The 40,589-nt window shown below is 67.6% G+C and carries 40 protein-coding genes and 3 pseudogenes (1 of these 43 running past the window's edge); 19 read left to right on the top strand and 24 right to left on the bottom strand.

Going from position 1 to position 40,589, the window contains the following annotated elements:
* Positions 1-120: 120 nt before the first annotated feature.
* From ACAG26_RS19030 to ACAG26_RS19010, 5 genes and pseudogenes are all read right to left on the bottom strand, one after another.
* Positions 121-882, bottom strand: coding sequence for a DsbA family protein (locus ACAG26_RS19030; protein ID WP_370484630.1), 762 nt, complete (start codon positions 880-882; stop codon positions 121-123).
* Positions 883-1,128: 246 nt separating this feature from the next.
* Positions 1,129-1,578 (bottom strand): annotated as a pseudogene (locus ACAG26_RS19025) (serine/threonine-protein kinase); the annotation flags it as partial.
* A gap of 127 nt (positions 1,579-1,705) precedes the next feature.
* A complete protein-coding gene (gene secD, locus ACAG26_RS19020; RefSeq protein WP_370484616.1) occupies positions 1,706-4,717 on the bottom strand; it encodes a protein translocase subunit SecD in 3,012 nt (1,003 codons plus the stop codon).
* Between the two features lie 8 nt (positions 4,718-4,725).
* The gene (locus ACAG26_RS19015; RefSeq protein ID WP_370484615.1) at positions 4,726-5,589 is read right to left on the bottom strand and encodes a peptidylprolyl isomerase; all 864 of its coding nucleotides are present in this window, start codon (positions 5,587-5,589) and stop codon (positions 4,726-4,728) included.
* 4 nt (positions 5,590-5,593) lie between these two features.
* Positions 5,594-6,481, bottom strand: coding sequence for a peptidylprolyl isomerase (locus tag ACAG26_RS19010; RefSeq protein WP_370484614.1), 888 nt, complete (start codon positions 6,479-6,481; stop codon positions 5,594-5,596).
* Between the two features lie 122 nt (positions 6,482-6,603).
* Here ACAG26_RS19010 and ACAG26_RS19005 point away from each other — a divergent pair, with 122 nt between their 5' ends.
* The 5 genes and pseudogenes from ACAG26_RS19005 (at position 6,604) to ACAG26_RS18985 (ending at position 10,585) form a co-directional block, all read left to right on the top strand.
* Complete coding sequence (locus ACAG26_RS19005; RefSeq protein WP_370484613.1) at positions 6,604-7,269, top strand: MBL fold metallo-hydrolase; 666 nt, start codon at positions 6,604-6,606, stop codon at positions 7,267-7,269.
* Positions 7,266-8,528: a histidine--tRNA ligase gene (hisS, locus tag ACAG26_RS19000; RefSeq protein ID WP_370484612.1), complete on the top strand. Its 1,263-nt coding sequence runs from the start codon at positions 7,266-7,268 to the stop codon at positions 8,526-8,528. Before ACAG26_RS19005 ends, hisS begins: the two co-directional genes overlap by 4 nt.
* Positions 8,529-8,733: 205 nt before the next feature.
* Positions 8,734-8,889 (top strand): annotated as a pseudogene (locus ACAG26_RS18995) (type II toxin-antitoxin system Phd/YefM family antitoxin); the annotation flags it as partial.
* Between the two features lie 92 nt (positions 8,890-8,981).
* Positions 8,982-9,380 carry a type II toxin-antitoxin system VapC family toxin gene (locus tag ACAG26_RS18990; RefSeq protein ID WP_370484611.1) on the top strand — a complete coding sequence of 133 codons (399 nt, stop codon included), beginning with the start codon at positions 8,982-8,984 and terminating at the stop codon, positions 9,378-9,380.
* Between the two features lie 197 nt (positions 9,381-9,577).
* On the top strand, positions 9,578-10,585 hold the full coding sequence (locus ACAG26_RS18985) for an Rv2578c family radical SAM protein (protein ID WP_370484610.1): 1,008 nt from the start codon (positions 9,578-9,580) through the stop codon (positions 10,583-10,585).
* Here the strand turns inward: ACAG26_RS18985 and ACAG26_RS18980 are convergent.
* On the bottom strand, positions 10,582-12,141 hold the full coding sequence (locus ACAG26_RS18980) for a purple acid phosphatase family protein (protein ID WP_370484609.1): 1,560 nt from the start codon (positions 12,139-12,141) through the stop codon (positions 10,582-10,584). The two genes, ACAG26_RS18985 and ACAG26_RS18980, sit on opposite strands and share 4 nt — an antisense overlap.
* Positions 12,142-12,206: 65 nt before the next feature.
* Here ACAG26_RS18980 and ACAG26_RS18975 point away from each other — a divergent pair, with 65 nt between their 5' ends.
* Positions 12,207-12,623, top strand: coding sequence for a hypothetical protein (locus ACAG26_RS18975; protein ID WP_370484608.1), 417 nt, complete (start codon positions 12,207-12,209; stop codon positions 12,621-12,623).
* Position 12,624: 1 nt separating this feature from the next.
* On the opposite strand, the gene ACAG26_RS18970 is transcribed toward ACAG26_RS18975, so the two are convergent.
* Entirely contained in the window at positions 12,625-12,963 is a 339-nt protein-coding gene (locus ACAG26_RS18970; RefSeq protein ID WP_370484607.1) for a gamma-glutamylcyclotransferase family protein, read from the bottom strand.
* Positions 12,960-13,481: a helix-turn-helix domain-containing protein gene (locus ACAG26_RS18965; protein WP_370484606.1), complete on the bottom strand. Its 522-nt coding sequence runs from the start codon at positions 13,479-13,481 to the stop codon at positions 12,960-12,962. The genes ACAG26_RS18970 and ACAG26_RS18965 overlap by 4 nt, the downstream gene beginning before the upstream one ends.
* 68 nt (positions 13,482-13,549) lie before the next feature.
* On the opposite strand from ACAG26_RS18965, the gene ACAG26_RS18960 reads away from it, so the two are divergent.
* Both ACAG26_RS18960 and ACAG26_RS18955 read left to right on the top strand, forming a co-directional pair.
* Positions 13,550-14,344 carry an aldolase gene (locus tag ACAG26_RS18960; RefSeq protein ID WP_370484605.1) on the top strand — a complete coding sequence of 265 codons (795 nt, stop codon included), beginning with the start codon at positions 13,550-13,552 and terminating at the stop codon, positions 14,342-14,344.
* A gap of 3 nt (positions 14,345-14,347) precedes the next feature.
* Positions 14,348-15,229 carry a dihydrodipicolinate synthase family protein gene (locus tag ACAG26_RS18955; RefSeq protein ID WP_370484604.1) on the top strand — a complete coding sequence of 294 codons (882 nt, stop codon included), beginning with the start codon at positions 14,348-14,350 and terminating at the stop codon, positions 15,227-15,229.
* A gap of 5 nt (positions 15,230-15,234) precedes the next feature.
* On the opposite strand, the gene ACAG26_RS18950 is transcribed toward ACAG26_RS18955, so the two are convergent.
* Positions 15,235-16,116, bottom strand: a complete 882-nt coding sequence (locus ACAG26_RS18950) for a neutral zinc metallopeptidase (RefSeq protein WP_370484603.1) — start codon at positions 16,114-16,116, stop codon at positions 15,235-15,237.
* A 463-nt stretch (positions 16,117-16,579) separates the two neighbouring features.
* On the opposite strand from ACAG26_RS18950, the gene ACAG26_RS18945 reads away from it, so the two are divergent.
* The 4 genes from ACAG26_RS18945 to ACAG26_RS18930 are packed head-to-tail and all read left to right on the top strand — an operon-like array spanning position 16,580 to position 18,733.
* Entirely contained in the window at positions 16,580-16,879 is a 300-nt protein-coding gene (locus ACAG26_RS18945) for a PE family protein (protein WP_370484602.1), read from the top strand.
* A gap of 11 nt (positions 16,880-16,890) precedes the next feature.
* Complete coding sequence (locus ACAG26_RS18940; protein WP_370484601.1) at positions 16,891-18,099, top strand: PPE family protein; 1,209 nt, start codon at positions 16,891-16,893, stop codon at positions 18,097-18,099.
* A 41-nt stretch (positions 18,100-18,140) separates the two neighbouring features.
* Complete coding sequence (locus ACAG26_RS18935) at positions 18,141-18,437, top strand: WXG100 family type VII secretion target (RefSeq protein ID WP_071023654.1); 297 nt, start codon at positions 18,141-18,143, stop codon at positions 18,435-18,437.
* 11 nt (positions 18,438-18,448) lie between these two features.
* On the top strand, positions 18,449-18,733 hold the full coding sequence (locus ACAG26_RS18930) for a WXG100 family type VII secretion target (protein WP_071025891.1): 285 nt from the start codon (positions 18,449-18,451) through the stop codon (positions 18,731-18,733).
* Between the two features lie 98 nt (positions 18,734-18,831).
* Here ACAG26_RS18930 and ACAG26_RS18925 read toward each other — a convergent pair whose 3' ends face one another.
* Both ACAG26_RS18925 and ACAG26_RS18920 read right to left on the bottom strand, forming a co-directional pair.
* Positions 18,832-19,905, bottom strand: a complete 1,074-nt coding sequence (locus ACAG26_RS18925; protein WP_370484600.1) for a hypothetical protein — start codon at positions 19,903-19,905, stop codon at positions 18,832-18,834.
* Positions 19,906-20,021: 116 nt separating this feature from the next.
* Positions 20,022-20,534, bottom strand: a complete 513-nt coding sequence (locus ACAG26_RS18920) for an SRPBCC family protein (RefSeq protein WP_370484599.1) — start codon at positions 20,532-20,534, stop codon at positions 20,022-20,024.
* Between the two features lie 82 nt (positions 20,535-20,616).
* Between ACAG26_RS18920 and ACAG26_RS18915 the strand changes: the two genes are divergently transcribed.
* Entirely contained in the window at positions 20,617-20,928 is a 312-nt protein-coding gene (locus ACAG26_RS18915; RefSeq protein ID WP_370484598.1) for a hypothetical protein, read from the top strand.
* A 101-nt stretch (positions 20,929-21,029) separates the two neighbouring features.
* Here the strand turns inward: ACAG26_RS18915 and ACAG26_RS18910 are convergent, their stop codons facing one another.
* Positions 21,030-21,920, bottom strand: a complete 891-nt coding sequence (locus ACAG26_RS18910) for an oxidoreductase (RefSeq protein ID WP_370484597.1) — start codon at positions 21,918-21,920, stop codon at positions 21,030-21,032.
* 72 nt (positions 21,921-21,992) lie between these two features.
* On the opposite strand from ACAG26_RS18910, the gene aspS reads away from it, so the two are divergent.
* Entirely contained in the window at positions 21,993-23,759 is a 1,767-nt protein-coding gene (gene aspS, locus ACAG26_RS18905; protein WP_370484596.1) for an aspartate--tRNA ligase, read from the top strand.
* A gap of 117 nt (positions 23,760-23,876) precedes the next feature.
* Here the strand turns inward: aspS and ACAG26_RS18900 are convergent, their stop codons facing one another.
* Together ACAG26_RS18900 and ACAG26_RS18895 are read right to left on the bottom strand one after the other, a co-directional pair.
* Positions 23,877-24,284, bottom strand: coding sequence for a type II toxin-antitoxin system VapC family toxin (locus ACAG26_RS18900; protein WP_370484595.1), 408 nt, complete (start codon positions 24,282-24,284; stop codon positions 23,877-23,879).
* Positions 24,281-24,541, bottom strand: a complete 261-nt coding sequence (locus ACAG26_RS18895) for a type II toxin-antitoxin system Phd/YefM family antitoxin (protein ID WP_370484594.1) — start codon at positions 24,539-24,541, stop codon at positions 24,281-24,283. Before ACAG26_RS18895 ends, ACAG26_RS18900 begins: the two co-directional genes overlap by 4 nt.
* Positions 24,542-24,592: 51 nt before the next feature.
* Between ACAG26_RS18895 and ACAG26_RS18890 the strand changes: the two genes are divergently transcribed.
* Positions 24,593-24,994, top strand: a complete 402-nt coding sequence (locus ACAG26_RS18890) for a PaaI family thioesterase (RefSeq protein WP_370484593.1) — start codon at positions 24,593-24,595, stop codon at positions 24,992-24,994.
* 51 nt (positions 24,995-25,045) lie between these two features.
* Entirely contained in the window at positions 25,046-25,483 is a 438-nt protein-coding gene (locus tag ACAG26_RS18885; RefSeq protein WP_370484592.1) for a nitroreductase family deazaflavin-dependent oxidoreductase, read from the top strand.
* A 27-nt stretch (positions 25,484-25,510) separates the two neighbouring features.
* On the opposite strand, the gene ACAG26_RS18880 is transcribed toward ACAG26_RS18885, so the two are convergent.
* The 4 genes from ACAG26_RS18880 to ACAG26_RS18865 all read right to left on the bottom strand — a co-directional run bounded on the left by ACAG26_RS18880 (position 25,511) and on the right by ACAG26_RS18865 (position 31,434).
* Positions 25,511-25,939, bottom strand: coding sequence for a transglycosylase family protein (locus ACAG26_RS18880; protein ID WP_370484591.1), 429 nt, complete (start codon positions 25,937-25,939; stop codon positions 25,511-25,513).
* 375 nt (positions 25,940-26,314) lie between these two features.
* Complete coding sequence (locus ACAG26_RS18875) at positions 26,315-27,352, bottom strand: hypothetical protein (RefSeq protein ID WP_370484590.1); 1,038 nt, start codon at positions 27,350-27,352, stop codon at positions 26,315-26,317.
* A gap of 1,520 nt (positions 27,353-28,872) precedes the next feature.
* Entirely contained in the window at positions 28,873-30,009 is a 1,137-nt protein-coding gene (gene gjpA, locus ACAG26_RS18870; RefSeq protein ID WP_370484589.1) for an outer membrane porin GjpA, read from the bottom strand.
* 1,044 nt (positions 30,010-31,053) lie between these two features.
* Positions 31,054-31,434, bottom strand: a complete 381-nt coding sequence (locus ACAG26_RS18865) for an MmcQ/YjbR family DNA-binding protein (protein WP_370484588.1) — start codon at positions 31,432-31,434, stop codon at positions 31,054-31,056.
* Positions 31,435-31,475: 41 nt separating this feature from the next.
* On the opposite strand from ACAG26_RS18865, the gene ACAG26_RS18860 reads away from it, so the two are divergent.
* Positions 31,476-32,390, top strand: a complete 915-nt coding sequence (locus tag ACAG26_RS18860; protein ID WP_370484629.1) for a DUF389 domain-containing protein — start codon at positions 31,476-31,478, stop codon at positions 32,388-32,390.
* Positions 32,391-32,409: 19 nt separating this feature from the next.
* Here the strand turns inward: ACAG26_RS18860 and ACAG26_RS18855 are convergent.
* Positions 32,410-33,284 (bottom strand): annotated as a pseudogene (locus tag ACAG26_RS18855) (hypothetical protein).
* A gap of 121 nt (positions 33,285-33,405) precedes the next feature.
* Here ACAG26_RS18855 and ACAG26_RS18850 point away from each other — a divergent pair.
* On the top strand, positions 33,406-34,242 hold the full coding sequence (locus ACAG26_RS18850) for a DUF3097 domain-containing protein (protein WP_370484587.1): 837 nt from the start codon (positions 33,406-33,408) through the stop codon (positions 34,240-34,242).
* 236 nt (positions 34,243-34,478) lie between these two features.
* Here ACAG26_RS18850 and ACAG26_RS18845 read toward each other — a convergent pair whose 3' ends face one another.
* The 3 genes from ACAG26_RS18845 to ACAG26_RS18835 form a co-directional block, all read right to left on the bottom strand.
* Positions 34,479-35,507, bottom strand: a complete 1,029-nt coding sequence (locus ACAG26_RS18845) for a hypothetical protein (RefSeq protein WP_370484586.1) — start codon at positions 35,505-35,507, stop codon at positions 34,479-34,481.
* A gap of 265 nt (positions 35,508-35,772) precedes the next feature.
* Positions 35,773-36,297 (bottom strand): MarR family winged helix-turn-helix transcriptional regulator, encoded by a 525-nt coding sequence (locus ACAG26_RS18840; RefSeq protein ID WP_370484585.1) that lies wholly within the window; start codon positions 36,295-36,297, stop codon positions 35,773-35,775.
* A gap of 162 nt (positions 36,298-36,459) precedes the next feature.
* Entirely contained in the window at positions 36,460-37,572 is a 1,113-nt protein-coding gene (locus ACAG26_RS18835) for a hypothetical protein (RefSeq protein ID WP_370484584.1), read from the bottom strand.
* A gap of 646 nt (positions 37,573-38,218) precedes the next feature.
* Between ACAG26_RS18835 and ACAG26_RS18830 the strand changes: the two genes are divergently transcribed.
* A complete protein-coding gene (locus ACAG26_RS18830) occupies positions 38,219-39,079 on the top strand; it encodes a helix-turn-helix transcriptional regulator (protein WP_370484583.1) in 861 nt (286 codons plus the stop codon).
* A gap of 102 nt (positions 39,080-39,181) precedes the next feature.
* Here the strand turns inward: ACAG26_RS18830 and ACAG26_RS18825 are convergent, their stop codons facing one another.
* The gene (locus ACAG26_RS18825; protein ID WP_370484582.1) at positions 39,182-40,162 is read right to left on the bottom strand and encodes a hypothetical protein; all 981 of its coding nucleotides are present in this window, start codon (positions 40,160-40,162) and stop codon (positions 39,182-39,184) included.
* Positions 40,163-40,230: 68 nt separating this feature from the next.
* Positions 40,231-40,589, bottom strand: partial view of a TetR/AcrR family transcriptional regulator gene (locus tag ACAG26_RS18820; protein ID WP_370484581.1) — the 3' portion only. The gene runs 280 nt beyond the window's last position; 359 of the gene's 639 nt are visible here — the last part of the coding sequence; its start codon lies beyond the right edge, outside the window; its stop codon occupies positions 40,231-40,233.

Raw genomic sequence — 40,589 nt, 5'->3', positions numbered from 1 at the left:
GCTGCCCTGCTTCCGAAACGCCATCGAACAACACCCCTAAACCAATCAGGTGTTGCAGCGACCGCTTGAGCCCAAGGCCCAAAACCGCGACCCTGGGCGCAATCTCGACGTCGCCAGCGATTACAGCCCCGGCACGTTGCCGACGATTTCCTTGATCTTGCCGACCATCTCGTCTGGTGTTGAGAAGCTGTACTCCTCGCCGTTGATCCGGACGGTCGGAGTGCCGCGAATGCCACTGGATTTCGCCATGCCCTTGACCATGGCGAGGTGTTTCTCGCCGTTGATGCAGTCCGCGACACCGCCCCCGGCGCCGGCCTGGTGCGCGAGTTCGATCAACCGTGCGTTGTCCGGGTAGACCCCGCCGATCTCCTGCGGCTGCCCCTGCGGGCTGAACAGTGTGTCGTGGAAACGTCGGAACGCGCCGATGGATTCGTCGGCGACGCAGTAGGCCGCCGCCCCGGCGCGCGACGAATAGTGGTCGGTTGCCGGCCCGTCCAAGATCGCGACCGGGTAGTAGTCGACGGCGACGGCACCGGTGTCGATGAGCCGAGACATCGTCGGGCCGAAGACCCGCTCGAAATTGCCGCAGGCCGGGCACAGGAAGTCCTCGTAGAGCGACACGACGGCCTTGGGCTCGTCGCTGCCAGACTCGGTGATCAGCCTGCTCGACGCGACCCGCACCGCCTGGCTGCCGGATTCGGCGCGCTGAGCACCGGAGTGTCCGACATTCCGCAGCACCAGGTATCCCGCGACGGCGACGATCGCCACGACGACCGCGACGGCCGCGGTGATGCCCACCACCAGACCGGTGCGCCGCGGCCGGGCGGCCGGCGTCGGCATGGGGGCCGGCTGCCAGGGCGCGGGCTGGGCGGGCGCCGGCATGGGCGGCAGCTGTAACGCGGCTTGCGCGGCCTGGGCGAGTTCGGTTGCGGTTTGGTAACGCTCGCTGGGGTTTTCGGCCACGCCGCGGGCGATGACGGCGTCCAGCGTCGGGGGGATGTCGGGTGCGGTCAGGGATAGTTGCGGCGTCGGCGCGGCGGGGTCGAGGCGGTGACCGGTGAGGCATTGGTAGAGCAGACGGGCCATCGCCGGGACGTCTGCCCGCGGGCCGACGGCGGCGTTGTCGGCGGTGCCGAAGGTCAGGTAGGCGAAGTCGCGGGCGTCGACCAACACGTGGGACGCTTTGAGGTCGCGGTGGGTGAGCCCGGCCTGGTGGGCGGTGTCGAGTGCTGACCCGACTTGCTCGATGATCGCCACGGCGCGCGCAGGGTGTAACCGGCCGTCGTGGGCAACGACGGTAGCCAGGTCGCGCCCCTCGATGAGCCGCATGTCGACGTAGAGGCGGCCGTCGATGTCGCCGTAATTGTGGATCGGCACGATGTGCGGATCGTTCACGCTCGCCGCCAGCCGGATGGCGTCGCGGAAGCGCTGCGCGAACTCCGGATCCTCGGAGAGCTGCGCAGACAGCACCTTGACGGCGACCGCACGGCCCGTCGCAGTGTCCTGCGCGCGAAACACCTCACCGGTATCGCCGCGGCCCACCACATCTAACAGTTGATAGCGACCGAATGACTCCATTGCCCACTTCCTCCCTTGGTGCCGAGCGTATGCCGAGCGTGCGCAGATCCGGGGCTCCGCCCGGCGTGTCGACCGGGAACACGCGCGCTCGGCGGGGAACGGACCGCACGCACGCTCGGCGGGGGACTCACACCAGCCGGATCGAGGTGATCGTGACCTTGATGTTCGGCGGACCGTCGTCGGGAGCTTGGCCGCCGGACGCGACGCCGCCCGCCGCAATCTTGTCCAGCGTTCCCAATCCGGCCTGATCGACGGACCCGAAAATCGTGTATTGCGGCGGCAATTGGGAATCCCGGTACACCAGGAAGAACTGGCTGCCGTTGGTGTTGGGTCCGGCGTTGGCCATCGCCAGGGTGCCGCGCGGATACACCACCGGGTCCTGCAGCGCGGGATCACCGGGCGGGTACTGGTCGGTGGGGTACTCGTTGCCGAACTGATAGCCCGGCCCGCCGGTGCCGTTCGCGTCCGGATCGCCGCACTGCAACACGCTCAACGACACCGCGGTGGTCAGCCGGTGGCATCCGGTGTTATCGAAGTAGCCCTGCTGGGCCAGGCTGATAAAGCTGTTGACCGTGCACGGCGCTTTGCCGTTGTCCAGCGTCAACCCGATCGGCCCCTGATCGGTGTCCATGCTGACGCTGACTTGCGCGGGGTCGGTGGGTACCCGGCCCGACCGCGGCAGCTCCACCGGTTTGCTGGCCGGCTGCACAGCCGGCGGGTATTGGCAATTGGCGCCCAGGTCGGCCGGCGCGGTGAACGGCGGCAACTGCCCGTTACCCGGCGGAGCCGTGCTGGAGGCCGCCGCGCTCGTTGTTGCCCGGGTGTCGTTGGTCGACGCCGCTGTCCGGCTTCTGGCGTCGCGGGCCACGACCGCCACCGCCGCCGCGGCCACCACCACCGCCGCCGCGATTACCGCCGCGATAATGGCCAGCGTGCGGCGGGTGTCGCTGGGTGACTGCTGGAACAGCACGGGCGGCGCGGACACGGGCATGATGGGCCCCGGCGGGTAGCCCGGGACCGGGGCGGGCGCAACCGGTTTCGGCGGCCGGGTGACCACGGACAGCAGCGGCCAGGTCACCAGCGCCAGCACCAGCACGTTGACGACCGCGGTGACACCCAAGGAGACCGCGAAGTTTTTCACCGCGTGCACCGGCAGCACGGCCAGCACCGCGGCCACCAGTGCCGCACCGGCGTTACCGACCAAGACGACGTTGCGTGCGCGTCGCCACGTCGGCGGCGCTGCACCAGCCCTGATGTCGGCTCTGGCACGGGCCACCAGCAACGCCAACGACGCCCCGATGCCTACGAGACCGACACCCAGACCGGCCAGGCCGGGCAGCTCCAGTAGGTAGTCCAGGTAACGGCCTACGAGCACCAGGATCGCGAAAACTAGTGCCCCCGAGGCGGCCACGGATACCGCGGCGATGAGCCCCAACACCCGGTGGTACATCAGTGCGGCGATCAGCAGCGCCACCAGGATCACCGCGGCTGCGACCAGCCCGGCCCGTGCGGCACCCGGACTGACTGCGGCGGGCACGGTTTGGGCGTTCGAGGAGTCGAACGACAGCGGCAGCGAACCGTATTTCAGGACGCCGGCCAGCACCTTGGCCTGCGCCCGCGTGAAGTCCCCGGTGATGCGGGTCCGGCCGCCGGGGATGGCCTCCTGGATCTGCGGCGCGCTGACCACCTGCGTGTCCAGCGTGAACGCGGTCTGGGTGCCGACGTGGGCCGCGGTGTAGTCCGCCCAGGTGTTGGCCGCGTCCTTCTTGAACCGCAGTTCGACGGCGTAACCGCCGCTTTGCTGGTCCATCCCCGACGTGGCGTCCTGGATTTGGTCACCGCTGATGATCGACGGGCCCAGCAGATAGGCCACCTTGTGGTCCTTCGAGCAGGTCACCAGCGGCAGCTTGGGGTCGTCGCGGCCAGCGAGCACGTCGTCGCCCTCGCAGCGGGCGGCTTGCATGCGCAGCGTCAACAACTGAATCAGCTGGCTGTCGCTTTGCCGCAACCTCTTCGCCATGGCAATACTTGCGGCGAGGTCTCGGTCGCGATCCGGTGGGGACGTCGACTGGTTGGGATCACTTTGCGCCGGAACAGCGTTGATCACCGGACGGATGTACAGCTGCCCGGTCTGAGCCAGCGTGCGCAGCTGGCCGGCATCGTCGCCGGGCACGGTGACCACCAGCGTGTCGCCGTCGACGGCGACCATCGTGCCGGGCTCCCGCGCGCTGAGCACCTTTTGCGCCTGCGCCAGGGCATCCCGGGGCGGGGGCGATCCGTCGGCGGTCCTGGGCGTCAAGGTGACTCGGGTACCACCGGCCAGGTCGATGCCCAGTTTGGGCGCGGCGCGGCCGCCGGACACCAACACGGTCAGGTAGCCGGCGACCAGCAACACCGCGAACACCGCCACACACACCGCGGCGCGCGCCAGTGCGGACTGCCCGCCCGGCGGCGGGGGCATCGTGCTGGCGTAGATCGGCACCGGGTTCAGCGCCGTGCGGGCTGCGTACGCGAGTTCGGTTGCGGTGTGGTAGCGCTCGGTCGGATTGTCGGCCATACCCCGGGCGATGACGGCGCCCAGCCCGGGCGGGATGTCCGGTGCCAGACCGGAACCGGGGTGTTGGCCGGTGAGGCATTCGGACAGCACGCCGGCCAGCGCGGGGATGTCGGCGCGCGGGTGGGCGGTGGTACCGAAATCGTTGAGGTAGACGAAGTCGCCGGCGTCGATCAGAACGGTGGACGGCCTGAGGTCACGGGGCGTGAGCCCGGCGTGGTGGGCGGCGTCGAGGGTGGCCGCGAGCTGTTCGATGATCGCCACGGCGCGGGCGGGGTGCAGGCGGCCGTCGTGGGCAAGGACGGTGGCCAGGTCGCGGCCCTCGATGAGCCGCATGTCGACGTAGAGGCGGCCGTCGATGTCGCCGTAATTGTGGATCGGCACGATGTGCGGGTCGTTGAGGTCCGCGGTGCGACGGGTGTCGTCGCGGAAGCGTTGCGCAAACTCCGGGTCCTCGGAGAGCTGCGCGGACAGCACCTGGACGGCGACGACGCGGTCGGTGTCGGTGTCGTGGGCGCGAAACACCTCGCCGGTGTCGCTGCGGCTCACCACGTCCAGCAGTTGGTAGCGCCCGAATGACTCCATTGCCTGCGTTAGTCCACGTGCACCGCGGTGATGGTGACCTTGGTGTTCGGCGCACCGTCCTCCGGTGACCGGCCGCCGGCTTCGACGCCGCCCGCGGCGATGGTGTCCAAGGTGGCCAGCCCGTCGTCGCCGATGGTGCCGAAAACCGTGTATTGCGGCGGCAATTGGGAATCTTGGTACACCAGGAAGAATTGGCTGCCGTTGGTGTTGGGTCCGGCGTTGGCCATCGCCAGGGTGCCGCGTGGATACAGCACGGGGCGTTTCAGCCCGAGATCACCGGGCGGGTACTCGGTGGTGGGGTATTCGTTGGCGAAGTCGTAGCCGGGCCCGCCGGTGCCGTCGCCGGAGGGGTCGCCGCATTGCAGCACACCCAACGACGCCGCGGTGGTCAGCCGGTGGCATCCGGTGTCGTCGAAGTAGCCCTGGTGGGCCAGGCTGACGAAGCTGTTGACCGTGCACGGCGCTTGGGCGTTGTTCAGCGTCAGCCCGATCGGGCCCTGATCGGTATCGATGGTGGCGCTGATCTCCGCGGGGTCGGTGGACACCCGGCCGGACCGCGGCGGATCGACGTCCTTGGCCGCCGGCTGGGGTGTCCGCGGGTATTGGCAGTTAGCGCCCAGGTCGGCCGGTGCGGTGAACGGCGGCAGCTGCCCGTTGGCCGGCGGCGCCGGCTTGCGGCTCGGCGGGGTGTAGATGTCCGACGCCGGGGCCTGGCTGCTGGCTGCCGGGTGTTGGTCGGCGCCGCCGTCGTGGGTGACCAGGACGAAGACCACGGCGACGACGATCACCACCGCGCCGATGATGCCCGCACCGATGAGGACTGAGCTGGGGATCGGGTTTTTCGGGCGGTGTGGTCCTGACGAGGCGGTCATCGGCTCAGTCCAGCAGCGCCGAGGTGATGGTGACCTTGATGTTCGGCGGACCGTCGTCGGGGCCCGTGCCGCCGGGGGCGACACCGCCCTTGGCGATCTTGTCCAGGGTGGCCAGCCCGTCGTCTTGGATCTTGCCGAACACCGTGTAGTCCGGGGGCAGCTTCGAATCCTGATACACCAGGAAGAACTGGCTGCCGTTGGAATTCGGCTGCGCGGAATGGGCCATGGCCAGCGTGCCGCGCGGGTAGGTGACGGGTTCTTGCAGTGCCGGGTCGCCGGGTGGGTACTGGTTGGTGGGGTACTCGTTGGCGAACTGGTAACCGGGGCCGCCGGTGCCGCTACCGGTCGGGTCGCCGCACTGCAGGACGTGCAGGACGGGAGCGGTGGTGAGCCGGTGGCACGGGGTGTTGTCGAAGAAGTGCTTGCTGGCCAGGCTGGCGAAGCTGTTGACCGTGCACGGTGCTTGGGCGTTGTTCAGCATCAGCCCGATCGGGCCCTGATCGGTCACCATGCTGACGCTGATCTGGGCCGGGTCGGTGGGGACCTTACCCGACCGCGGCGGCTCCACCGGTTTGCTGGCCGGTTCCACCGACGGCGGGTACTCGCAGTTGGCGCCCAGGTCGGCCGGCGGCTTGAACGCCGGCAGCTGACCCGGCGCACCCGGTGCCTCCGACGCCTCGCTGCTGGTCGTCGCCGATGCGGTGCTGTTCTCGGATTTGTCTTTGGTCTTCAGCACGATGGCCGTCCCGGCCGCACCGGCCACCACCAACACCGCGACCACCGCCCCGACGATGGCCAGGATCCGGTTGCGCCGGGCTTGCTGGGCGCGGCGCTCCAGCTGTCGTTCCAGCTTGCGCTTGGCTGCTGCGCGTCGTTGTTCGTTGGTCGGCACCGCCGGTAACCTCCGTGGCTAGCTTGATGGCCCGCATCGTCGCCGGGCGACGTGCTCACTCGGGAGTTGAGTGTGCCAGCCCTCGCTGAACCCGGGTGGTTCGGGATGGGAAACTGGGAACCGTGTTGATCACCGGATTTCCGGCAGGGATGCTGGCGTGCAACTGCTACGTGCTGGCCCCGCGGGCCGGGACGGACGCCGTCATCGTCGACCCCGGCCAGCGCGCGATGGGCCCGCTGCGCAAGATCCTGGACGAAAACCGGCTGACGCCGGCCGCGGTGCTGCTCACCCACGGGCATATCGACCACATCTGGTCGGCGCAGAAGGTGTCCGACACCTACGGCTGCCCGGCCTACATCCACGGCGAGGACCGGTTCATGCTGTCCGATCCGATCAAGGGTTTCGGGCCGCGACTGGGGCAGATGCTGTTCGGTGCGCTGTTCCGCGAGCCCAAACAGGTGGTCGAGCTGGATCGGGACGGCGACAAGATTGGTATCGGCGGCACCACCATCACCGTCGATCACACGCCCGGACACACCCGCGGTTCGGTGGTGTTCCGGGTCGCCGGGGACGCCACCGAGGTGGTGTTCAGCGGGGACACCCTGTTCGCCGGGTCGGTGGGGCGCACCGACCTGCCCGGTGGCAGCGGGCGCGACCTGCTGGGCTCCATCGTCGACAAACTGTTGGTGCTCGACGACGCCACCGTGGTGCTGCCCGGACACGGCCCGCAAACCACCATCGGCGCCGAACGTCGCAGCAACCCGTTTCTGCAAGGCTTGAGCGCGTGAGCGGCTTCAAGGCCCCCAAGGGGGTGCCCGACTATGTTCCGCCGGCCTCGGCGGCCTTCGTCGCGGTGCGCGCCGGGCTGCTCGACGTCGCCCGCCGCGCCGGCTACGGCGACATCGAGTTGCCCATCTTCGAAGACACCGCCTTATTCGCCCGCGGGGTGGGGGAGTCCACCGACGTGGTCTCCAAGGAGATGTACACCTTCGCCGACCGGGGTGACCGCTCGGTGACACTGCGCCCGGAAGGCACCGCCGGGGTGGTGCGCGCGGTGATCGAGCACGGGCTGGACCGCGGCCAGCTGCCGGTCAAACTGTGCTACGCCGGGCCGTTCTTCCGCTACGAACGCCCGCAGGCCGGCCGCTACCGCCAGCTGCAGCAGGTCGGGGTGGAGGCCATCGGCGTCGACGACCCGGCGCTGGACGCCGAGGTGATCGCGGTCGCCGATGCCGGGTTCCGGTCGCTGGGCCTGGACGGCTTCCGGCTCGAGATCACCTCACTGGGCGACGACACCTGCCGACCCGCCTATCGGGAACTGTTGCAGGAGTTCCTGTTCGGGCTCGACCTGGACGACGAGACCCGGCGCCGCGCCGAGATCAACCCGCTGCGGGTGCTCGACGACAAACGCCCCGACGTCCGCGCGATGACCGCCGACGCTCCGGTGATGCTCGACCATCTCTCCGATGTGGCCAAGCAGCACTTCGAGACGGTGCTGGCCCACCTGGACGCGCTCGGCGTGCCGTATGTGATCAACCCGCGGATGGTGCGCGGGCTGGACTACTACACCAAGACCACCTTCGAGTTTGTGCACGACGGGCTGGGCGCGCAGTCCGGCATCGGCGGCGGCGGCCGCTACGACGGGTTGATGCGCGAGCTGGGCGGGCAGGATTTGTCCGGTATCGGGTTCGGGCTTGGGGTGGACCGCACCCTGTTGGCGTTGGCGGCCGAGGGGCGCAGCGTCGGTGTTTCGGCCCGGTGCGACGTGTTCGGGGTTCCGTTGGGGGAGCGGGCCAAACTTCAGCTGGCGGTGCTGGCCGGGCAGTTGCGGGCCGCCGGGGTGCGCGTCGATGTGGCCTACGGCGATCGCGGGCTCAAGGGCGCGATGCGCGCCGCCGACCGCTCCGGGGCGTCGGTGGCGTTGGTGGCCGGGGAGCGGGACATCGAGGCCGGCACCGTCGGGGTCAAGGATCTGGGTACCGGCGAGCAGGTCGACGTCGCGGTCGACGAGGTGGTCGCCGAGGTGCTGGGCCGGGTGTCGGGTTGATATACGCCTGAGCGCCCAGCTTGTGATACAAGCCAATGCTCGGCAGTGGAGGATTGCCTGAGCTCCCGTCGCCAGGCCATGGGTTAGCGTTGGTAATTGTCGGCGGTCTCGACGTTTGCATGTGGCCGTAGTGACTGTTGTGGAACCCCAGCTCGGGGCTCAACATCGTAGACAAAAGTAGACAATTTTCCGGTAACCTCGCTTCATGAAGTCGATCTCCGTCGGTGAACTGCGCCAGAATCCCGCTGCAATGATCGCCGACCTCGAAGGGGGCGAGCCATACGCGCTGACCCGCCACAACCGCCGGATCGGCACAATCGTTCCCGCCGCCTCGTCGGCAAGCCTTATCCCCCGGAAAGCAAGCGGACCCGCCCGTACCTGCACAATCGCCCGGCATGACCTCACCACGGCGTCGACAATCGATGAGCTTCTCAACGAAGAAAAAGGTCTGTGGTGACCTACCACTACCTCGACAGCTCCGTCGCGGTACGCATCATGCTCGGCCATTCGGCGTCAGCGGCTCAATGGTTCGACAGCACGACCGGCAACGACGACGATCGCGTCGTTTCCTCACGCATCCTGCGCACAGAGATCACTCGCGTATTGCGGCGGGAGAGTTTGCCGGTCGCCGACCGCGACCAGATTCTGGACTACATCGACACGATCCCGCTCGACCACGCCGTTTTGCAGGAAGCGGAAGCAATCGTCCCTCACATTCGCACGCTCGACGCCATTCACCTCGCGTCGGCGTTACGTTCCGGACTCGATGACCTTGTTATCACCACGCACGACGTGACGATGAAATCAGTGGCTGTGACGCTTGGTTTCCGGATCACCGATCCGGTGGAATAGCGCCCAACGGACCGCGCTTGCGGGCACTGGTGACGCTGGCGCCTTACCGGCCCTCTTCCGTCCGGGAGCGAGACGCCGCACGCGGGCGTTTTTGATGAGTGAACGCGCATCCGACCAATTCCGGGACCCCTGGGACTCCTGAGGTCGGCGAGGCGTCTGCACTTGACAATTGCTCGAACAAAGATTCGAATTGAAGCATGCGCTGGGCGAAACAGGGCATCGACGTCGACGACGGGGCGCTGCCGGGACTGCAGCGCATCGGCTTCGTCCGCAGCGTGCGCACCCCGCAGTTCGACGGCATCACCTTTCACGAGGTGCTGTGCAAATCCGCGCTGAACAAGGTGCCCGACGCGGCCCAGCTCCCGTTTCGCTACACCGTCAACGGCTACCGCGGTTGCTCGCACGCCTGCCGGTACTGCTTCGCCCGGCCCACCCACGAGTACCTAGACTTCGACTGCGGCACCGACTTCGACAGCCAGGTCGTGGTCAAGACCAATGTCGCCGACGTGTTGCGCACCGAGCTGCACCGTCGGTCATGGCACCGCGAGACCGTCGCGTTGGGCACCAACACCGACCCCTACCAGCGCGCCGAGGGGCGCTACGCGCTGATGCCGGGCATCATCGCTGCGCTCGCCGAGTCCGGCACACCGTTTTCCATCCTCACCAAGGGCACCTTGCTGCGCCGGGATCTGCCGCTGATCACCGCGGCGGCGCAACGGGTTTCGGTCTCGGTGGCGGTGTCGCTGGCGATCGCGGACCCGGCGCTGCACAACGACGTCGAACCGGGCACCCCGACACCACAGGCGCGCCTAGGGCTCATCGCCGCGATCCGCGACGCCGGGCTGGACTGCCACGTGATGGTGGCGCCGGTGTTGCCGTACCTAACCGACGCGCCCGAGCACCTCGACGCGCTGTTGGGACAGATCGCGGCGGCCGGCGCCACCAGCGCGACGGTGTTCGGGCTGCACCTGCGCGGCAGTACCCGCGGTTGGTTCCTGTCCTGGCTGGCGCGTTCCCATCCGGAGCTGGTCGCCCGCTATCGCGAGCTGTACCGCCGCGGCGCCTACCTGCCGGCGAGCTACCGCGAGCGGCTGCACGCCACCGCCGCGCCGCTGCTCGCGAAGCACCGGTTGACCGGCGACCACCGGCCCTTCACCGCCGCAACCCCGCCAGCGGTGGCACCGGTGCAGCCGACCCTGTTCTAGCCGCCGCGCGGCTTGGTCAAGGTGAACTGGTCGATGACGCTGAGCGCCCCGAACGGTCCGTGCACCGCGTAGTGCGTCGCCTTGATCGACGTGGTGCCGCCGGGCTGGCCGGGGTCGACCTCGAAGGCCGCGAAACCGTACGGGTTGTCGCGGTCCCGGAACACCGACCAGGGCGCCTCCTCGACCACATAGATCGGCGCCTTGCGCCCGATCCCCGGATCGAAACCGCCGACCCCGGTCAGCACCCGGCACCGGGGCGTGTCAAAGAACATGGCATTGGACGGCTTGGATGTGCCACCCCCGCCGATGACGACGTGCACCGTGCCGGCGGTGGTATCGATCACGTCGGGCCGCGTCGCCACCGGGATCGGGGTGCGGGTGTCGGTACCCAGGGCCCCACGGAGCGGATGCGACCGCTCGTAGTGGTGCTCGTGACCGCACACCACCAAATCCACCCCGTACCGGTCGAACAGCGGCAGCCAGTCGGTGCGGATACCCAGGTCGGCGCCGTTGGTGTGGTCGGCGGTCGAGATCGCGGTCTGATGCATGCAGACCACCACCCAGTCGACGTCCGGGTCGCGCCGCGCCGAGGCGAGCTCGGTTTCCAGCCAACGCTTCTGCGCACCGCCGGAGTATCCGTGCACATAGGTATTACCGCCGTCTTGCAGGCAAACGTCGTCGTTGGCCAGGCTGATCACCCGCACCGAGCCGGCGGTAAACGAGTACCACAGGCCGCGCAGCTCGGCGTCGGCGCCGGAGTCGGGCAGCGCGAAATAGGTTTGGTAAGCGGCATAGCCGATCGGCCCGTTGCCGCGCTCGTTCTCGTGGTTGCCGGCGGCCGGCATCCACGGCCGGTACCGCGCCGAGCGGGTGTTGTTGGCGAACCAGTCCGACCAGGTCCGGATCCGGTCGGTGGCCAGGTTGGCGTAGCACAGGTCGCCGTTGATCAGGTTGAACAGCGGGCCGATCCGCTCGATCGCGGCGGTGGTGTCGCCGGCCGCCGGCGAGCCGAGGTTGTCGCTGACATAGGCGGAGCCCGCCAGCTTGCCCAGCGTCGGGGTGGCCTGATCGCCGAAGCTGGTGAAACACAGTGGATGTCGTCCCGACGGGGCGGTGCGCACCGTCCCGGTCTCCGGGTCGGTGCCGTCGTGCACGGCGGCGTACACGTAATCGGTGTCCGGGGCCAGTCCGGTCAGCCGCGCGTGGTTGACCCGAACCTCGGTGCCCGACTTGGCGTCCCGGTAGGTGCGGGTGTCGGCCGACACGCTGCGCCCGAAACCGTCCGACGGGGTACCGAGCAGGACCCGGGGATTGCGCACCGCATCGGTGGTGTGCCAGGACACCACCACCTCGCGCGCGGCGTCCTGGCCGAACTGCAGGTGCAGGCCCTCCACCGGCGGCGCGCCGTTGGTCGGGGGCCGGCTCCACAGCGTCGGCCCGCGCCCGGGCGGGGCCAGCAGCGTCGCCCCGGCGGCGCCGAAGCCCGCGCCGAGAATCGCCGACCCGCCGCCCACCAGCAGCGTTCGGCGGCGAAGACCCGACTGCGCAGCATCCACCCCTGCTTCTTACCGCATCGGGCACGCGCACGCCGGGTTGTAACGCTCCGGTAGCGTTCCCGGATATGACGAGCGTGCGTAAAACGACAACCAGGATCGGGGCGGCACTGACGTTGGCGGCCGCCGGAGTTGCGGTCAGCCAGGGAACATCACACGCCGACGGCCACCAGGTCACCTACACGGTGACGGCGACCAGCGATCTGACCGTCAACGTCCAGTACATCGAGACCGATCCGCCCAGCCAGTCGGCTTACGACGCCAACTCATCGCAGTACCTCAAGCAAATCCGCACCCCGATCAGCGCCGGTCAGCCGCTGACCTACACGGTCACGCTGGCCAACCCGAACCAGTGGGCGCTGGTTACCGCCAGCGGCGGCTTGCGGATCAACCCCGAATTGCACTGCGAGTTGGCCGTCGACGGCCAAGTGGTGGTCTCCCAGCAGGGTGGCAGCGGGGTGACCTGCGCGACCCGCCAGTGGTAGCTCACTCGGCGAAGACGTACACCCAGGCGTGCGGACCGGACCGCAGCGGCACCGAAATCCGGCGGTAGTCGTCGACCTCGTAGTCGTCGGCGGCGGCCAACTCAGCTTCGCTGATCTTGAAGACGGTGCCGTCGACGTGCGCGTCGGGTCGGTCGGAGGGTTTCAGGATCGGGTGGCGGTCGCTGCCGCTGGTGGCCACCACGTGCGGGTCGGTGATCGTGACGTAGTCCAGCTCGTAGCCGACGATCGCGTCGTCGTGGCCGTCGAGTTCGCGTCCGAACGTGGCCAACTGCACTTCGCGTTGGCGCAACGTGCCGTAGGAGAACAACAACTCGCTCACTGCGGGCTCCCGGGTTCGTTGTAGGCGACGACGACCACCTCGGCCGGCACGTCGCCGACCGCACGGATCTTGTGGTCGACCGATGCGTCGAAGTAGGCGCTATCCCCGGTGTCCAGGGTGACGGTCCGGTCCCCGTAATCCAGCGCGATCCTCCCGGCGTGCACGAACACGAACTCCTGGCCGGTGTGGGTCGGATGGGGGTCGTCGGTGACGGTGCCGGTCGGGTGAACCACAAACGGCGACATCGCCTTTCCGAGCAGCCCCGGGGCCAGCGCCCGGTAGCGTCCGGCGTCGGCGGCCCGGTCAATGGCCAGGGTGTCCTCGGCGGGCTGGTCGGAGAACAGCTGCGCGACATCGACGCCGAACGCCCGGGCCACCTTCATCGCCGCGGCGATCGACGGCGTGCTTTGTCCACGCTCGATCTTGGACAAGTAGCTTTTGGTCAACCCGGTCTCGGCGGCCAGCGTTTCCAACGTGAGGCCTCGCTGCCGGCGAATGGTCCGCACCAGTGCAGTCACAGCGACATCATGACACAAAGTGTCCTATAGTGGTGTCAGTGTCGCATCGCCGAGAGCGAGGGAATCCGATGGCTAGCACCTTTACCGCCTCGAAGTCCGAGCTGATGCAGAGCGCTCAGGACCGTTTCGCCGCCACCTTCGCCGATCCCGGCTGGACCACCCGACAGAAGCTGGCGCTGACCTGTCGGGCGTTGTTCGACGCCGGACACGACTCGGGTTTGGCCGGTCAGATCACCGCCCGCGCCGAGCAGCCCGGCAGCTACTACACCCAGCGGCTGGGCCTGGGATTCGACGAGATCACCGAGGACAACCTGCTGGTTGTCGACGAGGACCTCAACGTGTTGGCCGGGGACGGAATGGCCAACCCCGCCAACCGGTTTCACAGCTGGATCTACCGGGCCCGGCCCGATGTGCAGTGCATCGTGCACACCCACCCCTTCCACGTGGCGGCGCTGTCGATGCTGGAGGTGCCGCTGACTGTTTCGCACATGGACACCACCCCGCTGTACGACGACTGCGCGTTCTTGTCCGAGTGGCCCGGTGTGCCGGTCGGCAACGAGGAGAGCGAGATCATCTCGGCGGCCCTGGGCGACAAGAAGGCCATCCTGCTGGCCCACCACGGCCAGATCGTGGCCGGTGCCAGCGTGGAGGAGGCGTGCTCGCTGGCGGTGCTCATCGAGCGGGCCGCCAAACTGCAGCTGGCGGCGATGGCCGCCGGGACCATCCAGCCGCTGCCCGAGCAGTTGGCCCGCGAGGCCCACGACTGGACCCTGACCCCGAAACGCAGCCAGGCGAATTTCGCCTACTACGCCCGGCGCGCGCTGCGGCGCCACCCCGATGCGTTGACTCAACAAGGAGACTGACACGTGCCCGACGCCCCGCAGTTTCACGGCATCATCGCCTACCCGGTCACCCCGTTCGCGCCCGACGGTATCGACACCGCGCGGCTGACCCGGCTGGTCACCCGGCTGGTCGACGCCGGCGCGCACGCGATCGCCCCGCTGGGCAGCACCGGCGAGCTGGCCTACCTCAACGAGGCCGAGTTCGACACCGTCGTCGACACCTCGATCGCCGCGGTGAACGGCCGGGTGCCGGTGATCGTCGGCGCGTCGGATCTGACCACCGCCAACACCATTCGGCGGGCCCGTTACGCCCAGCAGGCCGGCGCCGACGCGGTGATGATCATCCCGGTGTCGTACTGGAAGCTGTCCGAGCGGGAGATCGAGCAGCACTACGCGAGCGTGTCGGCGGCGATCGACATCCCGATCATGGCGTACAACAACCCGGCGACCAGCGGGCTGGACATGCGCCCGGAGCTGCTGGTGCGGATGTTCAACACCATCGACAACGTCACCATGGTCAAGGAGTCCACCGGGGACCTGTCCCGGATGCGCAGCCTGGCCCAGCTCAGCGACGGCCGACTGCCGTTCTACAACGGCAGCAACCCGCTGGTGCTCGACGCACTGCGGGTCGGCGCGGCCGGATGGTGTACGGCCGCACCGAACCTGCGCGCCCAGCCCTGCCTGGACCTCTACGACGCGGTGCGCGCCGGCGAACGGGATCGGGCGCAGGCGCTCTACGACGACCTCAAGCCGCTGCTGGAGTTCATCGTGGCCGGTGGCTTGGCCACCACGGTCAAGGCCGGTCTCGAGTTGCTCGGCGTCCCGGCCGGCGACCCCCGCCCGCCGCTGCTGCCGTTGGACGAGGCGGGCCGCGGCCAGCTCAAGGAGCTGCTCACCGGGGTGTGACCGCGTTAGCCCAGGTCGCGGGCCGCGAACGTGTCGCACCGGTTGGGGTCGCCGGTCTGGTAGCCGACGGTGAACCAGTGTTGGCGTTGCTCCGAGGAGCCGTGCGTCCACGACTCCGGGTTGGTGCGGCCGGTGGCGGCCTGCTGGATGCGGTCATCACCGACCGAGGCCGCCGCCGACAACGCGTCGCGGATGTCGTCGTCGCTCAGCGGCTCCAAGAACGGCACCCCGGTGCTTTCCTGCCGGGTGATCGACGCATAGTGCGCCCACACCCCGGCGTAGCAGTCGGCCTGCAACTCGGTGCGCACCCCGTTGCCGGCGGCACCTTGGGCGCCCTGCTGGGCGCGGCCGAGCACCCCGGCCAGGTTCTGCACGTGGTGGCCGAACTCGTGCGCGACCACGTATTCCTGGGCCAACGGCCCGCCGCTGGAGCCGAACTGGTCGACCAGCAGTTGGAAGAAGTCGGTGTCGAAATAGGCGGTTTTGTCGACCGGGCAGTAGAACGGCCCGACGTCGCTGGTGGCCGCTCCGCAGCCGGTGTTGACCTGCCCGCTGAACAGCCGCACCTTCGGCCGGGTGTAGCCGCGCAGCAGCTGTGACCACACCGCGTCCACGGAGTTGCCGGTGGCCACCACCCGGCACTGCACGTACTTGTTGGCGTCGGCGCCGGTGCGGCACTTGTTCAGGTCGAATCCGGGGGCGATGTTGTCGTGGGTGTCGACCGGTTGTTGGGTGAGCACATTGCCGGGGTCGACGCCCAGCAGCAGCGCCACCACCATGATCACCAGCCCGCCGAGGCCGCCGCCGAGGGCGATCCGGCGGCCCCCGCCGCCGCCGCTGCTCGACGTGGTGCTGGTGTCGATCTGCATACCTTCGTTGAAGGTCATCGCACGCTCCGTGGGTCCTGTTGGGGCTGGTTAGCGGTTGTTCCAGCTTTGCACACCGCCTCGGCGCGTGCCCGACGTTGGGAACCTTCGGCGCGGCGTCGCCGCAACCCCAAACCTGAGAGTTCGTCCATTTTGTTGGACGGCTCGCTTATGCAATGTTAATTTGCTCACGCCCGGCGGACCGGTTCGCGGCTCTGCAGGACGTAGCTAACAAAACCTGTTGTGAATGTGCGTCAATTGAGCCGCACTGCGTGGAGAGGTTGCCCACTTGGTGCTCCGGAGACGTCGCCCGACCGGAAATTTTCTGGTCGGGCGTCCAACTTCCAGCGACCCCGATGACGGGTCGTGGGGACGCGTCGGTCGTGTCCCGGCGTGGGGTTGCCCGGTAGGGCGAGAAGCCGACGAGCCAACGACTGCTCACAGACTTCTGTGGGCGAGTGCTCAGGTTTAAGGAGGAGTACAGGTGTCGTTTGTCAACGCTGAACCAGAGATCATGTCGGCTGCGGCCGGAAACCTCGCGAGCATAGGTGACTCGATGACGGCCGGGGCGTCGGCCGCCGCGGGTCCGACCACGGGGGTGGTAGCACCGGCCGCCGACCTGGTATCGGCGTTCGCGACCGCCCAGTTCGCGACGCACGCGGAGTTGTTCCAGGCGATCAGTGCGCAGGCCGCGGCGGTGCACGAACACCTGGTGGCCAACTTGACCTCCAACGCCAGCGCGTACGCCACGGCCGAGGCCGCCAACGCGGCGACCACGGGCTGAGCGGGGCGGCGATGAGCTTCTTGGCTTTTCCGCCGGAGATCAACTCCGGGTTGATGTATGCCGGTCCCGGCTCGGCGTCGTTGATGGCGGCCGCGGCGGCCTGGGACGCGTTGGCCGCCGACCTGAGTTCCTCAGCGGTCTCCTACGGTTCGGTGGTGTCCGGGCTGACCGGCGGTCCGTGGACCGGTACCTCCTCGACGGCGATGACGAGCGCGGTCGCTCCGTACGTGGCGTGGCTGCAAAACACCTCCGATCAGGCCGCACAGATCGGTGCGCAGGTCAAAGCGCAGGCCGGGTTGTATGAGACCGCGCATGCCGGGACGATCCCGCCGGCGGTGATCGAAGCCAACCGGGCGCTGTTGGCCGCGCTGGTCGCGACCAACTTCTTCGGGCAGAACACCCCGGCGATCATGGCCGCCGAGGCGATGTACGGCGAATTCTGGGCGCAGGACGGGGCGGTGATGGACACCTACATGGCGTCGTCGCAGTCCAATGTCTCGACGCTGGAGAAGCCCACTCCCGCACCGGCGGCCGCGAAGGCCACGGGTGTGGATCAGGCCGCGGCCGCCAAGGCGGTCGTCGAGAACACCGCGCAGAACGCCACGGCGCAGGTGACGCCTGACCCGTTGTCGGGGATCTTGGATCCGGGCAGCCTAGAGACCGCGATCAACTGGGTAAATACCGAGCTCAACCAGATTCCCATTGTTGGCAGCTTCCTGGGGACACAGCTCACCAACCCGGCGTCGCTGGCGAACTACGGCAGCATCCCGGCCCGGTTCGCCATGTACCCGATCAGCATGCTCATGCAGTTGGCCCGGATGGGGCAGAGCGGCGCCACCAGCCTGACCGGGATGGGGGCTCCCGAATCGTTGATGACCGCGATCGGCCAATTCGTCGACGGGAAACTGCAGGGCGCGGTGGGGACGCTGGCCGGCCACTTCACCTCGGCGACCCAGGCGATTTCGGCCAAGCTGGGCCAGGCGGCCTCGATGGGGGCCCTGAAGGTGCCGCAGGCGTGGTCCGCCGCGGCCGGTGGCACGATGGTTCGGGCCGCGCCGGTGCTGCCGAACACCGCCATCAGCGCGCCGGCCATGTCGTCGTCGGCGTTCCCGGGCGGCCCGCTCGGTCAGGCGCTGATGGGGGCGCTGAGCGGCAAGGGGCTGAGCAGCGTTGCGGCCAAGGTACCCAAGGTAATCCCACGCTCGCCGGTCGGCGGGTAATCGAGAACTGTTGACGGGCAACGAGTTAAGGAGACACGGAGATGCCTACGCGTTTTATGACGGATCCGCATCAGATGCGGGCGATGGCGGGCCGGTTTGATGTGCACGCCCAGACGGTTGAGGATGAGGCCCGCAAGATGTGGGCGTCGTCGACGAACATCACGGGTGCTGGTTGGGGTGGGACCGCGGCCAACACCTCCTACGACACCATGGGGCAGATGCAGACGGCGTTTCGCAACATTGTGAACATGCTGCACGGGGTGCGTGATGGTCTGATTCGGGATGCCAATAACTACGAGCAGCAAGAAGCCGCGTCGCAGACGGCGTTGAGCAGCTAAGGAGCCCACAGATGAGCATCAATTACCAGTTCGGCGACGTGGATGCGCACGGTGCGCTGATCAAGGCTCAGGCCGCGTCGTTGGAGGCCGAGCACCAGGCGATCATCGCCGACGTGCTGGCCGCCGGCGACTTCTGGGGTGGGTCGGGTTCGGTGGCTTGCCAGGAGTTCATCACCCAGTTGGGTCGTAACTTCCAGGTGATCTACGAGCAGGCCGCCACCCACGGTAACAAGGTGCAAACCGCTGGCGGCAACATGGCCTCCACCGACGGCGCCGTCAGCGCCAGCTGGGCCTAACCGCACCGTCGTACGCGGCCTTACGCGCGCCGAGTGGGAACTGAGGGACAAAAAAGCGGCGTGTCGCGTCGCCAGATTCACACTCGGCGTTCGTCGTCTCAGCGCGCGGGAGCCACTGCCGCGCACGCACCCATCACCGTCATGCTGGCGTAGGTCGAGGCGTTCGCTAAGTGTTGGTCGACCACTTCATAGGTCGGTATCGCGAACACGAAGGCGTTGCGGTACTGCGCGGCCAGGTCGGCGAAATCCTGCAGGATGGGGTTGTCCGAGCGCAGGCCCAACTGCTGCATCTTTTTGGAATAGCTGTTCATCACCATGCCGACCGCTGAGTTGACGGCTTTTTGTTGCGGGTTCCAGAAGGTGGCCGGGATGTTGGGATCCAGCTGCTGCCATTCGGCGGTGTCCGCCGCGAACTTGTCGGTCACCGACTTCCATTCTGCGCACACGTCGTTGGGTTGCGGCAGGTAGGGCATCGGATTGTTGGGATTGCCCACCGGGGCGGTCGGGTTCGGTGCGGGTGCAGGCTCCACCAACGGTCCGCGCACTGCCGCCGGGCCGTCGGTGATTGCGTTGCAGATCTCGGCCAGCGTCGCCGCGGCGCTGTTCGCGGTCGCCACCAGGTTACTGTCCTTCGGCGTGTAGTTCTGGACCCGCTGACCGTAGGTGCGCGCGTAGGCAATGAACTGCTCGTAGAGTTCGCGCATCACCCGGTGCGGCGTCAACTTGACTAATCCGACGGTTTGCGCGGCCGTGGTGCGCAACACTTGTGCGGCAGCCATATTCAGCTTGCGCTGCTCATCGTCCCACGCCGACGCCGGGATCGACTGGTCCCGCTCGTTCCATTTGCCGCCGCCGATCGCCGCCAGGGTGCCCACCAGGTTGCTGTCGATTCCGGTCCACGCTGTGCAGCTGGGGTCTTCGGTGATGACCCGGACTGGCCCGGTGTCCTGAGCGCTGGCGATCCCGGCGGTGTCGGCTCCGGAGCTGGGGGTAGACGGTGCTAGCCCGGTGGAATCCTTTGGGGTATCACCGCCGAACAACACGACGGCAACCAAGACGATCGCCACGACCGCCAAGACGATGACGGCCGCCAAACCCCATTTCAGGTTGTTGTTTGGTTTCGGCTCGTCGATGTCGTCGTCATCGTCGTCATCGTCGGTGTCGTAGCTCACAACACCAGAGCTTAGAGTACGACGCACCCACTTCGGCGATGTACGGACGAATGCGCCGCGTCGACGACCCCGATATGGTTAAACGGTTTGGGCCGCAATGAGGTTTCGGTGAGCGACTAGCTCTGCCGCACCGGCGCGAACCGCTTGTCGGTGTAGTGACGCAAGTTGGTCAGAAACCGGCGGAACGCCAGATTCAACAACGGTCGAACGATCGGCATCACCAGCCGCGCCGGGCCGGCCGGTTTCTGTGCCAGCGTCCAGGTCAGCCGACAACCGGCCGGGGTGGGCTGCACCCAGTAATCCTCGGCGAATGCGGCCACCGCCCGCGACGAACACTCGTTGAAGCGAAAAGCCATGCGGCTAAATGGCTCCCAGATGAGGAATTCTTCGTCGCCGACGATCCCGCCGCGCATGTGCACGGTGCGGGTGGTGCCGACACCGCGCGGCTCGGGACTGGTCCAGATCACCTTGGTGATCACCGTGGCCCAGTGCGGCCAGGACTCGGCGTCGGCGAGCACCTCGAAGACCTGCTCGGGGGTGATCGCCAACTCCACGCTGTTGCGGAACCGGTACGGCGCGGTCTCGGTGAAGCCGACCTCGACGCGCTCGCAGGGATATGCCTTTGCCATGGGGACCTCCGGATGCGGTTGGCCACACCTTAGCGGTCGGCCGATTCCCGGGTTTGCGCGGCAACACCTGGCGGACCTGCTGGTGAAATGGCCGGAGCAGATCGCCCAGGCGCTCACGGCGGGTATGGACGGTCTGCCCGCGAGCGCGGGGACACTCGCCTTCGATCCCACCATGTTCACCGACTCGCTGTTCGGCGCCGACGGTTTCGCGACCCTGCTGACCGGTCTGGATCTGCCGAGCGCGCTGACCGGAATCCTGGACCCGGCGGACTTCCTCAACGCCTTGGGCATCGGTGGCGCGGACGCGCTCGGTGGTCTGGGCGCGGAACTGACCGGACTGCTTGACCCGGCGTCGCTGCTGGCCGACCTATTCGGCGGGCTGCTCGGCTTCTGAGCGACGGAAGCCGGATGCTGGTTGTTGACTCTGCGTCTACCACGCGCGCTACTCGCAGTTCTGCCTGGTAGACGCAGAGTCAGCGCCCGCGGGCAACTCGCTTAGCCCGGCCCGTCACTGGCCGCGGCCAGCAACGGCACCAGCACGTCGCCGATCGGGGTGGGCAGCTGATGCCGGCGGGCGCGGTCGGTGATCACGGCGTTGCGCACCTCCCACTCCAGCGCGCGATGCGCCTCCCGGTCGGCCAGCATCGAGGTGCCCATATCCGCGGGGCCCCGCGCAAACAGCCCCACCACGTCGTCGACCACCTCATCGCCCAACCGGGCGCCCTCGGCGCGCGCCACCGCCACACACTCGCCGGCATAGGCGCGGGCCAGCGCGGCGACGTCGTCGCGGCGAAACATCCCGGCGCGCCGCCCGGAGAGCACCATCAGCCCGGCCACCGCGTTGACCAGCAGCTTGCGCCAGGCCGCGGTGGTGAAATCGGCGTCCAAATCCACCGTGCAGCCCGCGTCGCGCAGCAGCGTCGCCACCGACTCGGCGGCCGGGCCCACCGGCAACGCCAGCCGCGGCACCCCGCGCAACCGCACCCACCCCTCGGGCTGGGTCTCGGCACCGAACCAGACAATGCCCGGCAGCACCGTCGACGTCGGGCAGTGCGGGGCCACCCGCTCGACCTGCTCGACCCCGTTTTGCATGACGCACACCACGGTGTCGGCGTCGCAGAGTTTGGCCAGCCAGCCCGCCGCGGCGTCGATCTGGGTGGTTTTGACCGCCACGATGACCAGCCCGACCGGGCCGGTGACCTCCCCGGGGTCGGTGTGCACCGGACCGGGCACGACGATCGCGTCGGCATCGTCGGGGCGCACCTCAAGGCGGTCCCGTGGGGTGTGCCCGCACAACAGCAGCCGCTGCCCGGCCGTGTGCAGATAGGCGGCAACGGTCGCACCGATGGCGCCGGGCCCCACGATCGCGATCGGTGAAGTGGCCATGGCACGGAAGTTACCGCCTGGCCGCCCCTCTACACTGGGCAGGCTGTCCAAACCGTTCCCGAGGGGGTCTTTGTGCTGCGCAGCCACACCGCCGGTTCGTTGCGGGCCGCCGACGCCGGTGTGACGGTCACGTTGGCCGGTTGGGTGGCGCGGCGGCGCGACCACGGCGGCGTCATCTTCATCGACCTGCGCGACGCATCCGGCGTGTCGCAGGTGGTGTTTCGCGACCCCGAGGTGCTGGCCCAGGCGCATCGGCTGCGCGCCGAGTTCTGTGTCGCCGTGTCCGGGGTCGTCGAGATCCGGCCGGCCGGCAACGAGAACCCCGAGCTGCCCACCGGCGAGATCGAGGTCAATGCCACCTCGCTGACCGTGCTCGGCGAGAGCGCGGCGCTGCCGTTTCAGCTCGACGAGCCGGCGGGGGAGGAGGCCCGGCTGCGCTACCGGTACCTGGACCTGCGCCGCGAGGATGGGCCGGGTGCGGCGATCCGGTTGCGCTCCAAGGTGAATGCCGCCGCCCGGGCGGTGCTGGCCGGCCACGACTTCGTTGAGATCGAAACACCGACCATGACCCGGTCCACCCCGGAAGGGGCGCGCGACTTTTTGGTGCCGGCCCGGCTGCAGCCCGGCTCGTTCTATGCGCTGCCGCAAAGCCCGCAGCTGTTCAAACAGCTGCTGATGGTCGCCGGCATGGAGCGCTACTACCAGATCGCGCGGTGCTACCGCGACGAGGATTTCCGTGCCGACCGGCAGCCGGAGTTCACCCAGCTCGACCTGGAGATGAGCTTCGTGGACGCCGAGGACGTGATCGCGGTCGCCGAGGAGATCCTGGCCGCGCTGTGGGCGCTGATCGGCTACCAGCTGCCGTTGCCGCTACCGCGGATGAGCTACGCCGACGCGATGCGCCGCTTCGGATCCGACAAACCCGACCTGCGGTTTTCGCTGGAACTCGTCGAATGCGCGGAGTTCTTCAAGGACACCACGTTTCGGGTGTTCCAGGCGCCCTACGTGGGCGCGGTGGTGATGCCGGGCGGGGCGTCGCAGCCGCGGCGCACCCTGGACGGTTGGCAGGAGTGGGCCAAGCAGCGCGGGCACAAGGGGTTGGCCTATGTGCTGGTCGGTGAGGACGGAACCCTGTCCGGCCCGGTGGCCAAGAACCTGACCGACACCGAACGCGCGGGGCTGGCCGACCACGTCGGCGCCGCGCCGGGGGACTGCATCTTTTTCTCGGCGGGGCCGGCCAAGGCGTCGCGGGCGCTGCTGGGGGCGGCGCGCGTCGAGATCGCCAAGCGGCTGGACCTGATCGACCCCGACGCGTGGGCGTTCACCTGGGTGGTGGACCCGCCGCTGTTCGAGCCGGCCGATGAGGCCACCGCGGCCGGGGAGGTCGCCGTCGGCGGCGGCGCATGGACGGCGGTGCATCACGCGTTCACCGCGCCCAAGCCGGAGTTCGCGGCGGCGCTGGAATCCGATCCCGGTGTGGTGCTGGCCGACGCCTACGACGTGGTCTGCAACGGCAACGAAATCGGCGGCGGCTCAATCCGTATCCACCGCCGCGACATTCAGCAGCAGGTGTTCGCGGTGATGGGCCTGGATGCCGAGCAAGCCCAGGACAAGTTCGGCTTCCTGTTGGACGCGTTCAGCTTTGGCGCGCCCCCGCACGGTGGGCTGGCGTTCGGCTGGGACCGGGTGGTGGCGCTGCTGGCCGGGGTGGACTCGATCCGGGAGGTGATCGCGTTCCCCAAGTCCGGCGGCGGGGTCGACCCGTTGACCGACGCGCCGGCGCCGATCACCGCCCAGCAGCGCAAGGAATCCGGCATCGACGCCAAGCCGTCGGCTTAGGTTTCGCGCCCTCGCTCTCGCGTCTTTGCCCCTTTGCCTTTGCGCCGAGATCGACGTGGGCGCGGGTCGTACTCGAACTTTTCCGCGCTGCAGTCGATTTCGGCGTTGCGGCGGGGGCTAGACACGGATGACGGTGAGGTTGGCGGCACCGTCCAAGGCGGCGAAATCGTCGTCCTGGGTGATGACTGGCAGCGTTCGCGATGCGGCGATGGCCGCAATCCATAGGTCGTTGATGCGGACCCGTCGACCGGTCTCGGCGAGGTGAATGCGCAGCCGTGCCCACATGCGTGCGGCGTCCTCGTCGACCGGCAGTAGTTCCATGTCCGCGACGGAGTCGAGGGTCGCCAGTCGTTGCGCACGGGTATCGGAATTGCTGGCGGCCAGGACGCCGGCGGTGAGTTCGGCGAGGGTGACGACGGTGGTTGCGAGCTTCGTGGGGATCAGCGACTCATCGAGTTCTCGGCCGGTTTCGGTTGCGATGAACACCGACGTGTCGAGCAGGCCCGCCGCCGGAGTCGTGCTCATCGGATGGGCTCGAGATCATCGGTGGTGTCGCCGGCCAGCGCAGTGAGGTCTTCGCGCAACCCCGGGTCGGCTTGGGTTCGGCGGAGTCGTGCGAGGAATTCTGCTTTATCCAGCCAGCGCCGACGTTGGGGGCGAACGGCCGTCAGAATCGCAGCGGGACGGCCCTTGACGGTGATGGTGATGTCTTCGCCGGCCTGCACTCGGCGCAGCACTCCAGCTGTGTCGTTGCGCAGGTCACGAGATGCTACTACAGCCATGCTACAAACGTAGCACTTCCGCCCGCGGACACGGTAGGTCAAGCTGGCCTCATGGACACCAACGACCTGACCCACCTGGCCGCCGCCATCCCGTTCGCCGCCGCCCTCGGTATCGAGGTCGGGGAGGTGACGCCGCAACGGGTGACCGCCACCATGGACTGGGCCGCCGAACGGTGCACGGCCGGCGGGATCCTGCACGGGGGAGCGCTGATGGCGTTCGCCGACACGATCGGCGCGCTGTGCGCGGTGGCCAACCTGCCGCCCGGTGCCGGGACCTCGACGATCGAGTCGAAGACCAACTTCTTTCGGGCGGTGCGCGGCGGTGTCGTCACCGCAACCTGCGTCCCGCTGCATGTCGGGCGGACCACGATCGTCGCGCAGACCAACCTCACCGACGATCGGGGCAAGCTGGTCGCCCAGGTCACGCAAACCCAGGCCGTGCTGTCGGGATAACCGGGGCGTCGGGCCGGAATAGCGGCGCCACCGCTGCGGGTTGTGCCCGGCATGGCACAGCAGATCCCGGACGCCGGCACGATCAAGGCGTTCAATACGAGCATCGTCGAGGAGTTCCGCGGCAACGGCGGCAAGGTGGGTGGCCAGTTCGCCGGTGCCGACCTGTTGTTGTTGACGACGACGGGCGCGAAGTCCGGTCAGCCGCGGGTGACGCCGCTGGCCTATCTGCGCATCGACGGCAAGCTGATCATCATCGGCTCGTATGCCGGGGCCGATATCCATCCGGCGTGGGTGCACAATCTGCGGGCCCATCCGCGGGCGCACGTCGAGATCGGCACCGAGTCGTTCGAGGTCACCGCCCGTGAGTTGCCGCCCGTGGAGCGGGATGCGGTGTTTCCCCGGATCGTCGCGGTAGCACCGGGTTTCGCGGATTACCAGGCCAAGACGACCCGGGTGATCCCGCTGTTTGAGCTGCAACCGACGCGTTAGCGTCGGGTCGGGATGCCCGCGGTGGGGTTAGTGCGGCACCCATCCCCAGATGGTTTTGACGACGGTGCGGAACGGCCGCCACACCGGAATATCGGGGATCATGCCGGGGCCGCACCGAGGCCACGCCTCCGGACCCTGCACGGCCAAGACGCGGTTGGCGACCGCGATCTGCTCATCGCGGGGGGCGTCGGCCGGCGAACCGACACCACCGAACTGCTGCCAGGTGGATTCCCGGAACTGCAGACCGCCGTAGAAGCCGTTGCCGGTGTCGGCGTGCCAATTGCCGCCGGACTCACATTGCGCGACCGCATCCCAATTCACGGCATCCGCGTGCGCCACCGCCGCCGACGGACCCAGTAACGCCGCAACGCCCCCGGCGATCAACCCCGATCGGGTCAGTGACCTGCGGCGTCGTCGCGGCCGGACGACACGCCGAAACCTCACCTTGCGTTGCATATAACAACCTCCGTGATAGGTGTCTACCGGTGAGGTTTTCGAGCTTAGCGGGATAAATGGGGTTAATAGCAACTTTAAGTAACTAAGTTATTTAAGAGGTTGATATGCGCTAGTGATATAAAAGTTATTGCTGTTACTAGAGTGGCTTGAGATTCTCCTGTTATGTGTCTGTAGTGTTTATAGTTAAGTAGAGTTACTCAAGTGACTTGAGTGGCGGTCGCTAGCTGAGCTCCTACACGGTGGTGCTCGTGGCCTGATGCAGCGCGGTACAGGCGACTTCATCCGGAGGCTGAGACGAGTTGGGCCCCTCCCGGTGACGGGAGGGGCCCAACTTGCTGTGGTCTCAGCTGCCGCGGGGGCAGACCTCGAGGGGGTTTAGAGGAACGAGAACCACATCGACGGGTCGCCGAGTATGGATGCGAACTCGGTGGGCAGCTGGGTGAAGATATCGCTGATGGCACCGAGATCGAACCCGCTAAAGAGGTCGCCGAGGTTGAACACATCGCCCAGGTTCAGGATGTTGCCGAGCTCGCTCAGCAGGTCCGCTCCACCGGCCGCCGGCGCGATGGCCTTTGCGAGTTCCACCGGCAGGTTCAAGAGGGCGGCAATGGGTCCGCTCTCGAAGCCGTTGAACGGGCTGAGAAGCCCTGGTGCGCCGAGCGGCTCGTACCCGTTGAGGAATGCGCCGGTGACCGTGGCGGGCAGGTTGATGAGGTCGCCGAACGCCGTCAGCGGATCCCCGGCCTGCACCGCGTCGAGGGTTCCTTGCAAGCTGTCGCCCAACGCCGTCCATGTCCCATAGATCGGCTGCAGGATGCCCAGAAACAGCGGCAGCACGGTGTTCACGTCCGTCAACGTGGTGACGATATTGGCGAAGTTTTGCGCCATCGTTGCCGGGATGTCCAGCGCACCGGAGGTCAGCAGCGGAACCGCGGTGTCAAGCAGCCCGGTGAGCACGGAACTCCAGACGTTGGAGAACGCGCCGGTGATGTTCCCCGCGAGGAGAGCGTCGAACGCCTGTCCGAGGAAGTACTGCAGGCTGTTGTACGCCGCATCGCCGGTGACGTAGGTGAAGAAGTTCGACAGCGCGTCGGTGCCAGCCGTGACCAGGGTTTGGCCGTAGCCGAGCTGATTGGTCAGGACTTGGGTCAGCAGCGGGAACGGGTCGGCTAGCCAGTCGGTGGCGATCGTCGACACGTTATTGAACGCGTCGCCGAAGACGTTGATCCACGGCGTGATCGGGTCGAGGCTGGCCAGGCTCAGCGCGTCGCCGACGTCGTCGACCAAGCTGGTGAGCTGGATTGACGGCACCTGAACCTCGGGCAGCGATGTCGCGAGGGGAGTGACGGCGATCATGCTGGCGCCGGTAAGAACGACGCCAGCGGTGACCCAGGGGCGAAGGGCTAGCTGCATTGCTCTCCTTATGAGGGTTGCCAATGTGACGGGTTTCACAGCTGGCGAGCCGAACGTTACCTGAGCGTAAGCTTAAAAACAACAATTCTCGGACAATTCAATAAGTCAACCTATGGTGCGTCAAGAAATGCAGCTGGCACAGCGGCGGATGCTGCTTCGGCTGGGATCGTGCCCGCAGACCCGCCGACTGCGGGACGTGTTTTAGTAGGTCATAGCGCCACAGCATCGAGACTGACCGGCTTGGCGCCCAGCGCACCGGTTTGCTAACGCTGGGTCGGCGCCGGTTGCGTTGGGCGGCGCACCGCACGGGCGGGGCTGGCGGTCGATTGAGCGGTCGTTGCCCGGCGTGCACGGCGCGCTCGCGGTGGTCGATTGCGCACCTCTATTGCTTGGCGTGAACAGGCTTTCACCCCACCTGGCGGCGAATTCGCACGAGTTTGTGGACTGTCACCGCTCGGTACCGACGAGTGACTGGCCTGGGCGGGTGTCAACGGGATCGGGTGCCCAACCGTCGTGGTCGCCACGGGATGCGGGGTGGGTCCGGCGGGAGCTTCCCGTGTGCTTCGACTGCGGTGGTGAGCAGCTGCTTTGCTGGGCCCGCGCTGGCGCGCAGCCGGTGCTGATGCCGCCGGCGATGGGCGCGTTCTGGGTTGCCGTGAACGGATAACCATTAACTGAGAAAAATATGATAATACAGGTTTCGACGGCGAATTCTATGACGGGGGCCGAGTTAGTCCATGAGGCTATCGATAATTGCGCTGAGCCCCTTTCGGGTATGCGACGATGATTTCTATTCGTCCTCTTTTCGGCATTGCGTCCGCGTTGCCGGGAACTGGAGGCACGATTTTGCTCGCCGTGTGGGTGCGGCTACACCGCCAAGCCGCATCCTCTACCTGGGTGTATGTCCCGCGTCGGCTCCGGGGACGGGTACCGCCGTGCCGACGTCCGGGGCGCGCGCCCGGGACGGGCGGGCGGGGATCAAACGGCGGGGTCTCCTGCTGCGGGGGTCCAGCATTACCTCAGAATAAGCCAAGAAAAATATAAGTTCCGAAAAATTGGAGTCTTTCTGCGCGACGACGCGTTCGGCAGCCGAGACGAGCCGGGAAACCGCCGGTCGGTGGGCGCCGGAGATCGTCCAGGTCGGCGCGATTCGGAACCGCTTGCGGTGGACCAGCGTTGGGCTCTGCGGGCCAATCCCACGCCGGGTAAGTAGTTTGCTGGCCGGTGGCTCGACCGATGCCGATCGGCACCGCGGTTGCTGTCCAGGTTTCCGGATAGCATCTGTCTGGTACGGCAAAGATCGCCGCCTGCAGCTCCTGGTGAGTGCACATGACCTGCCGGATGTATAGGAAACGCCTAACTAACTCTCAGGAAACTTGGGCGTCGGCGGGGTGTCGGATCGTCGGCCGACACGTCTTTTGTCGGTCGGTAAAAGCAGGCAATCGGTCCCCTTCCGGGGAAGGGGACCGATTGCCATCTGGCGCCTGCCTACCGGCAGGACTCGCGGGGCGTCATGGCGTTCAGAAGAACATCGTGAGCAGGTTGGTGAGTAGTTCACCGCTCATCAATGCGGCCATGTCGGTACCCAGGCCGTTGACCAGCGCGTCGATGCCGCCGCTGGCCATCATGGTCGACATCTCGGTGCCGCCCTGGGTCAGCAGGTCCGCCAGCGGGTTGCCGACGCCGTCCCAGCCGAGGGCGACCGCGATGGACTGCGCGAACTCCACCAACGACGCAATCGGTCCAACCGCCTCACCCGTGGCGAGTGTGACGTTGTCGATGAAACTGCCGTCAAGGTAAACGTCAGCGCTGGTGCCAACGGCTTGCAGAATCGAGCCGCCCGCGCTGAGTAGTCCACCCATGTACAACGGCAGCGACGTGATGGTGCTGTCCAACCCGGGGACTAGCGGTAGCGAAGGCAACGTGATTCCCAACTGCGCCAGCAGCGGCACCAGGTCAACCGTGCCGTACCCGTTGAGGAAGGCGTCGATCATGTTGGCGGGCATGTTCAGGACATCCTGAAACGCCGTCCCGAAATCGGCCCCGCCGAGGGCGTCGGCGATACCGGTGACGTCGCTGCCGAACTGCAGCACCGGGCTTAGTCCCGTCCCTAGGGTGCCCAGGAGGACGCCGCTGAGAGGTGAGGCGGCGAAATCCACCAGCCCGTGCAGCAGTGACTGGAGATCTGCATTATCGGTGAGCCCCGGTATCGCGAATTGCTGGATGATTTCGAAGAAATCTTGGTGGCTGGCATCCAGCGAGTTGTACAGGGCGTCGGTGGCGTCCGGCGTCACGAACGGGTTGACGAGCGCGGTGCCGACCGCGCTGAGGTGGTCCCCGATCTGATCGAAGATCCCGGCAGGGTTGGTGACCAGGTCGTCGAGGTATCCGACTTGGTTGACCAGAATCTGCTGCAGCACCGGCAATGGAGCCGCGGCGAAGTGGTTGAAAATCTCTGCGGCGTTAGTGGACGCCGCACCGAAGGTGTCCCCCCATGTTCCGACGACTGAGTCGATGATGCCGCCGTCGGCGGCGGTGAGTTGAACCGACGGCATGGTGATGTCCGGCAGCGGCGGTGACACCGGGCTAACGGCGATCATGCCGGCGCCCGTGAGGGCGACGCCGGCAGTGATCCACGGACGCATGGCTAACTGCATTGCTCTCCTAATTGACAGGCGTCACCGTGATCGGCTTCACAATGACGGCCCGAACGTTACTTGAGGGTAACCTGAGTCGGCAAGTGATTCCGCAAAGTTCATAGCTGCTATTGCTAACTGCGGGGCCGATGCCGTCCGGCGGTGCAGGTGGTTGGCATGCCGACGTTCTCGGCCAGCTGGACAGCCTGGTCCCAACCTTCGCCGGCGGCCGCTGACCGTTGCATAGGTTATGGATGTCTCGTTTGCTGATTGCCCGACCTCATTGCGCCAGGCGCTGCCTTCGTCGCGGTGGCGGCGCATAGTTGCGACATGGCGCTATCGACGACTGCGGCAAATGGCTCGATGCTGCTCCCCGCTCATCGCAATAATCTTTGCTGCAGTCTAGCGGTACTCCGAGAGTTCCAGCATAAGCGAGGTTATGGAGCGTCACTAAGCGTTGCTTGCGTCTCACTTGTGCATGCGGGATCGGCGCTCAGTGGGGCGGAGCTGGCAACCCGTGGATAGCGCAAGAGCTAGCAAAGAAGCGCATAGATTGCCCACAGGCGCGTCTCAGCTGGCTCAGGACAGTCGGGCGTCGCCGGACCCGCGTCACGGGGCCTGGGGTAGCGGGGGACCGCGCATACCAGCTAACTTGTGAGCCTAGCGGGAAGCGGCTGTTTAGCAGTCGCAAAAAAGTCCAGTTATCTGGACTTTTCGTATAGATGGACCTGGATCCCGGGCCGCCGGGCCGGGACTCGTGGCAATGGGCGCCGCACCATGCTGTGCGCCCCTGCGACTTGAGCGACCGGGTTCAACGTGGGCGCGACCCCGTGCCAGGCGTTCCGCAGAACGCCCACACAATCGCGGCCGGCCGGAGGCCGACACCGCGGGCCGCGACCTGTCGGCGCTGCGCGTCGGGGTCTCCGGCGGCGCGGCGATCTCCGGCGAGCTCAAGCCGTAGGGTCGGCGCCCAACGTGCGCTCACGGCGGAAATCCGCGCGAAATCCCGCCGTGGATGCACGTTCGGTGCGCGGGCGGGCCTTCAACGCGACCGGTGTCGCACCCTCACGTCTGCTCGGCGAGGAACTCCTTGACCAACTGCTTGGGTGCCTGGGTCAGCCAGGCCTCGGTGATCAGCTCGCGCAGCCCGAGCTCCCCGATTCCGTCCAGTCGGACCAGCACCGCCGGATAGCCGTCGAAATGCGGGGTGGTGAAGAAGATCTCCGGTTCGTCGCCGATCAGCGCGAACTTGACCCCCTCGTCGGCCACCCGCACCCCCAGGATGTCGCCGCTGGGCGCGTCGGCCCCCAACGCTTCGCGGTCGGACTTGCGCAGCGGTCGTTCCCACGCGAGCAATTTCTTGCCCACCCGCCAGTCGTGCGGGGATTGCTCTGCGGTCAGCGGCAGCTCCTCCACGACGCGGGCGACGTCGTCCCAGGTGGCCATATGTCGATTGTGCGCCCAAAGAAGGCATTAAGGTGCGCGTCGTGTTGCATTTGCGGGTAATTGCGCCCACCGAATTGCGTGACCACGTGCTGCGGCTGTTCGACCGGGAACCGGGCATCGCGCATGTGGTGCTGCACCACGGCGCCGCGGTGGACCCGGCCGGCGACGTCATCACCGCCGATATCGCGCGGGAAATCGCCAACGACGTCGTCGAGCGACTCAAGGCGCTGCGGCTGGATGAACGCGGCGCGATCACGCTGGAAGTCATCGACACCGTGGTCTCCAAAACCGCCTACCGGGCCGAGAAGAAGGCCGCCGGCGATCCCGCCGACGCGGTGGTCTGGGAGGAACTGATCGGGCGCACCCGCGAGGAATCCACCCTCAACCTGACCTTTCTGCTGTTTCTGTGCTTGGCCTGCCTGATCGCGGCGATCGGGGTGGTCACCGAGTCGACGGTCACCGTGGTGGGTGCGATGGTGGTCGGCCCGGAGTTTGGGCCGCTGGCGGCGCTGTCGGTGGCGTTGGTGCGCCGCCGGATGGACTTGGCCCGCCGCGCCTCGCTGGCCCTGGCGGTTGGGTTCCCGGTCGCGATGACGGTGACCGGCCTGGCCACCCTGGCCGGCGAAGCGGTCGGCTGGGTGCACCTGGGCGACCCGCGCACGAGCCACGTCGACTTCATCTTCCAGGTCGGCCCGCTGTCGGTGGTGGTGGCGCTGCTGGCCGGCGCGGCCGGCATGTTGTCGCTGACTTCGGCGAAGTCCGCGGCGCTGGTGGGGGTGTTCATCTCGGTGACCACGGTGCCCGCCGCCGGATTCGCGGTGGTGGCCGCCACGATCGGCGATTGGGATGTGGTCGGCCGGTCGGTGGCGCAGCTGGTGATCAACCTGGTGTCCATCACGGTGGCCGGGGTGCTGGTGCTGGCGGTGCGCCGCCGGCACACCAACTCCGCCCGCTGACCCGCTGCCGAACGTGCAGCTATGGCGGAGATTCGTCGAAAATCCCGCCGTCAGCGCACGTTCGGCGACCGCGGGCGGCGTCGACGCGTCGGATGATGCCGCCTTCGGTGTCTTCGCAGGTGACCCGGATGTCGATCCAGCCGAGCCCGGCCACCGCCTCCTGACGCCGAATGTCCTTGTTGAATTCCCTGGGGTCGGTGCGGTGGTGATCGCCCTCGTAGTCGACACCGACCTGGAGGTCCTCCCAGCCCATGTCCAGCACCGCGATGAGCTGGCGGTACTCGTCGTAGACCGGGATTTGGGTTTGCGGCCGGGAAACCCGGCGCGGATCAACAGCAGCCGCAGCCAGGTCTCGCGGGGTGACTGCGCGCCCGCGTCGACCAGATCCAGGGCCACGCGAGCACGCCGGATGCCGCGCCGGCCCGGGTAGCGCTGGGCGAGTAGCTCCACGTCGGCGACGTTGAGATGCGTCGCGCGGGCCAGCGCGTCAAGGGCCGCGACCGCCGCGTCGACCGGGTAGCGACAGGCGATATCCAGGGCGGTGCGCGCCGGTGTGGTCACCGCGAGGCCGCCGATCCGTTCGACCTCGTCGTCGCCGACGCGATCCGACCAGGCCCGCACCCCCGGCGGCGGGCGGCGATTCGTGCCCAAGATCTCCGCCGGTGCGCGGGCGTCGACCCATTTGGCGCCGTGCAGGGCCGCCGCGGACTGGCCCGCCACCACGCCGTGTCGCCGGGACCACAGCCAGGCCGCCCGGGCCCGGGTCAACGCGGTGATCGGGGTACCCCGCGGCAGATAGACGTCGGGATGAATCGCCAGGTATCTGCTGCGCAGCGCGTGCCGGGTCAGCCGGCCGGCGGCCAGTGCCTCGCTGCCAATAAAAGGTGCCGCCATGACCGGAGTGTGCCGTGGGCCACCGACAGACCCCGCCCAACGTGCGTCGACGGCGAAAAAATCGCGAAACCCCCGCCGTGGATGCACGTTGGGCGCGGTGATGCGCCCTAGGATCGCTCCGGTGCCCGATCGCTACGGTTCCGACGTCTTAGCCAACAATCCGCACAGTGCGCGCAAGGTGCGGTCCACCGAGATGCCGGTGGAGATCGGCATGGTGGTCGAAGATGCGCAATCCGGGTATGTCGGTGCGGTGGTGCGGGTCGAGTACGGCCGGATGGACCTGGAAGACCGCAACGGCCGCACCCGCGGCTTCCCCGTCGGTCCCGGCTATTTGATCGACGGCAAGCCGGTGATCTTGACCGCGCCGCGGCGCGCCGCGCCCAAGGCCCCGACCCGCACCGCCTCCGGGTCGGTGGCGGTGCCCAAGGCCCGCGCGCGCACGGCGTTGGCCAGCCGCATCTACGTGGAGGGCCGCCACGACGCCGAACTCGTCGAGCAGGTGTGGGGGGAGGACCTGCGGGTCGAGGGGGTGGTGGTCGAGCACCTGGGTGGCGTCGACGATCTGGTCGGCATCGTCGAGGAGTTCCGGCCCGGGCCGGGCCGGCGGCTCGGGGTGCTGGTCGACCACCTGGTCGCCGGGTCCAAGGAATCCCGCATCGCCGATGCGGTGCGGCGCGGCCCCGGCGGGGCGCACACGTTGGTGGTCGGGCACCCGTTCATCGACATCTGGGCGGCGGTGAAGCCGAATCGCATTGGGCGCCAAGCCTGGCCGACGGTGCCGCGCGGGGTGGAGTGGAAGCACGGGGTATGTGAGGCGCTGGGCTGGCCGCACGCCGACCAGGCCGACATCGCCGCGGCGTGGCGACGGATCCGCACCCGGGTGCGCGACTGGAATGACCTGGAGCCCGCACTGATCGGCCGGGTCGAGGAGCTGATCGACTTCGTCACCCAAGGCTGAACGGCGCCGATCCGGTGATTTCGTCACCTGCTGTGGTGGGTTTGGCCTCAGCCGAGGATCATCGTGGCGCGGTCGGTCGCCGATGTTTTCGGTAGCGAGAGGGGACGGGTCATCACGGCGGACAATTGGATACCGGCAGCCCGTATCGGCAGCGGGGAGCGCGGATGATCGAGCGGCCGCCGGGGTGGGCATCCTTTCCCCCTAGGAGACCCCGGAGGAAAGGAACCCCGGATCCCTCAGAACAACAGCGACGGTAAGTCGAGTGCGAACATCGATGCTTCGGCGCCCAGTGATGTACCGATGTTGGCCACCGCATCGGGCAAGAACCCGGTCAGCTCCGCGAGCAGCGGGCTGAACAGCTCACCCAGGTTGCCCAGGACGCCTTCGAATGCCTGGGTGAACTCGGTGGACAACCCGCTCAGCAGGTTGGGCAGCTCCGCACCCGCGAGGTCGACGGTGCCCAAGCTCGCGGCGTCCTCGGGTGCGATGGCCGCTGCGATCGCCTGCGGCAGCGTCACGAACAGCCCGGTACCTACGCTCTGGGCGAACTGTCCGATGGTCGGCGACAGCAGCCCCAGCTCGGCATACGACGTGTGGCCCAGGAATTCTTTGGTGATCCCGTTGAGGACCGCGTCGGTGAACGCGGCGGGGGCACCGGCCAGGGCGCCCAACGCCCCCAGCGGGTCGTCCTGACCCAGCGCGTCGATGATCGCTTGGGCGCTGAGCCCCAGCGAATAGGTTCCGGCCGCCGTGGCGCTCAGGGCGCCGATACCGATCCCCTGCACCTGAAACGCGAATGTTTGCAGCCCGCTGCTGATGTTCGAGGTGATGTCGATCGGAACCTTCAGCATGTCGAGCAGCGGAAACCCGGCGGCCTGCGCCAGTGCCATCACGGAGGTGTTGATCGCGTTCGCCGCCGAGACGGCATCGCCGCCGATGAAATCGGTGACGACCGTCTGCAGCGTCGGCGCGAGGGCCCCGGGCGCATCGCCGGTGAAGTACGCGGCCAGGCCGGTGACAGAACCTTGCAGTGCACCGCCGATGGTTTCGGCGTAGCCGATCTGGTTGTCGACGACTTGTTGCAGGATCGGGAAGGGGTGCTCGGCCCACGCGGCGCCGATCTGCCCGACGTTGCCGAAGGCCTTGGTGAAGATTTCCAGCCAATCGGTGCTGGGGTCGTTGATCACCGGGGCTGCGGTGAGTTCGACGGCCCGCTGTTGGACCTCGGCCATTAACGGGGCGGCCGCCGGGGTGACGGCGATCATGCTGGCGCCGACGAGGGTGACACCGGCGGTGAGGTAGGGGGCGAAGGGTTGCGTACAAGGGATCTCCTGGGGAATGTGATGGACTGTCTGCGGGAGTGTCGAACTGGCGTCTGGCGCATGGCCACCGAACGTGCGCTCAGGGCGGAAAAATCGCGAAAATCCCGCCGTGGGCGCACGTTCGGCGTCGTGGTGAACGGTGCGGAGAGCGACGAGGCGTTGCGGGCACTCCTTCGGGGTGGGGCAGCTTGAGCGCCGGGAGCCTCGTTTACTGCACGCCGCTGAGCACTGCATTGGGTTGACCGGTCTGCAGCGCGGCGCTGACGCGATAGCAACTGTGGCCCAGCGCGCTCATCTGCGCCCGCGATAGCGGACTCAGAAAGTGGGCCCGGACCAACCCGCCGAAGGTTGCCTGCACCGCACTGGTCCGGCGCCGTCCGGCAGGGGTGAGGCTGACCGTCACGCTGCGGCGGTCCGCGACACCGGCGCGGCGGCGCACCCAGCCCTGCGCTTCGAGGCGGCGGATCTGATGGCTGACCCGACTCATCAACAGCATCGTCTCGGCGGCCAGATCGCTCATCCGCATCCAGCCGTCCGGGGCCTCGTACAGCACCTGCAATAACCGGACGTCGAAAAAGCTGAGGCCGTGGGCGTCGCCGAGTCGCCGGTCCAGCGCCATATACAGCCGGGTCGCCGAGTCCAAAAAGCTGTCTAGGCAGCGTTGCTCGGCGGGGTCGAGCTGCGGCGAACCGGTGATGCCGGCAGGTTCGTGACGGGGGCACTGTTCGGACATCGGCTTCATCCTGAACCGGTGACCGACTGCCGGCTTGCACGATCGTCGGCAAAACCTGGACGATCTGCGGGCGGCGAGCTTTGTTGGGTCCGCCGGGTTGGGTGCCCTCGGCGCGGGATCGCTGCTGCGCCAAGGACACCCACCGCTGCGGCGATCCGGCGATCAGCCCAGGCCCAGCAGCAGGAGCGGCAGCTGCGCGACCTCGGCGAGCAGCTGGGTGGGATCGAACAACTCGCTCATGCCCGACAGGAATTGGCCGGGATCGAGCAAGGCGCCGAGGTCGGCCAACCCGTCGGCGTTGAACATCGAGCCGAGTGTCTCCATCGGTGCGCTGACGAGCGCGTTCAACGGGCCCTCCGCGAGGCCCTGCGCGGCAGCGCCACCGCCGATGGCGTCGGCGACCAGCTCACGCATCTGCAGAATCAGGGCGATGGGGCCGCCGGGGTCTTGCAGGATGCCGGTGCTGTACCCGAAGCCGCTGAGCAGGCCGCCGACGACGGCGGTGGGCACATTGCCCAGCGCGGTCAGCGCGCCCAGCGCATCCGCGTCGCTGATCGCGTCGACCACCGCTTGGCCGCTGGTAGCGAAGGCCCCGTAGATGGAGGCCGACAAGGGTTGCAGCACACCGAGCCCGAGCCCCATCGCAAGTTGCGGAATCAACTGCGCGACGTTGTACACGTTGTGCGCGATGTCGCCCGGGATCTGCAGGGTGGGCAGCAGGGCGAACCCGGGCGCGATAAGGGTTTGGGTGATGCCGCTGTACGCCGTTTGCACCGCGTCCTGGAACTGCCCCGAGGTCAGGTCGGTGAACGCGGTCTGGAGCTGACCCCACAGGCCGTACGCATAGCTGGGATCAAGCATTTGAGCCAGGTTCTCGGCAGCTGTCTGGATCGCCCCGGCGTAGGTTTGCCCGTACCCCAGCCAGTTGGTGGCGAGCTGCTCCAGAATCGGTGCGGGATTGTCCAGCACCGACTGGCCAAGCTCCCCGAGGTTGTTGAACGCACTGCTGAAAACGTCCACCCACGAGGTGAACAGCGGCACCGTATCGGACAGCGCCAACGTCGAGAGCTCCGCTCCGCTGCCTCCGGTCAGCGCGTCGAACGCGCCACCGAACACGTCCTGGGCATCGGCGATGAGGCCATCGGCATCGGCTGTGAGCTCAACGGCTCGTTGCTGGATGTCGGGCAGCGGTGCCGCGAAAGGAGTTGCGGCGATCACGCTGGCGCCGACGAGGGCGACACCGGCGGTGACGTAGGGGCGCAGGGTGGTGTGCAAGGGGCCTCCTTCAGTCGTGGTGATGCACGGCACAGCACCGTACCTCAGAAAAACCTGAGTAACGCCGGGAAAACTAGCTAATGGGTAAAGTCATCGGTTCGGTGTGGGGTCCCGCAAAGAAGTTCCCTGAGGAAAGTAGTGCTCAGCGCGGTTGCTGTAACGGTTTAGTGAACGTGAAGGCGAGCGAAAATGCGTGAAATCGAAACTATCTGAGGGTAGCGATTAGAACAGGTTGCACCAGCTGGTGCGGCGCTGCCGAGCTGATCCGACAAGCGCAGTAAAACCGGGGGATTCGTTCAGATCCGGGGGTGGCCCCGGCCGCCGCGCCAGGTGCGACGACAGCGGTCGTGGCGCCATCGATGACCGGTGGTGGGCCGCCAATCGGCGCGCGAACAGCACGATATCTCGCCGGTGTTCGGGGCCTTGGCCTAAGGACATCAAATAGTTCACTTGTGCATTGCCGCCGACGTTGCGCATAGTTAACTATGACCAGTTGGCCCGGCTTCGTAACCCAAGAAAAACCTGAGTCGCCGCGTGGCGATCGCCGCGGGCGCAGCCCGGTCGGGAGGTCCGGTCCTCATCCTGACCCGGGCGGCCGTCGTGAACTTGGCCGATGCTCGGCGAAACCCGGATTATCTTTAGCGCCGTGACCGAGCTGGCCCGGCTGGTGCAGCACCGAGACGGCGTTCCGGCGTATCGATACCCAACTCATCCCGACGCTCCGCCGGTGGCGCTGGTACGCGCCGGCCACGATGAGTTGTCCGACCGAGCGCACATCCACAACTTCCCGGCACTGTGGTACGAACCTGCGGCCGGGCTGGTCTACGTCATCGGGGCCGGAGAGGTCATCGACCCGGCCCACGTGCGCAGCACCGAGGACGGGATCGGGGTGTTTTTCGATCCGGCCGCCCTAGGCGCAGACGGACATTCGCCCTGGCCGACGTGGCGGACACATCGCTTGCTGTTCTTATTCCTGCACGGACAACCCGGCGGCCTGCTGCGTCTGGAGGTGCCCGCGGCGCGGCGGCCGGTCTGGAACGCCGCGATCGAATCGATGGAAGCCGAGCTGGCGGGGCGCAAGCGGGGTTACCGCGAGGCAGTGCTGGCGCAGCTGACTCTGCTGTTGATTGACCTGGCCCGGCTGGCCGACGAAGCGGTGGGCGATCTTCGTCGCAGCGGCGAACCGTTGCTGGCCGAGGTGTTCGCGGTGATCGACGAACGCTACCCCCAGGCGTTGTCGCTGCGTGATGTGGCGCGCGAGGTCGGGGTCACGGCAGGGCATTTGACCACGGTCGTGCGCCAGCGCACCGGACGCACGGTGCAGGAGTGGATCACCGAGCGGCGGATGGCCGAGGCCCGCCGGCTGCTGGCCGACACCCACCTGGCGATCGGTGAGATCGCCCGGCGGGTTGGGCTGCCTGATCCGGCCTACTTCACCCGGCTGTTCCGTCGCATCCACGGCATCTCGCCCCGCATCTGGCGCGCTCGCCCGGCGGCACACCCGTAACCGCCGAACGTGCGCTCACGGCGAAAAAATCGCGAAAAATCCGCCATCAGCGCACATTCGGCGCGCAGGGGCCGACGCCGCCGCGCAAAGCGCCCGCCAACCTCAGGGTTGGGCCGGGGCGACCTGGCCGCCGGATAGGCGCCGGTAGGTGTAGACCTGAACCAATATCGCCACCGGCATAGCCACGATCAGGCCCACGCCGCAGAGCATCTCACCGACGAAGATCACCGCCATCTGCACCAGATAGGACAGGAACGTGTCGCCGATGTTGTTTTTCACCGTCGTGTAGCTGGCCTTGAGCGCATCCATCGGCGGCAGCGACCGGTCGAGGACGAACGGGATGGTGAACTGCGCCAGGAACCCGACGACGAGGCCCGGGATCACGCACAGCAGGCTGCCCACGAAGACCAGCCCACCGACCAGTAAAAGGGCGACAAGGACCTGGCCGACGTTGCGCAGCGTGAAGAACGACCCGATGGTCACCGGTTTACCGTCGGCGATCTCCAAACACCCTGACAGGTAGGCGGCCTGGGTGAGCATCGCCACCACGATCACGATCAGGTAGCACAGCATGGCGATGACAACCGCGGCGGCGCCCGGCCCGCCGCCGTCTGATCCACTACCCCCGGCAATGATTCCCACCGCGATCATGGTGGGCACGGCCATCAGCGCCCCGTAGGCCAGGAACGGAACGATCAGCGCCGCGGCGTTCTTGCTGAACTTGTTCCACGCCCAGTTGAAAGCCTCCCCGGCGTCGAACCGTCGGCCCGGCGGACCGCCATAGCCGGGCGGTGGTCCGTACCCCGGCTGTGGGTATCCCGGTGGGGCCCCATAGCTGGTGGGCGGACCGTAGCTGGGGGGCTGCGGGGGATAGCCCGGTGGCTGGGGTGGATACCCCGGCGACTGTGGGGGATACGCCGGCGGCGGGGGCGGGTACCCCGGCGACTGTGGGGGATAGCCCGGCGGCTGCGGAGGATAGCCCGAAGGTTGGGGCGGGTACCCCGGCGGGGGCGGCCCGTACCCGCCCGGCGGCCCGTAGCCCCCCGGCGGGTAGCTGCCGGGATACTGCGGGGGCTGACTCATCACCGCTCCTCCGTCGCCGTGGGTGCCAGCACAACGTTACCGTCGGGCTCGGCTCCGACGAACGCGCGTCAGGTGCTGGCCTCGGCCCCGGATTGCGCACCCAGGTTCGCGTTCACGCTAACCGCCAGGGTGGCGGCCCGGTCGATCAGTGACTCCCTGCGCATGGCGGGTGGGCGGTCGACCGCGATGCGCAGCGCGGCCTGCAGCATCATCCCCATCCCGAGATAGACGATTTCATCGACGTCGGTGTCGGAGAGGTGCGGATAGTGCTGCAACAGCGCCAGCCGAGCGAGGTGATGCAGGTGCTCCTCAATGGTGGGTAGCACATTGCTTTGAATCCCCATCGGCAGATCGTTGATTACCGCGCCCATCACGCCGCGGTGGTCTTCCAGGGCGTCGACCAGTGCGGTGAGCACGTGCCGGGCGC

This window comes from Mycobacterium sp. pUA109 (assembly GCF_041287095.1).
Taxonomy (GTDB): Bacteria; Actinomycetota; Actinomycetes; order Mycobacteriales; family Mycobacteriaceae; genus Mycobacterium.
This window is presented reverse-complemented; position numbering and strand designations above follow the sequence as displayed.

Coding starts and splice junctions, on each gene's coding strand:
- ACAG26_RS18895 (WP_370484594.1), bottom strand. CDS start 24,541: ATGGCTGTAGTAGCATCTCGTGACCTGCGCAACGACACAGCTGGAGTG.
- ACAG26_RS19015 (WP_370484615.1), bottom strand. CDS start 5,589: ATGACCGCCTCGTCAGGACCACACCGCCCGAAAAACCCGATCCCCAGC.
- ACAG26_RS18825 (WP_370484582.1), bottom strand. CDS start 40,162: ATGAGTCAGCCCCCGCAGTATCCCGGCAGCTACCCGCCGGGGGGCTAC.
- ACAG26_RS18975 (WP_370484608.1), top strand. CDS start 12,207: ATGACGAGCGTGCGTAAAACGACAACCAGGATCGGGGCGGCACTGACG.
- gjpA (WP_370484589.1), bottom strand. CDS start 30,009: ATGCAGTTAGCCATGCGTCCGTGGATCACTGCCGGCGTCGCCCTCACG.
- ACAG26_RS18935 (WP_071023654.1), top strand. CDS start 18,141: ATGCCTACGCGTTTTATGACGGATCCGCATCAGATGCGGGCGATGGCG.
- ACAG26_RS18890 (WP_370484593.1), top strand. CDS start 24,593: ATGGACACCAACGACCTGACCCACCTGGCCGCCGCCATCCCGTTCGCC.
- ACAG26_RS18985 (WP_370484610.1), top strand. CDS start 9,578: ATGCGCTGGGCGAAACAGGGCATCGACGTCGACGACGGGGCGCTGCCG.
- ACAG26_RS18875 (WP_370484590.1), bottom strand. CDS start 27,352: ATGCAGCTAGCCCTTCGCCCCTGGGTCACCGCTGGCGTCGTTCTTACC.
- ACAG26_RS18940 (WP_370484601.1), top strand. CDS start 16,891: ATGAGCTTCTTGGCTTTTCCGCCGGAGATCAACTCCGGGTTGATGTAT.
- ACAG26_RS18920 (WP_370484599.1), bottom strand. CDS start 20,534: ATGGCAAAGGCATATCCCTGCGAGCGCGTCGAGGTCGGCTTCACCGAG.
- ACAG26_RS18930 (WP_071025891.1), top strand. CDS start 18,449: ATGAGCATCAATTACCAGTTCGGCGACGTGGATGCGCACGGTGCGCTG.
- ACAG26_RS18880 (WP_370484591.1), bottom strand. CDS start 25,939: ATGCAACGCAAGGTGAGGTTTCGGCGTGTCGTCCGGCCGCGACGACGC.
- ACAG26_RS18910 (WP_370484597.1), bottom strand. CDS start 21,920: ATGGCCACTTCACCGATCGCGATCGTGGGGCCCGGCGCCATCGGTGCG.
- secD (WP_370484616.1), bottom strand. CDS start 4,717: ATGGAGTCATTCGGGCGCTACCAACTGCTGGACGTGGTGAGCCGCAGC.
- ACAG26_RS18960 (WP_370484605.1), top strand. CDS start 13,550: ATGGCTAGCACCTTTACCGCCTCGAAGTCCGAGCTGATGCAGAGCGCT.
- ACAG26_RS18865 (WP_370484588.1), bottom strand. CDS start 31,434: ATGGCCACCTGGGACGACGTCGCCCGCGTCGTGGAGGAGCTGCCGCTG.
- ACAG26_RS19030 (WP_370484630.1), bottom strand. CDS start 882: ATGCCGGCGCCCGCCCAGCCCGCGCCCTGGCAGCCGGCCCCCATGCCG.
- ACAG26_RS18950 (WP_370484603.1), bottom strand. CDS start 16,116: ATGACCTTCAACGAAGGTATGCAGATCGACACCAGCACCACGTCGAGC.
- ACAG26_RS18900 (WP_370484595.1), bottom strand. CDS start 24,284: ATGAGCACGACTCCGGCGGCGGGCCTGCTCGACACGTCGGTGTTCATC.
- ACAG26_RS18845 (WP_370484586.1), bottom strand. CDS start 35,507: ATGATCGCCGTCACCCCGGCGGCCGCCCCGTTAATGGCCGAGGTCCAA.
- ACAG26_RS18885 (WP_370484592.1), top strand. CDS start 25,046: ATGGCACAGCAGATCCCGGACGCCGGCACGATCAAGGCGTTCAATACG.
- ACAG26_RS18840 (WP_370484585.1), bottom strand. CDS start 36,297: ATGTCCGAACAGTGCCCCCGTCACGAACCTGCCGGCATCACCGGTTCG.